The organism is Parashewanella sp. 2210YD4-3, assembly GCF_056591735.1.
Genome location: NZ_JBWQOG010000007.1, coordinates 115,343 through 173,013 on the forward strand (window position 1 = coordinate 115,343; position 57,671 = coordinate 173,013).

Annotated in this window: 45 protein-coding genes and 1 riboswitch; of the genes, 18 read left to right on the top strand and 27 right to left on the bottom strand. The window is 39.4% G+C overall.

The window, feature by feature from the left end:
* Window positions 1-54 precede the first annotated feature (54 nt).
* The 5 genes from AC1EU0_RS12020 to AC1EU0_RS12040 all read right to left on the bottom strand — a co-directional run bounded on the left by AC1EU0_RS12020 (window position 55) and on the right by AC1EU0_RS12040 (window position 2,539).
* The gene (locus AC1EU0_RS12020) at window positions 55-363 is read right to left on the bottom strand and encodes a hypothetical protein (RefSeq protein ID WP_480302670.1); all 309 of its coding nucleotides are present in this window, start codon (window positions 361-363) and stop codon (window positions 55-57) included.
* 78 nt (window positions 364-441) lie between these two features.
* Window positions 442-762, bottom strand: coding sequence for a hypothetical protein (locus AC1EU0_RS12025; protein ID WP_480302671.1), 321 nt, complete (start codon window positions 760-762; stop codon window positions 442-444).
* Window positions 763-888: 126 nt separating this feature from the next.
* On the bottom strand, window positions 889-1,695 hold the full coding sequence (gene xthA / locus AC1EU0_RS12030) for an exodeoxyribonuclease III (protein ID WP_480302673.1): 807 nt from the start codon (window positions 1,693-1,695) through the stop codon (window positions 889-891).
* Window positions 1,695-1,994 carry a YciI family protein gene (locus AC1EU0_RS12035; RefSeq protein WP_480302674.1) on the bottom strand — a complete coding sequence of 100 codons (300 nt, stop codon included), beginning with the start codon at window positions 1,992-1,994 and terminating at the stop codon, window positions 1,695-1,697. Before AC1EU0_RS12035 ends, xthA begins: the two co-directional genes overlap by 1 nt.
* A 2-nt stretch (window positions 1,995-1,996) precedes the next feature.
* Window positions 1,997-2,539: a septation protein A gene (locus tag AC1EU0_RS12040; protein WP_480302676.1), complete on the bottom strand. Its 543-nt coding sequence runs from the start codon at window positions 2,537-2,539 to the stop codon at window positions 1,997-1,999.
* Window positions 2,540-2,653: 114 nt separating this feature from the next.
* On the opposite strand from AC1EU0_RS12040, the gene AC1EU0_RS12045 reads away from it, so the two are divergent.
* Genes AC1EU0_RS12045 through AC1EU0_RS12055 form a run of 3 tightly spaced genes read left to right on the top strand, consistent with a single transcriptional unit; the run spans window position 2,654 to window position 4,242 of the window.
* Window positions 2,654-2,965, top strand: coding sequence for a YqcC family protein (locus AC1EU0_RS12045; protein WP_480302677.1), 312 nt, complete (start codon window positions 2,654-2,656; stop codon window positions 2,963-2,965).
* Window positions 2,958-3,764, top strand: a complete 807-nt coding sequence (gene truC / locus AC1EU0_RS12050) for a tRNA pseudouridine(65) synthase TruC (RefSeq protein WP_480302679.1) — start codon at window positions 2,958-2,960, stop codon at window positions 3,762-3,764. The genes AC1EU0_RS12045 and truC overlap by 8 nt, the downstream gene beginning before the upstream one ends.
* A 28-nt stretch (window positions 3,765-3,792) precedes the next feature.
* Window positions 3,793-4,242, top strand: coding sequence for a flavodoxin (locus tag AC1EU0_RS12055; protein ID WP_480302681.1), 450 nt, complete (start codon window positions 3,793-3,795; stop codon window positions 4,240-4,242).
* Between the two features lie 27 nt (window positions 4,243-4,269).
* On the opposite strand, the gene AC1EU0_RS12060 is transcribed toward AC1EU0_RS12055, so the two are convergent.
* Both AC1EU0_RS12060 and AC1EU0_RS12065 read right to left on the bottom strand, forming a co-directional pair.
* On the bottom strand, window positions 4,270-4,623 hold the full coding sequence (locus AC1EU0_RS12060; protein WP_480302682.1) for a DUF4870 family protein: 354 nt from the start codon (window positions 4,621-4,623) through the stop codon (window positions 4,270-4,272).
* A 127-nt stretch (window positions 4,624-4,750) separates the two neighbouring features.
* Window positions 4,751-7,069, bottom strand: a complete 2,319-nt coding sequence (locus tag AC1EU0_RS12065) for a carbohydrate binding family 9 domain-containing protein (protein WP_480302683.1) — start codon at window positions 7,067-7,069, stop codon at window positions 4,751-4,753.
* A 370-nt stretch (window positions 7,070-7,439) separates the two neighbouring features.
* On the opposite strand from AC1EU0_RS12065, the gene AC1EU0_RS12070 reads away from it, so the two are divergent.
* The 4 genes from AC1EU0_RS12070 (at window position 7,440) to dbpA (ending at window position 11,976) form a co-directional block, all read left to right on the top strand.
* Window positions 7,440-8,147: a lipocalin/fatty-acid binding family protein gene (locus tag AC1EU0_RS12070; RefSeq protein ID WP_480302685.1), complete on the top strand. Its 708-nt coding sequence runs from the start codon at window positions 7,440-7,442 to the stop codon at window positions 8,145-8,147.
* 44 nt (window positions 8,148-8,191) lie between these two features.
* The gene (locus tag AC1EU0_RS12075) at window positions 8,192-8,941 is read left to right on the top strand and encodes a zinc-dependent metalloprotease family protein (protein ID WP_121839846.1); all 750 of its coding nucleotides are present in this window, start codon (window positions 8,192-8,194) and stop codon (window positions 8,939-8,941) included.
* A gap of 182 nt (window positions 8,942-9,123) precedes the next feature.
* Window positions 9,124-10,464 (top strand): DEAD/DEAH box helicase, encoded by a 1,341-nt coding sequence (locus AC1EU0_RS12080; protein WP_480302686.1) that lies wholly within the window; start codon window positions 9,124-9,126, stop codon window positions 10,462-10,464.
* A gap of 108 nt (window positions 10,465-10,572) precedes the next feature.
* The gene (dbpA, locus tag AC1EU0_RS12085) at window positions 10,573-11,976 is read left to right on the top strand and encodes an ATP-dependent RNA helicase DbpA (protein WP_480302688.1); all 1,404 of its coding nucleotides are present in this window, start codon (window positions 10,573-10,575) and stop codon (window positions 11,974-11,976) included.
* A gap of 108 nt (window positions 11,977-12,084) precedes the next feature.
* Here the strand turns inward: dbpA and AC1EU0_RS12090 are convergent, their stop codons facing one another.
* The 3 genes from AC1EU0_RS12090 to cysZ all read right to left on the bottom strand — a co-directional run bounded on the left by AC1EU0_RS12090 (window position 12,085) and on the right by cysZ (window position 14,979).
* Window positions 12,085-13,071 carry a helix-turn-helix domain-containing protein gene (locus AC1EU0_RS12090; RefSeq protein WP_480302690.1) on the bottom strand — a complete coding sequence of 329 codons (987 nt, stop codon included), beginning with the start codon at window positions 13,069-13,071 and terminating at the stop codon, window positions 12,085-12,087.
* Between the two features lie 146 nt (window positions 13,072-13,217).
* On the bottom strand, window positions 13,218-13,829 hold the full coding sequence (locus tag AC1EU0_RS12095) for a hypothetical protein (RefSeq protein ID WP_480302691.1): 612 nt from the start codon (window positions 13,827-13,829) through the stop codon (window positions 13,218-13,220).
* 379 nt (window positions 13,830-14,208) lie between these two features.
* Window positions 14,209-14,979, bottom strand: coding sequence for a sulfate transporter CysZ (gene cysZ, locus AC1EU0_RS12100; protein ID WP_480302693.1), 771 nt, complete (start codon window positions 14,977-14,979; stop codon window positions 14,209-14,211).
* Between the two features lie 339 nt (window positions 14,980-15,318).
* Between cysZ and smc the strand changes: the two genes are divergently transcribed.
* The 3 genes from smc (at window position 15,319) to ligA (ending at window position 21,706) form a co-directional block, all read left to right on the top strand.
* Window positions 15,319-18,714, top strand: coding sequence for a chromosome segregation protein SMC (gene smc / locus AC1EU0_RS12105; RefSeq protein ID WP_480302694.1), 3,396 nt, complete (start codon window positions 15,319-15,321; stop codon window positions 18,712-18,714).
* Window positions 18,715-18,781: 67 nt separating this feature from the next.
* On the top strand, window positions 18,782-19,633 hold the full coding sequence (gene zipA / locus AC1EU0_RS12110) for a cell division protein ZipA (protein ID WP_480302696.1): 852 nt from the start codon (window positions 18,782-18,784) through the stop codon (window positions 19,631-19,633).
* Between the two features lie 69 nt (window positions 19,634-19,702).
* Entirely contained in the window at window positions 19,703-21,706 is a 2,004-nt protein-coding gene (gene ligA / locus AC1EU0_RS12115) for an NAD-dependent DNA ligase LigA (protein WP_480302697.1), read from the top strand.
* Window positions 21,707-21,869: 163 nt separating this feature from the next.
* Here ligA and AC1EU0_RS12120 read toward each other — a convergent pair whose 3' ends face one another.
* The 3 genes from AC1EU0_RS12120 to AC1EU0_RS12130 form a co-directional block, all read right to left on the bottom strand.
* Window positions 21,870-22,172, bottom strand: coding sequence for an ArsR/SmtB family transcription factor (locus AC1EU0_RS12120; protein ID WP_480302700.1), 303 nt, complete (start codon window positions 22,170-22,172; stop codon window positions 21,870-21,872).
* Window positions 22,173-22,446: 274 nt separating this feature from the next.
* Window positions 22,447-23,379 carry a GGDEF domain-containing protein gene (locus tag AC1EU0_RS12125; protein ID WP_480302702.1) on the bottom strand — a complete coding sequence of 311 codons (933 nt, stop codon included), beginning with the start codon at window positions 23,377-23,379 and terminating at the stop codon, window positions 22,447-22,449.
* Between the two features lie 18 nt (window positions 23,380-23,397).
* A complete protein-coding gene (locus tag AC1EU0_RS12130; protein ID WP_480302704.1) occupies window positions 23,398-24,525 on the bottom strand; it encodes a patatin-like phospholipase family protein in 1,128 nt (375 codons plus the stop codon).
* Window positions 24,526-24,622: 97 nt separating this feature from the next.
* Here AC1EU0_RS12130 and AC1EU0_RS12135 point away from each other — a divergent pair, with 97 nt between their 5' ends.
* On the top strand, window positions 24,623-25,204 hold the full coding sequence (locus AC1EU0_RS12135; protein ID WP_480302705.1) for a hypothetical protein: 582 nt from the start codon (window positions 24,623-24,625) through the stop codon (window positions 25,202-25,204).
* A gap of 5 nt (window positions 25,205-25,209) precedes the next feature.
* Here AC1EU0_RS12135 and AC1EU0_RS12140 read toward each other — a convergent pair whose 3' ends face one another.
* The gene (locus tag AC1EU0_RS12140; RefSeq protein ID WP_480302706.1) at window positions 25,210-26,913 is read right to left on the bottom strand and encodes a proline--tRNA ligase; all 1,704 of its coding nucleotides are present in this window, start codon (window positions 26,911-26,913) and stop codon (window positions 25,210-25,212) included.
* A 154-nt stretch (window positions 26,914-27,067) separates the two neighbouring features.
* On the opposite strand from AC1EU0_RS12140, the gene AC1EU0_RS12145 reads away from it, so the two are divergent.
* Window positions 27,068-28,666 (top strand): ankyrin repeat domain-containing protein, encoded by a 1,599-nt coding sequence (locus AC1EU0_RS12145; protein ID WP_480302707.1) that lies wholly within the window; start codon window positions 27,068-27,070, stop codon window positions 28,664-28,666.
* A 14-nt stretch (window positions 28,667-28,680) separates the two neighbouring features.
* Here AC1EU0_RS12145 and AC1EU0_RS12150 read toward each other — a convergent pair whose 3' ends face one another.
* A complete protein-coding gene (locus AC1EU0_RS12150) occupies window positions 28,681-29,292 on the bottom strand; it encodes an acyltransferase (protein WP_480302833.1) in 612 nt (203 codons plus the stop codon).
* Between the two features lie 285 nt (window positions 29,293-29,577).
* Between AC1EU0_RS12150 and AC1EU0_RS12155 the strand changes: the two genes are divergently transcribed.
* The gene (locus AC1EU0_RS12155; protein WP_480302709.1) at window positions 29,578-31,959 is read left to right on the top strand and encodes a ubiquitin carboxyl-terminal hydrolase; all 2,382 of its coding nucleotides are present in this window, start codon (window positions 29,578-29,580) and stop codon (window positions 31,957-31,959) included.
* 260 nt (window positions 31,960-32,219) lie between these two features.
* On the opposite strand, the gene tsaA is transcribed toward AC1EU0_RS12155, so the two are convergent.
* From tsaA to AC1EU0_RS12180, 5 genes are all read right to left on the bottom strand, one after another.
* On the bottom strand, window positions 32,220-32,924 hold the full coding sequence (gene tsaA, locus AC1EU0_RS12160; RefSeq protein WP_480302710.1) for a tRNA (N6-threonylcarbamoyladenosine(37)-N6)-methyltransferase TrmO: 705 nt from the start codon (window positions 32,922-32,924) through the stop codon (window positions 32,220-32,222).
* 76 nt (window positions 32,925-33,000) lie between these two features.
* The gene (gene rcsF / locus AC1EU0_RS12165) at window positions 33,001-33,375 is read right to left on the bottom strand and encodes an Rcs stress response system protein RcsF (RefSeq protein WP_480302713.1); all 375 of its coding nucleotides are present in this window, start codon (window positions 33,373-33,375) and stop codon (window positions 33,001-33,003) included.
* 73 nt (window positions 33,376-33,448) lie between these two features.
* A complete protein-coding gene (locus AC1EU0_RS12170; protein ID WP_480302715.1) occupies window positions 33,449-34,729 on the bottom strand; it encodes an amidohydrolase family protein in 1,281 nt (426 codons plus the stop codon).
* A gap of 11 nt (window positions 34,730-34,740) precedes the next feature.
* On the bottom strand, window positions 34,741-37,800 hold the full coding sequence (locus AC1EU0_RS12175; RefSeq protein WP_480302717.1) for an amidohydrolase family protein: 3,060 nt from the start codon (window positions 37,798-37,800) through the stop codon (window positions 34,741-34,743).
* Window positions 37,801-37,980: 180 nt separating this feature from the next.
* Entirely contained in the window at window positions 37,981-38,370 is a 390-nt protein-coding gene (locus tag AC1EU0_RS12180) for an H-NS histone family protein (RefSeq protein WP_480302718.1), read from the bottom strand.
* Between the two features lie 326 nt (window positions 38,371-38,696).
* Here AC1EU0_RS12180 and AC1EU0_RS12185 point away from each other — a divergent pair, with 326 nt between their 5' ends.
* The 5 genes from AC1EU0_RS12185 to AC1EU0_RS12205 all read left to right on the top strand — a co-directional run bounded on the left by AC1EU0_RS12185 (window position 38,697) and on the right by AC1EU0_RS12205 (window position 45,190).
* Window positions 38,697-40,928: a hypothetical protein gene (locus AC1EU0_RS12185; protein ID WP_480302719.1), complete on the top strand. Its 2,232-nt coding sequence runs from the start codon at window positions 38,697-38,699 to the stop codon at window positions 40,926-40,928.
* Window positions 40,929-41,165: 237 nt separating this feature from the next.
* Complete coding sequence (locus AC1EU0_RS12190; protein WP_480302720.1) at window positions 41,166-41,915, top strand: electron transfer flavoprotein subunit beta/FixA family protein; 750 nt, start codon at window positions 41,166-41,168, stop codon at window positions 41,913-41,915.
* Window positions 41,916-42,839, top strand: a complete 924-nt coding sequence (locus AC1EU0_RS12195; RefSeq protein ID WP_480302722.1) for an electron transfer flavoprotein subunit alpha/FixB family protein — start codon at window positions 41,916-41,918, stop codon at window positions 42,837-42,839. It abuts the gene before it with no gap.
* Between the two features lie 149 nt (window positions 42,840-42,988).
* Complete coding sequence (locus AC1EU0_RS12200) at window positions 42,989-44,551, top strand: Na+/H+ antiporter NhaC family protein (RefSeq protein ID WP_480302724.1); 1,563 nt, start codon at window positions 42,989-42,991, stop codon at window positions 44,549-44,551.
* Between the two features lie 57 nt (window positions 44,552-44,608).
* Complete coding sequence (locus tag AC1EU0_RS12205; RefSeq protein ID WP_480302726.1) at window positions 44,609-45,190, top strand: thymidine kinase; 582 nt, start codon at window positions 44,609-44,611, stop codon at window positions 45,188-45,190.
* On the opposite strand, the gene AC1EU0_RS12210 is transcribed toward AC1EU0_RS12205, so the two are convergent.
* From AC1EU0_RS12210 to AC1EU0_RS12240, 7 genes are all read right to left on the bottom strand, one after another.
* Entirely contained in the window at window positions 45,184-46,128 is a 945-nt protein-coding gene (locus AC1EU0_RS12210) for a phosphotransferase (RefSeq protein ID WP_480302727.1), read from the bottom strand. The genes AC1EU0_RS12205 and AC1EU0_RS12210 overlap by 7 nt on opposite strands.
* Entirely contained in the window at window positions 46,128-46,745 is a 618-nt protein-coding gene (gene pnuC / locus AC1EU0_RS12215) for a nicotinamide riboside transporter PnuC (RefSeq protein WP_480302729.1), read from the bottom strand. The genes AC1EU0_RS12210 and pnuC overlap by 1 nt, the downstream gene beginning before the upstream one ends.
* Before the next feature lie 22 nt (window positions 46,746-46,767).
* Window positions 46,768-47,028, bottom strand: a complete 261-nt coding sequence (locus AC1EU0_RS12220) for a hypothetical protein (RefSeq protein WP_480302730.1) — start codon at window positions 47,026-47,028, stop codon at window positions 46,768-46,770.
* A gap of 171 nt (window positions 47,029-47,199) precedes the next feature.
* Window positions 47,200-49,332, bottom strand: coding sequence for a TonB-dependent receptor (locus AC1EU0_RS12225; RefSeq protein WP_480302732.1), 2,133 nt, complete (start codon window positions 49,330-49,332; stop codon window positions 47,200-47,202).
* Between the two features lie 101 nt (window positions 49,333-49,433).
* Window positions 49,434-49,543: riboswitch (TPP riboswitch) on the bottom strand.
* Between the two features lie 299 nt (window positions 49,544-49,842).
* Window positions 49,843-51,372 (bottom strand): DUF3360 family protein, encoded by a 1,530-nt coding sequence (locus tag AC1EU0_RS12230; protein WP_480302734.1) that lies wholly within the window; start codon window positions 51,370-51,372, stop codon window positions 49,843-49,845.
* Between the two features lie 305 nt (window positions 51,373-51,677).
* Complete coding sequence (locus tag AC1EU0_RS12235; protein WP_480302735.1) at window positions 51,678-54,287, bottom strand: TonB-dependent receptor; 2,610 nt, start codon at window positions 54,285-54,287, stop codon at window positions 51,678-51,680.
* 521 nt (window positions 54,288-54,808) lie between these two features.
* On the bottom strand, window positions 54,809-57,586 hold the full coding sequence (locus AC1EU0_RS12240) for a TonB-dependent receptor (RefSeq protein ID WP_480302737.1): 2,778 nt from the start codon (window positions 57,584-57,586) through the stop codon (window positions 54,809-54,811).
* Window positions 57,587-57,671 lie beyond the last annotated feature (85 nt).

Below are 57,671 nucleotides of genomic sequence, written 5' to 3' on the forward strand. Positions count from 1 at the left end.
CACCACCAATAGTGACACCCGCAAACAATCGTTTTCAATCGTTCATTTAACAGGTTAAGATTGAGTAACTTTGGCTCCTCGATAAAAATTATCTATGCTGATTTCACCAGCGACGAGAGCTGGGGTCGCACAAGCAGTTCCAAAAACTGGGCCTCCAATTGCGCTGCCGATAAAAAATAACGCTATGCCGCTCGCCAAGCTACCTGCAGCTGCTAGTAGGTCATCCCTCGAATCCTTGGCGTTTATTACCTTAAATCCCATGAACTGTTGATGAAATTCTTTTGGCTCTTGGGCAGTTTGTCCCTCAGGATGCAAAAAACTTTTTGTATTAGGAAGGATAGTTCCTGAAGTGGCTGAAGACATAAGCTAACCATAATTGTTGAATTTACAGTTAGCTTATCAAATCTATTTGAACTCAAGCTGAAAGACTAAGAACAAGTATCACTCCTTTTTAGGTTTGGCGATTTTATTTATCTCATTCATTAGCTTTGCTTTTTCCGCATCAGTTAATTTGGGTTCAAGTGATTCTCTAAGAAGTCCATAGGTCACCCCACCACCTGCAATCGACAATGCAAAGCAAGCGGGGTGATTGAAAAAGCAACAAAAAGTCGTAGTGACTCCACACCATACGCCTTCGATAAGCTTTTGTGGCTGCTGTATTTCAAAACCAAATATTTCACAATTATCTTCTTCACTACGGGGGATTTCTTGGGATTGTGGTGCTTTTATAGGATCAGAAACACCTTTAAGTTCAGTGGCCATAACAATCTACTTAAATCATCAAAATAATGAGTAGAGTTTAATTGATAGTCTATAAATCTAAGGTGGATATTAAATGAATTATGAAATAAATTAGCCCCTGATAGGGTTAGCAGGGGCAGGTGATAATTAATTAAACGTACTCCAAATTGGCGCATGATCAGACGGTTTTTCAATGCCCCTTAAGTCATAATCGACATCTGACTCAACCAATCTTTCAGCAAGTGATGGTGTAGCTAAAACGACATCAATACGAAGCCCACGATTATCCACAAAGCCTTTGCTTCGATAATCAAACCATGAATAACGATCTTCACGCGTTGGATGTAATTGGCGGAACGTATCAATCAACCCCCAATCAAGCAGAGTTTGTAGCCATTCACGCTCTTCAGGTTGGAAGCTACATTTTCCCGTTTTTAGCCAGCGTTTTGCGTTAACGTCACCAATACCAATATCTAAATCAATTGGAGAAATGTTGATGTCCCCAATAACAGCAATGTCTTCATCATTTGAATGATGCTTATTAAGATAAGTCATTAAATCTTTATAGAATTTACGCTTGGCAGGAAACTTGGTTTCGTGCTCAATGTTTTCCCCTTGAGGGAAGTAGCCATTGAGAACGGTAAGAGTACGTCCACTGTCTTGTTTGAACTTACCGATGATCATACGGCGTTGTGCGTCTTCCTCATCAGTTGGAAAGCCTTTTTGAACATGAATAGGGGCTTTTTTTGATAGCATGGCAACACCATAGTGTGCTTTACCACCGTGATAGTGAACGTGGTAGCCCATGGCTTCAACCGCTTCTAATGGAAAGGCCTCATCATGTACTTTAGTTTCTTGAAGACCAATGATGTCAGGTTGCTGAGTATCAATCAGTGCTTGAAGTTGGTGAAGTCTGGCTCTCAGTCCGTTGATATTGAAAGATACGATTTTCATTAAGGCAATACTCGCTTAAAAGGTTTAACGATAACGTGTTGGTATACGCCAGCAGCGACATAAGGGTCGGCATCGGCCCATGCTTGAGCTTCTTCTAAATAATCAAATTGTGCTACAACCAAAGAGCCCGTAAAGCCATCATCACCAGGTTCTTCGTTATCGATTGCTGGGTGAGGGCCTGCAATCATCAAGCGGCCTTCTTCTGATAATTGTTTTAAGCGCTCAATATGGCCAGCACGAGCCGATTTTCTTAACTCAAGGCTATTTTCAACATCTTGAGATGAAATCATGTACCACATAATTATTCCTTATCGTTTTCTTCTTGCGGGAGGTGAGGGTAGAGATAAGCGATAGTTCCCACAAGGTTGAGAATACTGAGTATGGTTAACCCAAAGACTTTAAAGTTTACCCATGTTTCAAGCGAAAAGTTGTAGGCAATATAGATATTAATGGCTGCGCATACTGCAAAAAAAGCTGCCCAATAGAAGGTGAGGTTTCGCCAGATTTTTTCAGGCGCTTCGATTTCTTTACCCAGCATGGACTTAATTACAGAGCGATTCATCAGTTGGCTGCCAATTAATAGGCCAGCGAACAAAATGTAAATTAGAGTGACTTTCCATTTAATAAAGTTATCGTCATGGAATACTATGGTTAGGGTTCCGAATATAGCCACCATTGCAAAAGTGACCAGTAGCATCTTCTCAACTTTTTTATAAAGAAGGTAAGTAACGATAAGCTGGATAAGCGTTGCTGCGATTAAAGCGCCAGTTGCGACATAAATATCAAAAAATTTATAAACCAAGAAAAAAATGATTAAGGGTAAAAATTCGAGTATTTGTTTCATACGGAAGTTAAAGAAATTATTGATGCTCAGGAGTGTAACACGAGGATTATTACCCTAACAACGACCACCATTTTCGATTAAAATAGTGATTAAGATTTTTCTAATGATATTTTAATGACTCAAGTAATCCAGAAGCATCTCCAGCTTATAGAGCAGAACCTGAAGCAGCATGATTTGTGGTCAGTACAATCGCTATCGAGTGAACAGCTCAATAGCACAACACCTTTTGCGTATGATGTGATGCCATTTGAACAATGGCTACAATTTATATTCATCCCCAAAATTCAATTCTTAATTGACTCAGAGCAATCGTTACCCAGTTCAATGTCGATTTCTCCTATGGCAGAACATGTTTGGGGACAACAGCCCCAACTGCAACCATTAATTGAATTGTTAAAAGCAACGGATAAGTTATTTAATGACTGATGTAACACACTTAGACGAAGTGGAATTAGAAGAAACCCCACCACATATTGAAGTTTTATTTGAAGATGAGCACTTAGTCGCCATTCATAAGCCTGCTGGGCTGCTTGTGCATCGCACTTATTTGTCTAGAAAAGAAAAGTTCTTTGCTATGCAGATGACGCGAGATTTGGTGGGGTGTCATGTATTCCCTGTTCATCGCTTAGATAGACCTACTTCAGGTGTATTGTTATTTGCCAAAAGTAGTGAAATTGCCAATCACCTTTGTAAGCAATTTGAAGAACATAGTATCGAAAAATATTATTTCGCACTGGTTAGAGGTCATGTAACTCAAGCCGATAGAATGGATTATGCATTAAAAGAAGAACTGGATGATATTGCCGACAAATATGCTGATAAAGACAAAGAAGCACAATCGGCTATTACCGATTACTGGCCGATGCTTAATGCTGAAATCCCCTATCAATCTGGGCGATACCCAACCAGTCGTTATGCCCTGATAAAAATGCAACCACACACAGGCCGTAAGCATCAGCTTCGACGCCACATGGCACATTTTCGACATCCCATTATTGGAGATACCACTCATGGTGATGGCAAGCAAAACAAATTTTTTAGAGATTTTTCTGGCGTGAATCGCCTTTGGCTTATCGCTAAAAAACTGGTATTTAATCACCCAATTACCAATGAACGAATTGAAGTAGAAGCCGAGCTTGAAAAAGAATGGTTAGAAATCTTCGAACAATTGGGTTGGAATGATGAAACCTTGTTAACAGAGCCTATAATCGATATTGTTAATTAAATTAAACAGGTATCAGAAGGATCCTATTGTGAAAACAATCAACATTTTATTTGGAACCGTATACGGCAGTGCACAATTTGTCGCTGAAACGCTAGCCACGGAATTACAGGAGCAGGGTTATCAAACAAATCTATTAAACCCAGAAGAAAATGTTGATTTTGTGCCCTCAGAAGATGAATTGCTATTGGTTATCACATCTACCACAGGTCAGGGAGACCTCCCTGATAACATACAACCTTGGTTTGAATCGATGAGATCTGCTGCAGCTTATTTGCCAAAACTAAAATATGGATTAATTGGTTTGGGAGACTCTAGCTATGAGACTTATTGCGGAGCCATTAAGCAAGTAGACGCATTGTTAGAAGAACTTGGTGCAAATGCCATAGTTCCACGTTTAGAAGTGGATGCGATAGAAACGATGGAACCAGAAATTGAAGCTCAAGCATGGATAAAAGGTTTTATTGAAGCAATAGGCTAGCATTTGCTAGCCTGTTTTTCGATGTTGTTAGCCGTTATAGGCTTTATTGGATGTCAGGTTAGCAACACCTTTTACAAGTTTGAAAATTGACCAGATAAATACACCAATTAAAATAAACCAGCCTACGATAAAGAACATAGTAATAAAGCCAATAATGCTAAATACCAGCCCCCAAATAAATACCGAAATAATATTTGAATAGTGATCAGCAAAAATACTATTTTCAGCATCGGATTTCTTTATAAATGCCCAAATAAAGCCTACAAACCAAAATATTCCAGTAAATAAGCCAATTCCCATTAAAACATATGCAATAAGTGCATTTTGTTTAGCGGCTGAATCATAAGATGACAAAGGGGTAGTTGGGTCAATCGTTGACATGGTTTAGTCCTTTTAAGTGTTATTGTTCGTAAAATAAGCTGAAGCTAAATTAAAATATCTGTGCTTGTTTTACAAGCCCCCAAAAGAGAGCCGAAGCTCTCTCAATAAGATCAACACGCCCTATTTTTTACAGCACAAACGCATAACTGACTTTCATAAATAGGCGTCGCTCAGTTTGTGTTAATGAGTCCACATCATCATTAGCGATATGACCATCTGAGTAGCCTAGATAAAATACGCTCAGAGGGTTGAGTTTATAACCGTATAATACTTCGTTATTAACGTTACTAAACTTGGCATTTCGCTTGGAATACTTGTATAAGCTTGGGTCACGTTTAATGTGAGTGTAAATGCTTGACACCCTTAAAAAGCTTTCTACAGTGAATTGCCAATTTAAGCGGAAATCCAGCAAGTTAGCCGTAAACAGACGACCGCCATCCACATTAAAGCGAGTGTTTTCATACTCTACATCTATTGACAGGCGCTCTGTTACATCCCAACCAAAATCAGGGTTTAAACGCAGCTTTTTACCCAATTGATTATTAGCAAAATCAATTTCTTTTTCGTACATGGCTGTCAGTCCCAGCGTTATATCTGCGCTTGGATCAAATTGGCCTCTAAAGAAAAAGTCCGTTTCATCAAAATAATCGGTATTACCTTTGATACGAAGCGTCGAATTGTTTTTGCGTAAACCTACAGCAGTACGAGAAACAACCCCAAACTTCAGGCGGCTTTGATAATCACCATCAAAGTCGATAAAGGCTTGAGATTCGCGCTCAAGCAGTTCACCGCTTTCTGAGTGAGTGATATCCCAGTCACCATGCAGGCGAATGGTATGAAAGAAGTTATCATCTAAGAACCACTTATAATCGCCACCAACAACAAACTTATTGAAGTCGGCTCTGGTCATAAAGCCAAGGTCTGCACGAAAGTCATCACTGATATTTTCAAAGACTGCAAAGCCTGACCAATTACGAGTCGCATGTTTATAACTTAGGCGATAAAAAGTACCCGTAAAATTACCATCTATTGCTGAACGTAAATGAGCTTCACAGCTATCAAAGCCATTAAACACTTCACTTCTTTCACAGCTAAATCTGTCTTTTAGTGTGGTTGGGTATTGAGTCTGAGAGCCAGCAAACTGAACTTGAAAGGTATCTTTGGTCGTTGGCTTATACTTAACATCACCGCTTAATAAATAGTTATGATATTCATCAGAGTCTTTAATGGTGAGTAAAGTGCCTACAGATAAGTCTTCAGACACATCATAGCGGTATCGACCTGCTATGTTCATGCTATCTTCATTTAGTGAAACTACTTTACTACCCAAATTGCCCGGGACGATAAAATTGGTAACACTATCATTAGCAACCAAAAGACCTGCTGTGTGTTGCTCAACCTTACTGGTAAGTTTTAAACCATAATCAGGTGCAGCGATATTTCTTGTATGCAAGAAATTCTTTTGAGTATCAAAGTAATCTTTGTTATCTAAGAAAAATGGGCGTTTCTCATCAACAAACAAAGTGAAAGTGGAGTTGATATTTAGCTGTCCAGCATCAGCTTCAACTTGAGAGAAGTCAGGATTTACAGTGGCATTTAATAAGGTTGACGGCGTGATTGCCCATCGAACATCGGCGCCTACCTCAACATCGTTGCTGTTATTCCAATCAGTTTTAGGATTAATGTTTCGTTCTTGTGAGCGTGCGCCAACTATTGAGGGAGTAATTTGTAAACCACTACTTTGTTTGGCGCCTGACAAGCCTTCAGCAACACCTAATTGGCAAAGAAAGCAACTGTTGTTTCTGTCTTGGGGTAAAGACGATAAACGATGAATAACATCTCTTGGGTAATAACGAATAAACTCAAAGCCCCATTGTTGTTTATCAAGACTGTCGTCGAAGTTGAAGAGAGACAAAGGAAGTTCCATTTCAACGCGATAGCCATCTTCTACGCGAGTTGCAGCGCTGTACCAAATGCCATCCCAAGCATCACTTTCTTGGCCTGTTAATTCATTTTCAATCGAATCACTTTGAGCACCATAAGGGTTAACAAAGAAGTTGTAAGCAAGTCGAGAATCGTTGAATGTATCAAACTTTAAACCAACAAGATCATCCCCGAAGATCTTGTCTCGTGCACGGACGTTAGCACGAATATCAGATGGCTTATGATCTCTGGCTATAAAAGAAACAAAAATTGAAGTGTCTGTAGCAAAAATGCGGGCTTCAGTCTCTACAGGAGCAGGCTGATTTTCAGCAGGACGAACTTCATAATTTAGAGTAGTAACAGCGGCTTGTTGCCATTGCTGTTCATCTAATACGCCATCAATAGTAGCAGCAGTGGAGAGTGTAGGAATAACTAGGTGAGCATTGTTTTTATCGCCAGCAAATGCAAAATTTGAAATGCATGCAGACAATACCGCTAACCCTGCAAAAAAACGAGTTTTCAAAGTTGTGAGCCTTTGTGAATGATGTTTTTATTTTGTTGTTAATTTTACACTGTTTGGAAAACGGATCTATTGGCAAAAAAGCGATACAGGAGGTTAATTGTTACAAAGTTTGTATGGGGGATGTGATTGAGTAAAAGTTTACATACAGAGACTTAATTATTGCTTGAACTTAGGAAAATATAAGTCTAAAAACTCTTTGATGATTGGCATTGTATTTTTGACGTAAGACAAAATATTGACTCGTCGGATATGTGGTAAATATCTTATAATTCAATATGATATATGTATATTTCCAATTGGTATTAACACTCTAATTTAACAATAATGTAACATCTGGTTTTTGATAATTTAGGAACTACTAGGATGTTATATGAATAAAAAAATTCTGGTTATCGTTATTGTATTTGTAATGCTTCTAGGATTAGGGGCAATGAACTTCTTTAAAAAATCTGAGCCTGATTCACCTGTCGTTAATGTTGATGTGTCTGGACCTTCAATACCTCTTGTTCGTAGAACAATTCCTAAAATTGAAAATGGCTTATCGACAGGTGTTGATATGTTTAAACCTCAATCACCTTCGAAGAGTAAAAATTTAATAGCAGAAGAAAAAGACACCGTTGTTTGGGTTGATTCAGAAGAAGCTGAACGTGTTTTAAAAGAGCAGGGCAAGCTACCTGCCGATCTTACTAAAGAGCAATACATTGAACTCGATTTGGCTGAGCTAAAAGCGCTAGAAGTTGGTGATTATGTCGACTTATATATTCCTCAAATGGGAGGAAGTTATACCGGTGAAGTTGATTTTGTGCAGGTTCATTCAAATGGTGATAAAACGATAGAAGCCAATATACCTGGGGCTGGACGCTTGTATAGTGCAGTGATCACTTTGGGAGAAGAAGCTGTATACGGCAATCTAGCAACTCAAAATGACACTTACATTGTTGAAGGCAACGGTAAATACGCATGGATAGCCTCTAAAACTGATCTTGAATCTAAACATTCCAAAGAACACAGCGATGCTGTGATCCCAAATGGCAAAGTTGAACATAAAAAAGACAAAATTTTCAGCCTCAGCCAATAACAAAAAATTCCCTCACTTAAATCAAAAATAAAATGGAGAAAACAATGCACAAATCAATTAAAAAAACTGCATTAGGGGTCTCAGCTCTGCTTGCTTCAACAGCAGTGAATGCAGAAACCATTGATGTAATGATTTTATATACACAGCCTGCAGCTGATGCTGTTACGAATATTGATACTAAGATCAATCAGTATATTTCTAACTCTAATCGCATTTATCGAAATAACGGATTAGATATAGAGTTACGATTAGTTGGTAGGCAATCTCAACCGGCATCTACGGATAATTTAGTTCCATCAGAAGCTCACCTTAACTTACTCACAAATAGTCAAGGCGTTAAAGATACTCGTGCCAATGTCCGTGCAGATATGGTTGTACTTCTAGGCAAGCGTCAAAACGTTCAGGGGGGCTATGTTTGTGGTATTGGATGGGTTGGTCAAGGTCAAAATGGTAACTTGTACCCGCAAATGAAAGATCGCATGTTCAGTGTCACTGCCGTTGATTGTGGTGCTGCGACCTTTATTCATGAGTTAGGACACAACATGGGGTTAGGCCACTCGGTGCGTCAAGGTAATAGAGGTGGAGTGTTTGCTGATGGCGTAGGTCATGGCGTAGATAATAATTTCTCAACTATTATGGCTTATCCGCAAGCCTTCGGTTCAGCAGTTCGTTTGGATTACTTCTCAGATCCTTATTGGAATGGATGTAATGGACAAGCCTGTGGTGTGGAAGGTGAGTCTTACTCAAACAAAACACTTTGGTATGTGAAGGATGATGTAGCTAACTTCTTTTAATCGTTAGCGTTACAAACGAGGGAATGAACTAGGGAGCAATAGCTCCCTTTTTCCGTTTGAGTGAAATGTTGAATCATCTATAGGTGAATTGGTATTAGCACCTTTCTATCATTTGCTGTAAGCTGCCGTCCCCTCGTTCCGTTGATGTAGACTGAACGCTGCCACAAAAAAGAGATTATTTCATGAGTTTTGCCTCTCTAGGTTTATCAGCCCCTATCCTCGAAGCTGTAAAAAAACAAGGATACGATTCACCTTCACCTATACAGAGCCATGCAATACCTGCTGTTTTAGATGGCAAAGATGTGATGGCAGCCGCTCAGACTGGGACGGGCAAAACGGCAGGCTTTACTTTGCCTATTTTAGAAAGGCTTTCTGATGGTACGAGGGTTCGACCAAACCAAGTACGTGCCCTTATTTTAACGCCAACAAGAGAGTTGGCGGCTCAGGTAGGTGCAAGTGTTCAAACCTATAGTGCTAATCTCCCTCTTCGTTCTACTGTTGTTTTTGGTGGTGTTAAAATTAACCCACAAATGCAGAAGTTACGTAAAGGTGTGGATGTGCTGGTCGCAACACCAGGCAGATTGTTGGATCTCTACAATCAAAATGCAGTTAATTTTAAACAGCTTGAAATTTTAGTATTAGATGAAGCCGATAGAATGTTGGACATGGGTTTTATCCACGATATTAAAAAGATCCTTGCCATGCTGCCTAAGCAACGTCAAAATTTGCTGTTTTCAGCTACTTTCTCAGACGACATTCGTAAACTAGCCAAAGGGTTAGTGAATAACCCGATAGAAATATCGGTTACACCTGAAAACGCAGCGGCTAAAACCGTAGAGCAATGGTTGTATCCAGTAGATAAAAGTAAAAAAACAGCACTAATAACCAAGCTTATTAAGGCCAATAACTGGAAACAGGTTCTGATTTTCACCAAAACAAAACACGGTGCGAATCGCTTAACAAAGCACTTAGAGAGTAAAGGCATTCTTGCTGGCGTTATTCACGGAAATAAAAGTCAAAACGCGAGAATTAAAGCGCTTGCAGAATTTAAAGCTGGAAAGTCTAGAGTTCTAGTGGCAACAGACATTGCTGCGCGTGGAATCGACATTGATCAATTACCGCAAGTTGTGAACTTTGATTTACCCAATGTGGCCGAAGATTATGTCCATAGAATTGGTCGTACGGGCCGTGCAGGGGCAACAGGTCAAGCCGTGTCTTTAGTTTGTGCAGATGAATTGAAAGAGTTAAAGGCTATTGAGCGTCTGACAAATAAAATTTTAGAAAGAAAAGTTCAAGAAGGGTACGAACCGGTTAATGAGTTACCTGTAACTCAGTTAGATGGCAAGAAAAAGCGCATAAAAAAACCGAAAAAACCAAAGCAAGATCATCAAGATGGTCAACGCACGAGCAATTCCGCTTCAACTCAAAAACCAACAGGTAAGCCATCATCAAATAGAAGCGGTAAGCCAGCGGCGAAAAAGAATCCAACACGTCGTCGAGTGAGAAACTCTAAGCCTCAGTAGTGTTCAATATTTCGAAATATAACCTCCAAAGTTAGGCTGAATTCAATCGCAAACAAGTGGTAGAATTGCAGCCTAGTTTTTTCCATCTCCATACAGTAGGGCATCACCTTGAGTCAGTCTGCTAACACCAAACAATCTAAAGCCGCTTTTTCATCATTACCATTGAAGAAAGGGCTATTGGATAACCTTCACACCATGAATTATCAAAGCATGACTTCAATTCAGGAGCAAAGTTTACCTTTAATCCTTGCTGGAGAAGATGTGATTGGTCAAGCAAAAACCGGCTCAGGTAAAACCGCAGCCTTTGGTTTAGGCTTGCTTAACAAATTAGATGTGAAGCGTTTTCGCATTCAGTCGTTGGTGTTATGTCCTACACGTGAGTTAGCTGACCAAGTTGCCAAGGAAATTCGAACATTGGCTCGAGGTATTCATAATATTAAAGTGCTTACCTTGTGCGGTGGTGTACCAATGGGCCCACAAATTGGTTCACTGGAACATGGCGCTCATATCATTGTTGGTACACCTGGGCGCATAACTGATCACCTTAGCCGCAATCGCTTAGATTTGAGCAATGTTGAAATGCTGATCCTTGATGAAGCCGACCGTATGTTGGAAATGGGTTTTCAGGATGCTGTAGAAGATATTCTTGCCGAATTGCCAGTTACCAAACAGACGTTATTATTCAGCGCTACCTTTCCAAAACAGATAAAAGCAATGACTGAAAACATCATGCACTCACCGCATCGTGTTACGGTTAAAGAAGTTCATGATAATTCGACTATTGAACAACACTTTTATCAGTTAAAAGATAATCAGCATCGAATGGAAGCCTTACGTTTACTCATTTTACAGCAACAACCACAAAGTGCCGTTGTTTTTTGTAATACTAAGCGTGAGACTCAGCAAGTAGCCGATGAGTTAGAAAATCTAGGTTTCAGTGCTGCTGCTTTGCATGGCGATTTAGAGCAAAGAGATCGTGATCGTGTATTACTACGTTTTGCCAATAAAAGCATCAACATTTTAGTGGCTACCGATGTGGCCGCTCGTGGGTTAGATATTGATTCATTAGATGCCGTATTTAACTATCATCTGGCTTTTGATCATGAAGTACATACCCACCGTATTGGTCGTACAGGTCGTGCTGGTAGTAAAGGGAGTGCATACACTTTTTATACTGAGCACGGTTACATCATATCATTGATTGAAGACGATTTAGGCCGTGAAATTGTCAGTGAGCCACTCCCGCCAATGAGTTTAATTCACGCACAACCACCTCAGCCTACTATGAAAACCATTCAAATTGATGGTGGGAAGAAACAAAAGTTACGTCCCGGAGATATACTAGGTGCGTTGACGGCTAATCAAGAACTCAGTGGTGATCAAATTGGTAAGATTCACATTACTGATATTCGTGCATTCGTTGCAGTTGAAAACAAAATTGCTAAAAAAGCATTACGTAAAATAACCAACGGCAAAATGAAAGGGCGTAACTTTAGAGCTTGGTTGATGTAATTTCTGGTTTGTCAGAAAGCATAGCTTTACTGGAGTTATTCTTTTTCCAGTAAAGCTAGAGGGCGTTCTCAATTAAAGACCTTTTGATTCGTTACAATCTAAAGATAGCTAAAGCGGCTTTTCATCTTTATCTAGCAATTCAGCTAATCCAACTAGAGCAACAAACAATACGGCGCCCACAGGCCAAATAATCCAAGTGGTACCCCAATCCATTGTCCAAAAGCTCCAGCCAAGGAATATAGCGGTCAGTAATGGCCAATAAAATGCCGCTAATTTTTCTGCTCGTTTCACTCGATTACTTTTTTTTGATTTTCCATTTCCTTCCTGCAGAATACGATTATAGGCATCAAATTTAGCGTCAGCAGGAACAACGACATAAACACCTATGGCTATCATCAACAGCAGTACAATAAGCATTAGTAATGGCAAAATAGAGCTATTAATCAAAATGCTGGTTACAAGCAAAGGTACTGAGCTGATAATAAATAAGAATACGGCTATAAAGGTTTTAAAGTTATAGGTCGGTCGGTAACTTTTGAGTTTTTCACTGATAGCACTGTGCACGCCATAAGCTAGCTCAAAGGGTTCATTATCGATAACTTCAATATCTTCATCATAATGATTAGTTTTAATAAAAAAGCCGACACTTACAGCCACAATAATGAGTACGCTAACAATACCAATTGCAGGTGCTAATTTATCTGATATTCCAAATTTTCCAACTTCAGCCATGGCTAACAAAAAGAACAACGGGATAGGAGAGCAAATACATAACATTGCGCCTTTAGCGTTCAGCTTTTCTATGGCTACTTTACTTTCGATATACTGTAATGCGTATTCCAATCCAACTTGGTTTTTATTGTTTTGCTCATTTTGAGCGGAAGTCTCGATGGTTTCGTTCTCATCTTTTAATAAAAAATCAATGGTTACGCCAAAGATCTCAGCCAACAATAAAATCTTGTTTAAATCAGGAATACTTTGAGTGCTTTCCCACTTAGAAACAGATTGTCGAGACACATTCATTTTGTCTGCTAATTCTTCCTGAGACCAACCAAAACGCTTTCTTAATTGGATTATCTTTTCCGCCAAAATCATTTTATTTGTCCTTTCGTCCATAGATGAGTGGAAAGCATAGAAAATCATCTGGTTGCAAACTATCAAGTGATGTTGGAGTTTTGTCAACTAGTGGTTGCTAATAGAAAATTGAATAATGGTTTTGGTTGCGTAGGTAAGATTTTGAACTATTTTCGGCGCATTGTTGAGGTTGTTTTAAGAAAAGGTTGAGCCTCAATACAACCACCCTCAACTGCGGCGTTCAGTAGATTAGATGCTCTTGATAGCATGCTTGGGTCGTTTTTGGCTTCTTTTAACCTGTGCTTTCCTAATAAAAATTGAGCTTTGGCCAGAAAGGGCCTTGCTTCATCAAAACCATCTGCAAAAGCAGTATCGAGACTAGAAAAGGCAGGTATTAGCATGGTCTCATCTTTTAAGGCTAAATCAAGACGATGTTTGCCTAATACAAACATCACTTCAACAATGAAAGGCTTAGCTTGTTTACAACCATTCTCAAAAGCACTTTGTAAAAGCCCTTTGGCCCTTTCTATCATTTTGGGATCGTTATAAGACTCTTTAAGACGTTGCTTCCCTAATAAAAACTGAAGTTCAGTGAGATAAGGTTTTGCCTCTTCGTTACCACACAAAACTGCATTATCAAGTAATCTAAAAGCTCTTTCTGACATCGCTGGGTTAGTTTCGATTTTTTCAAGATATTGTTTGCCTGATATAAATAAATCGACCAAAAGTTTATCGAGTTTCTGTCGGTTATCAGTAGTATTGGTTAATGCAAAGCCCATTCTTCCGAGCTCTGATCTACATTTAGGGCACTCAAACTCTAAATGACGTTGATATCGAGCTTGGGAATATAGTTGTAAGCATTCAAAATGAAAATAATGAGGCTTTGTGCAATGAGTTGTTTGAACTACTCTGTACTCATTTTTTTCATCAAAGGAAACCAAACAAACAGGGCATTCCTCCTGATTTGATTGTTTTAATGAATCAAGAGGAATTAATTTCGCGTAAAATGAACGTTCAAGGTCCGAATAAGAATATACGTCGAGCAATGTTTATTATTGATTAATAAAAAGAAGCACAATAATACCAACGATCTATATGACGTGTAATGAAAAATGTTTCATCATACTAGGATTAATTTATCCGTTTGATGCTAATTATCTAATCAGGCGCAATGTTCTCATTGCGATAAACCTCACGATATTTATCTACCCACATTGCGGTGGCACCACAAATCGCAACTGGCATAACGATAAAGTTCACGATAGGGATCATCGATACTAATGCCACAGTCGCACCAAAGCTAAAGCTACTTCCTTTGGTATTTTTCAGCGCAAATTTCATGTCATCAAATTTCACTTTGTGGTTATCAAAAGGGTAATCACAATACTGAATTGCCATCATCCAAGCACTGAATGCAAACCAAACGAATGGAAAAATGGTTTGTCCTAGCACTGGGACAAAAAAGAGTAACAATACTAAGATGGCTCTAGGCAGATAGTATTTTAACTTTTTCCACTCACGGCCAAGAATGCGAGGCAAATCTTTTATCAAATCAACAGTGCCACCTGTGTTCATTGGTTTTCCCGTGAGTTTTTCCTCAACTTTTTCAGCTAGCAAGCCATTAAAAGGTGCGGCTAACCAATTCATTACAGAGCTGAACACAAACGACATACTGATTAACATAGAAATAATAGCCAGAGGCCACAATAAAAAATTTAACCAGCTTAAAAAATCAGGTATTTGACCACCTAACCAATCGAATAACGCCTGTAATCGGACAAAAGCAAAATAAAAGGCGGTAGCAAAAAGTAAAATGTTGATGGTAAGAGGGATGAACACAAAACTTCTAAGCCCCGGCTGACGGATAAGTTTTAGTCCATCAATAAAGTAATTAACGCCACTCTTAGTGCTAGAATGCTGAGAATTCATAAGTTAAGCCTTTTAAAATTGGAATTCGTTGTGTGAATCGCTTTTAGCAAAGGTGTACAAGTGTGGATTCCAATAAAAATATATATCTAGTGCTGACATCCGTGGCATCCTGTTACGGATAGCTGTGTTACCACACTAATTCTCTATTTGTATTTACTGGATATTTTCTCATTCACACATCGAGTATTACGAATAAAATAATTTTGAATAACTCTTGAGCTAATAACAAGTCACAAAAGCGATTACTAATGTAAAAAACGTTACAAAATGCGTCTTAGCTTTGCTAAAGTAATCTATTCTCATAAAAAAGATTTTAATATGGAACTCCACACAGCCTAAATGAAACTTAAACAAATAAAATTGGCTGGATTTAAGTCGTTTGTTGATCCAACAAAAATCCCCTTTGAAAAATCATTAACTGGCATTATCGGACCTAATGGTTGCGGTAAATCTAATGTTATTGATGCGGTTCGCTGGGTGTTGGGAGAAAGCAGCGCAAAGCATTTGCGTGGTGGGGCGATGACGGATGTTATTTTTAGTGGTTCAAATGCTCGAAAGCCGATATCCGTTGCAGGTGTTGAGTTAACATTTGAGAATCAAGATGGTCGACTTGCTGGTCAATATGCCAGTTATCAAGAAATTTCGGTGAAACGTCAAGTTACTCTTGATGGTGATTCTTCTTATTTTCTTAACGGTCAAAAATGTCGCCGTAAAGACATAACAGACTTATTTATGGGAACGGGGTTAGGCCCCAGAAGTTATGCCATTATTGAACAAGGCATGATTTCAAGGTTAATTGAGTCTAAGCCGCAAGATTTACGGGTATTCATTGAAGAAGCTGCGGGCATTTCTCGTTACAAAGAGCGTCGTCGAGATACTGAAAATCGTATCCGTCATACCCGTGAAAATTTAGAGCGTTTAGAGGATATTCGGACTGAGCTATCTACTCAGTTGGATAGACTAGCAGCACAATCTAAAGCCGCAGTTAAATATCGAGAATTAAAAGAAACAGAGCGTAAAACTCATGCTGAACTATTAGTGATGCGGTACAGTGAGTTTTATGAACAGATTGACGAAATCAGTAAGCAATTATCAGAGCTGGATCTTGAACTAGTCAAGTATCAGTCAGAATTGAAAAGCTTTGAAACAAAGCAAACTCAACTTACGGTTGAGTTAAATGAAGCATCTGATGCTGAACAAAAAGCGGTTGCTGAGTTTTATCATAACAATACAGAGCGTGCGAAGTTAGAGCAGCAAATTAGTCATCAGCAACAATTAGAGCAGCACCAACAGCAACGCTTAACCAGTTTATCACAACAGTTAGCTGAATTAACCGAGCAAATCGAACAACTAGACGTTGAGCAAGAACAAATAAAGCAGCAACAAATCAATGCTCAACCAGAGTTGGAACTGCTTGACGAAAAAGTTGAGGAATTGTCTGAAAAAATAGAACAACAGCAAGAGCATAAACAGCAGCAACAATCTCAACATCAAGATTTCAAGCAAGAGCTGCACAATGCAAAAATGGAGTTACAACTTGCTGGTAGTCAATTAACCCATGCTCAGCAGCAACTATCTCAAACACAACAAAATCAAGATCAAGTTAACTCCCAATTAAAGTCATTGGAAGAAACTCAATCGAGTAAAATTGATGCTCAATTACTTGGGAAGATTGAGAAGCAAATTAAGCTGCTTCGTGCTCAGCTAACAGAATCACAAAATAGTTTTAAAATTAGCCAGAACGCATTTGAAAAAGCAGATGTTCAGCGACAGGAATTAAAACAACAGCAAGCCGCAAGCCGATCTAGGCTGGCCTTTATTGATTCTTGGTTAGTAGAGCAACAACAAGAGCATCAGCAAGTTTGGCAAGTCATTAGAGCGGCTGTAGGCTGGGAAAAAGCCTTGGAACTTGTTTTGGGAGATTTACTCACCGCTAAAGTGGTTCCGGAGTTTTCTGATGATGCAGGCTTTGTGGTTATTGAAGCTGGATTTCAGCATGAGATGCTAGATAAATGCCCAGTAAACCTTGCACCATGGTTAGATAATTTATTGCTCGCAGACGATAGAGAACAAGCGACAGCCTATTTAAATGACTTAAAAGATGACCAGTGTGTACTAACTAAAGATGGCTTTTTGATAGGACAGGGTTTTTTGTTGTCAAAGTCGCAACGGTCCAATACTCAATTATCGTTTAAAGCAGAAAAAGAGTCTGTTGAAAATGAACTACAAAAGCAGCAAGACGAACTAGAAATATTACAGCAAAGCTGTCAGCAATATTCGTCTCATAAGCAACAGAAGCAAGTTGATATTGAAAATATCCAAAAGCAATTGCAGCAAAAGGAATTGGAATTAACACGAGAGCAATCTTTTTATAGTGCCGAGCAGAAACGTATTGAACAGAATAATGCTCAGCGTCAACTGCTTGAGTCTCAATTAGAAGCGTTGCAACTCAAAGTAATCCAGCTTGAATCTTCCATTGAGTCGTTAACCGAAAAGAATGAGCACCATACGGAAGTGGTTGAACAAGCTCAATCTAAAATTCAGCAGTTAGAATACAAGCAACAACAAGGCAATGCCCAGTTTGGTGATTTAAAAACACAATTGACCCAATATCAGCAACAAAGGGAACAGCTCAATCTTCAAATCCAAAAAAATGAGATGAAGATAACCTTGGGTGATCAGCAAGCTACCCAATTAAATACCAATAAGCAGAACATAGACAAACAAATTTTTGAGCTTGCTGGTGAAGATGTGTCTTCAACATCAGAGCTACAAATAGATTCGTTACAAGAGCAATTACAGCAAAAATTACAAATACAGCAACAACAACAAAAAGAGCTGGATAAGTATCGAAATCAACAAGCTGAATTACAAGCTCAACTTGATGGGTTAAGAAGTAACCAAAAGCAAAGTGTAGGACAATGTGAGGTCTTGACTCAGAAGATCAGCGAGTTAAAGTTACATCGAGAAGGCCTTAAAGGCCAAGCTAATAGCTTGAAGCAGCAGATAAATGAAGAGCAGATAAACTTAGAAAGTATCATTCAATCCATTGCTGTTGAGGCAAATGTGGATGAGTGGCAACAAACGTTAGACAAGGTTCGTAATCAGATTCGTCGTTTAGGTGCAATCAACCTAGCGGCCATAGATGAATACGAACAACAGAAAGAACGTAAAGTTTATCTTGATGCTCAAAATGACGATTTAACCCAAGCACTTGAAAGTTTAGAATCGGCAATCCGAAAAATTGATCGAGAAACGCGAACCCGCTTTAAGACTACCTTTGAAGAAGTAAATGATGGTTTAAAAACCTTATTTCCTAAAGTGTTTGGTGGTGGGAGTGCATACTTAGCATTGACGGATGATGACCTTTTGGAAACGGGCGTTACCATCATGGCTAGACCACCAGGAAAAAAGAATAGCAGTATTCATTTACTTTCGGGTGGAGAAAAAGCCTTAACCGCTTTATCATTAGTGTTTGCTATTTTTAGGTTAAATCCAGCTCCATTTTGTATGTTGGATGAAGTCGATGCGCCGCTTGATGATGCAAATGTCGAGCGATTTTGTCGCTTGCTGAAAGAAATGGCGCAGACAGTACAATTTATTTTTATCAGTCATAACAAAATAACCATGGAAATGGCTGAGCAGCTTATTGGTGTCACTATGCACGAAGCCGGAGTTTCCCGAATCGTAGCGGTTGATATTGATGAAGCTGTCCAAATGGCAGATGCCAGTTAGTTTTGCAGTTATATTGATATTATTTAACTGTGTTTTTGATTCATTTTTAGTTTCGGTAGGGTAACGGATGGAAGACCTGCAATTAGTTTTTGCTCTTTTAGGTGGTGTCGCAATTTTGGCCGTTTTGGTACATGGAATATGGTCCATTCGTCGCCAACAAGGAAACAATATTAAAGATAAAAAGATGCGAAGAACGCCAAGGAAGCATTCACCTCGAGTCGATTCAGAAGGGTTTGATGAACACGGTATTGGTGAGGTGAGAGTAGTAAAAGGTTCTGAGCCAAAGCAGTCAGAGTCAACAGTTAAACAAGAACCTACCTTGGCTTCAAAGCCTGAAGTAGATCGTGTTGAGCCTGTCATAGAAACTCAACCGGCTCCGGCATCAGAAGACCAATTAGACTTAGGGCTTGAACCGAAACAAGCGGGTCTTTTTGATGACGATGAAACCGCTTTTACCCCAGAGCAAGAAGGTGAAGTAAAGCAGGTTGAAGAAGAACCAGAGCAAGAGCTTGCTGATCCATATGATGTACTTGTTTTGCATGTGGTAGCAAAAGAAGGGGAAGAGTTGAAAGGCGCAGAATTGTTGCCGAGTATGCTCACTGTTAATTTTAAATTTGGTGATATGAACATTTTCCATCGCCACGAAAATCCGGCTGGTACAGGAAAGGTATTATTTTCAATTGCTAACATGGTAAATCCGGGTACTTTTGATCCGGATAATATGGAGCAATTTTCTACCCAAGGCATAGTGTTATTTATGCGCCTTCCATGCCATGGTGATGCCTTGCGTAACTTCTCTATAATGCTTGGTTCTGCAGAACAATTAGCTGACGATCTCGGCGCAGAGCTAAAAGATGGAGAGCGTCTTGCTTGGAATGATGACAAAAAACAAGATTACATTCGCCGAATTAAAACATAGTTTGAACGCAAAAATATTATAAAATAGGGCCGCAAATGCGGCCTTATTGCTCTTAGAATGAGACAAAACATGACCTCGATTAAGCAACAAATTGAAGCACTTTCAGTTAGTCTACATCAACATAACATCAATTATTATGTTGATGATGCTCCTACTATCCCTGATGCTGAATATGATCGTTTACTCCATGAATTAAAAGCTTTAGAGCAGCAACATCCTGAATTTATTTTGCCTGACTCTCCAACTCAACGAGTAGGTGGTGCGCCACTAGATAAATTTGAACAAGTTACTCACCTCAAGCCCATGTTGAGTCTTGATAATGCGTTCAATAGTGAAGATATGCAGAGTTTTGATAAGCGTAACTCAGATAAAGTTGGGCAAATTGAGTATTGCTGTGAACCCAAACTTGACGGCTTAGCCGTAAGTATTTTGTATCGCAATGGTATCTTAGAGCGTGCTGCTACTCGTGGTGATGGTAATGTAGGTGAAGACATTACCGAGAATGTTAAAACCATTCGCTCGATACCGCTGAGGCTACGTGGTGAGTTTCCAGAGCTGGTGGAAATTCGCGGTGAAGCTTTCATGCCTAAAGCCGCATTTGATTCAGTCAACGAAATTGCAAAAGCGAAAGGTGATAAGGTTTTCGTAAACCCGAGAAATGCGGCGGCTGGTAGTTTACGCCAGTTAGATAGCCGAATAACGGCTAGTCGTAAGCTTGATTTTTATGCTTACGCTTTGGGTGTTGTCGAACCAGAAACTTGGTCATTAGCTGAAAATCATTATGCTCAATTACAGCAACTTAAATCTTGGGGGCTCCCTGTAACCAATGAAGTTAAGGTTTGTCCAACTTTGGCTGATGTGGATGCTTATTACACCGATATTTTAACTCGCCGTGATTCTTTAGATTACGAAATTGATGGCGTGGTGATCAAAACTAACAGTATCGTTCAACAAAACCAGTTAGGATTCGTCGCTAAAGCGCCGCGTTGGGCAATCGCTTATAAGTTTCCAGCACAAGAGGAAATGACCTTATTAGAGGGCGTCGACTTTCAAGTAGGACGCACAGGTGCGCTCACGCCTGTTGCACGTCTTAAGCCTGTATTTGTGGGGGGAGTTACCGTTTCTAATGCCACTTTACATAATGCGGATGAAATAAACAGGCTGGGTGTAAAAGTTGGTGATACAGTCATTATTCGTCGAGCTGGTGATGTTATTCCACAAGTTGTAGCGGTAGTCTCAGAAAAACGCCCTGATTCAGCTGAAGATATAGTGTTCCCACAACATTGCCCAATATGTGATTCTGATATTGAAAGAGTAGAAGGGGAAGCCGTAGCCCGTTGTACAGGTGGTTTATTTTGTGGCGCTCAGCGTAAAGAAGCGATTAAACATTTTGCTTCCCGTAAGGCCATGGATATTGATGGTATGGGCGATAAAGTTGTTGAGCAGTTGATTGATAAAGAGTTGGTTCAAACTCCAGCAGATTTATTTGGTTTATCGGCTTCTGCCATCACCATGTTGGATCGTATGGGAATGAAGTCCGCAACTAATTTGGTAAATGCATTAGATGCAGCCAAAAAAACAACTTTGGCTAAATTCCTTTATTCATTAGGTATTCGAGAAGTTGGTGAAGCTACAGCGTCAAACTTAGCTGCTCATTTTAAATCACTTGACGCAATCAAGGCGGCTAACGCTGATGCCTTAATCGAAGTTGAAGATGTTGGTGTTATTGTCGCTCAGCATATTGAGCACTTTTTTGCCCAATCTCATAACCTTGATGTTGTTGATGCGCTTATTGCAGCAGGTATTCATTGGCCTGAAATAGAGCAAGTAGCTGAAGACGAACAGCCACTGAAAGGCCAGACTTGGGTGCTTACAGGTACTTTGACACAAATGGGACGTAGTGACGCTAAAGCAAAGTTACAACTACTTGGTGCTAAAGTGGCTGGTAGTGTTTCTAAAAAGACAGATTGCGTTGTAGCTGGAGATGCGGCTGGTTCAAAACTGACAAAAGCTCAAGAGTTAGGAATTAAAATTCTTGATGAAGATGGTTTATTGGCAGTATTGAATAGTTAAATTTGATCATGAAAGATCAACAGGACCTAATTTTTCGCCCCTTGGAGCGATTTAATTTGGGTTTATATTTTGTGTCACTCCTGCCTTTTCAGGAGTGACGTAGATGCTTATCTAGCCTATAAATTGCACGTAATTAATAGGGTAACGATAGGGTTGAGATTATTTATTGCTCTATCTTACAAAAAATAGTGTGTAATGTTTTAACAATCTCGTAAACTCGCTCATCAGCAATAGAGTAAAAAACTTGTTGTGCTGACTTTCTCGCTTTAATCAAATTCTTTTGCTTAAGTACCGCTAAATGTTGTGAAAATGCTGACTGACTTAATGTACTGTGGCTTAATAATTCTGAGACATTAACCTCACTTTCAGTAAGTTGACACAAAACCTGCAGTCGATCAGGGTGGCTCATGGTCTTTAGGAGGTCAGCCGCTTCTTTAGCATTGGCTTGCATGTCTTGGGGATTCATTATTGCACCTTTAATAGGCTTTAAAAGCTTGCTTCAAACACATTGAAAATAAAATCCTATTATAAAAAATAACCTTAGTAAAATATATTTTCGGTTATTCTAAATTAGGTTTTTCTAATGAGATTATTGGTTTCATTAAGATTAAACAAAAAGCCTAGGATATGATTTAGGGTCAGGGTTGAAATACTGTTGATTTTTAGACTGCAATAGTTGCTTTTGAACGTTTTCTATTCAGTTCTGTGAACAGAGAAACGTTCAAATAAGGTATTAAAGCTCAACACGCAGCTGCTTTCTTTTTTTGCATTTTTACATCGTACATGGATTTGTCGGCTTTGGCGTACAAATCACTAGCCGAAGTATAACGAGTCAATTCACTCATTCCTGCGCTGTACCCAACATCAAACTGCTTTAATAGTGGTTGATTCTGAAGGCTTTGTTCAAGACGATTCAAGAGTATTCGCGTAGCGTTTTCATCACCGTGAACCAAAATAATGAATTCATCACCACCCACCCTAAACGCATGATCTGTGTCTCGGATTGTGCTTTGCAATAATTTTCCGAAGTCTTGTAAAATTACGTCGCCAAATTGATGACCAAATGAATCATTGATGTGTTTGAGTTTATCTAAGTCTAAAATGGCTAACGTTAGTGGCTCACCATTACGGTCAAAACATGCAATTCTGGTTGCTAATACTTTTTCATAGTAACGGCGATTACCGAGACTAGTTAGAGAATCGAGTAGCGCTTGGTTTGAAATTTCATAATGACGCAAGGCATTTTCAAGTGGCTGCTTCAATAAGGCTTCTAGTTGAAGCAAAAGTGATAACTGTTTAGCTGATAAAGTTGATGTTAGCCGATAGTTCACTTCTGCGGCTTGTTGTTGAACTTGGAAATGTCTTTTGAACACTTTGCCTTGATTAGAACCAAAATGGAGGTGATGTTCTGGCAATTGTATGTTCATACCTACAATCGGCAAATGTTGTTCAATGGTTTTGCCATAGTTGGCAAAAACCTGCCTTGGATCTAGGCTGGCATGAAGCGATTGCAATACTTCGACTAAATCAGGCTCAATATTTTTTACAAGCCGATCTTGCGGTGAAAAGATCAGTTGTTGTGATTGATAATCTGCTGCTAACCCAAAATCCATAGTTACTCCGACAGAGCGCATATTTTGACGATACGGATCAGAAAGCAGTATTTGTGCCATATCGAAAGTAAGTCGAGGTTATTGTGATGTGTTGAGAAACTTTCTTATTTTATTAATTTGTGCCTTACCGTCTTGATAGCCCAAATTCATGAGTTCTCTGGTGTATTCACGTTCAAATAACAAATAAGAAATAACACTAGACTGTGAGTACTTATTGATGCCAAAGGCTCTCAGCATAAGCCTTATTGCCAAAGGCATACGCTGATAATGTTTAATCGCAATATCTGATAAATCCTGACTCGGTGTAATCACCATAGTTTCTATAGGTTTGGATGGATACTGTGCTTTTTTATCATCAGCGATGAGTTTTATTGTTTGGTTTATATGTTCAATTCGCTCGAGATCACTATTAAGCGTATCAGAAAAAATAGTGTCTAATAAGTGACCTGCAATGGAAGAAACTTTCGGATGATCTGTCAAAGAATTGGCTTTTTCTTTTGAAGAAAAAGCTAAATTAATGATCATGATTTTATCAGCACCTAGATGAATAGGGGAAGATAAAGGTGATATCTGATGGATAGAGCCATCACCATAAAATTGTTGGTTAATCTTTACTGATGGAAAAACTAAAGGAATAGCAGAGCTTGCTAAAAGGTGCTCGGTATATAACTGAGTTCTTTGGCCTACACGCCTTGCACGAATCCAGTTATCGATAGAGTTATTAGCTTGGAAAAAAGAGTAAGATTTAAAGTCGTTGTAGCAAGATACATCTATGCTTAGAGCTTCTAATGCGCCTCTATCGATATTCCTATCGACACGTTCGAAATCCATAACCTCATTGAGTAATTGTCTAAGTGGTTCATTATTGAGTAGGCTGCCAGGTTCTGGATTAATTGGAGCTGCCTGTAAACTTTTTAGTAGTATCTTTGCAAAGTGCGCAAACACACCGGAGAATGAGCTTCTATACACTTTATTGGTTGAAAATTGCCCCCAAACATAGCTGAGCTTTTTCACACCTAAGTGAAAACATGATGCATGGGTTGCAAGCGAGGTTGCATTGATAGCTCCCGCTGACGAGCCTGAAAGAATATCAAAAGGAATATTGTGGTTGCGTGGATAGTCTTCCACTATCGCTTTGAGCACACCAACTTGATAGGCAGCTCTAGCGCCACCACCTCCCAAAACTAATGCAATATTTTTATTCATAATACTTATGTAAAGAGATGTTAATCCATGTACCTCATAGGTTTAATGTAGCAGAGCTATACTTATTTCAAAGCAAAATATGACGTTAGATAAATAAATGGCTGTAAGTGGCGTTCAGATTTCACCCAGAATAGACTCAAGAGAAACACCTATTGATGAGTTACCAAGAGCTATTCTTGCAAACGGCATTAGCGTTGCGGCTAGAGCTGAAGGTGGAATATGTGGATTTATGATTATTCCAGATACTGGTGTTTTAACAGTAAAAGTTGAATATAAAGATAAGTATTACAATTATTCTGTAACATTTTTAAATAGGGAGGTTCTATCGGTTGCACCTGCTGATAACAGTGCAAAAATGTTTCAGGTAATGATGGATTTTTTCAAACAACCAATCAAAGCTCAAGATAAGGCTTCCTGTAGTGAACTCTTAAAAGAATACATTGCTAATCGACTAAAAGTAGCTAGAGAGTTTGAGGATGAATTACTGTGGTATGAACCTGACAATGAGCTTTTGACTGGGATTAAAGAAAGCAATACCGTCCAAGTTGATCAAGGAAAGGGTGACAGTATTGAAGTAGGAGGTGATGTATTGGAAGAAACGGCAAGTTATAAAAAGTTTGAGGTTTCAAAAGCAGTTAAGAATAAAATCAATAGGGGGAGAGTCCCCCCCTACCAATAAATGATTTAAAGACCTGCCAAAAAGCTCATTACTTCATCCATAGGTATATCTTGTTTCTCACCCGTTTTACGGTTTTTGTATTCCAATACACCATTATCAATATTACGGTCACCAATCACAATTGTGTGTGGTACACCAACCAGTTCCATGTCGGCGAACATGACACCTGGACGTTCCTTGCGATCATCGAACATTACTTCAACACCTAGATCTGTTAGATCTTGATAAAGTTTCTCTGCCAATTCTTTTACGCGGTGAGATTTGTGCATATTCATTGGTAAAATACCAATTTTGAAAGGTGCGATAGCATCCGGCCAGATAATGCCACGGTCATCGTGATTTTGTTCAATCGCAGCAGCCACAATGCGGCTAACACCTACACCGTAACAGCCCATAAGTAGCACTTGTGATTTACCTTGCTCGTTAAGTACGGTTGCATTCATCGATTCTGAGTACTTAGTACCAAGCTGGAAGATATGACCTACCTCAATACCACGAGCAAAGGCATATTTCCCACCATCAGGAGCTTGTTCTCCTTCCACTACGTCACGAATATCTGCCGCTTGGGCTAATGGTAGATCACGCTCCCAGTTGATGCCGAAGTAGTGCTTGTCATCTATGTTTGCTCCAGCACCAAAATCACTCATCACTGCGACACTGTGGTCAACGATAATTGGCAAGTCTAGATTAACAGGGCCAAGAGAGCCTGGACCTGCACCAATCACTGAACGAATTTCTTCTTCAGTTGCAAATTCAAGTGGAGAAGCTACTTGGGCTACTTTCTCTGCTTTGATTTCGTTAAGTTCATGGTCACCACGTACTAATAAAGCAACATAAGGTGTATCTTCTTCAGAACCTTTCACAATCAGAGTCTTGACGGTTTTCTTGATGTCTAAATCAAACTGTTCAACAAGCTGAGCAATGGTTTTAGCATTTGGTGTATCAACTAAGCTCATTTCTTGAGTTGGCTCACTGCGCTTTTCAGTTGGCAATGGAGATTCTGCGCGCTCAATGTTTGCTGCGTATTTTCCATCAGCAGAATAAGCGATCAAATCCTCACCGCTTTGTGCTAACACGTGGAACTCATGTGACATCGCACCACCAATTGAACCTGAATCAGCTAAAACTGGGCGGAATTCTAACCCTATACGAGACAGAATGTTGCTATAGGCGTTGTGCATGGATTGATAAGTATCATCCATGGTTTCTTGATCTAAGTGTAAAGAATAAGCATCTTTCATTATAAATTCACGAGCCCGCATTACACCAAAGCGTGGACGAACTTCGTCACGGAATTTTGTTTGAATCTGATAAAGATTCATAGGCAGTTGCTTATATGAACTGACTTCTTTACGCACAATATCCGTGAGTACTTCTTCATGAGTTGGACCTAATACAAAGTCACGGTTATGGCGGTCTTGGAAGCGAAGCAACTCAGGGCCGTACTCAACCCAACGCCCACTTTCTTGCCAAAGGTCAGCCGGTTGAACCATCGGCATTAAGACTTCTTGAGCCCCTGCTTTTTCCATCTCATCACGTACAATCGCTTCGACTTTACGAAGTACTTTCAGGCCTGTCGGAAGCCAGCTGTATAAACCAGAAGCATTAGGGCGAATTAGACCAGCGCGAAGCATAAGTTGATGGCTGATCACTTCTGCGTTAGCAGGTGTTTCTTTTTGTGTTGAAAGCAGGTATTTGCTGACTCGCATTCACATTGTCCACTAGAAGTTGAAATGGGCGTTATTTTAACATTTCGTTTTTGCTTGTCACTTAAAGAATTGAGATTAATCATGATTCATAAAGCAATACAAGCTCAGTGTAAATTATTAGAATTGTCCATAAGGCTAATTTTAAAGAGATATTATGGTAGCAGGTACAAGTGAAATAGATGTCGCAGCTTCTTATGATAAGACCAAGTTTATTACAGCTGCTGCTCAAAGCTATAAAACTCATCCGGGCAAAATTTCATTTGTTTTCAGTAAAGAAATGTATGAGTTTGATTGCGAGAAAAAGGACCGTTGTTATGTAGCTGAGGGTTTTCATCGAACCAATAATGGCGCACAGCCATTGTTAGCTGTTGATGAGATGAAAAATCAATACATTATTGAAAGGCTTAACAAGGGTGATGAATTTCTTAATGCAGTAAAAAGGGGGCAAACTCCAGCTGTTGTAGAGTATATTTCTGAAGGTATAGATATCCATTGTGTCGATAAGGAAGGAAGAACGGCACTGCACCTAGCTTGTAAGACAGGTTGTATAGGTACAGTTAGGCTTCTCCTTAACCATGGAGCGAATGTTAACAGCTGCGATCAAGCATGCCAGACTCCATTAATGCTTGCTGCTAATGCCCGTAGCCATGAAATAGTAAACTTGCTATTAAAACAGAGCGAGCTGAAGGTAAATGCAAGAAATAGAAATGGATTTACAGCTTTTTCGATAAGTTGTTCTCGACAAAGTATTGCCATCGCTTCTGCATTAATTGGCAATAACGCTGATGTCAATTTAGGCCCTGAAGGTGACAATTGTGCAAGTGCTAATTTTAATCTATTTGTTGAGCCTGACTTTTATGGGAATGGATTCAAAATAAGCTTTATTGATTTTGTAGCCCAAAGCAGTCATGAATTACTAGTTGCCTATTTACAATCTGAAAAGGATAAAATTAGTGCTCCTCTCTATGCATCAGTATTAACTAGGGAAATGGATAAAGGGCGCTTTCACAGAGTAAAGCTTCTTTTGCAGCATAAACCTGAAACACTCTTTCCAGCATTTGAATCTGGTGCAACGCCACTTATGCATATGATTCAAAATAAGTATGAAGATATAGGTATACTCACAAAGTTGTTAGAATGTGAAATGAAACGAGATGTGATTTATAGAGATGCCGCTAAATATTCATTTTTCAACGAACTGATGTGTGGATTTGATAATCACAAAGAAAAGGCTTTTATATCCGAAATGCTCAAGTATGGAGGGCAACTTCAAAAGCTTTTTGTAAGAACTCGTTTTTTGGGGGCAGCAGAAACTCGAAGCGATCAAGATATCAAAGCATTAGTCACTTGCGGTTCACCAGATGTTGTTGTTCAATTTATTGAATCTTGTCCATGGCTTCAAGAAGCAGAACAAATGTTTGTTATCTTCGAAGAAGCGTTAGCACTTAAGTGTACCTATTTATCGACTAGCCTAGTAACCAAGTTTACTGCTGCTAAAGATGAACTGAATAAGCCTGAAAAAAGTGGTAATACACGGCTTCATAGAGCTTGTAAAGCTAGTGCTCCCAAAATGGTTGAGAAGTTACTTGACTTAGGCGCTGAAACGGCTAAACCAAACAACGATGGAAAGACCGCATTTCAGCTTGTTAAAAATCCTGAAGTACAGAAAATAATGTGTGACAGAGCCCTTGAACAGGCAACAGGGAATATAGGAGAAGGGCTCGAGGATGAAGATTGGTTAGTGTTTGACTAAAAGGCAATCTATTTCTACAATTTATTCCGCCTATCACCAATGATTTTCGCAGGGTTACCAGCGACGATGGCGAAATCTGGTACATTTTTAGTCACAATTGCCCCCATACCAACCACAGCTTGATTTCCAATGATTACACCATCAACAATACCAGCTTGAGCACCAATCCAAACATCATCACCAATTACTACGCCCTTGGATGCTACTGCTTGTTGGTATATAGGTGAGTCTGGCGACATACCATGGTTAAAAGCATAAATCGTGACATTGTTGGCGATACGAGTTTTATCTCCGATAATGATGCCAGTCTTGCCCCCGTCTATGGAGCAACCATGATTAATGGCAACTTCATTTCCTAATTTTATCGGCCCATGGATAAAGCATTCAGCCGCAATCATACACTTGTCACCAATACTAATTTTTCGACCTGGCTCTGCAAATAAGTTGGCTTCAGGGGCGATAAAACAGTTTTGGCCAATCTCGATGGTTTCAAGTTGCATAAATTGGTGTTGCACTTCTTCTTGCCAAGGTTTAGCCCACTTCAAGTGTTTATCTTTTAAAGAAAAATATAACCATGGCATATATGAAAGACGTTTTTTATGCTGAGTTTGATAATCAATGGGCATAGGTATGGAGATAGTGCGTAAAGTGCGCTTATGGTAATGAACATAATCGATAAACACAACTTGGGCGCGGCCTAGGTATTAATTAAGCTTAACTTGTACTATTTCTTGGAAGACATAATGTACTGACTTAAAAAGGTATAGAAGTCAATGTGTGACTTGTGGGGTTTAGAGTTAAAGTTAAAGATCAATCTACTTTTGACTCGGGCACTATAATTCAAACAGATACCTGATAGCTTTAAGGGTTCTGCTATGCTTTTTATATTATTGAAAAAATAAGGCTGAATTTTGGCTCGAATTGGTAATCAAACTCAAGTTCCCAATACATCTTATGAGAGTGAACCAGAACGATTCACTCAAGAAAATGATGAAAATATATTGAGGGATATTCGCAGCTTTTCACTTTTATGGAAAGACATAATCAAGCCTGCACTTCCTCAGGGGGGAGATAAGAGCGATTACCGCACACAAGTGTCGAAAGACGTAATGGAACTGCTGGAAATAGAATCGAAAGAAGCAGCAGAGCAAAAAATTGCTGAAATGGATAAGTATTTCGAAGGGAAGCTTAAACTATCTTTAGAATTAAAGCAGCGTTACGGCGACAAGGATGGTTATATACTTGTTCTTAAGAATGCAGGTGGACAAGAAATACAAAGGTTTTCCCACGTTAAACTTGAGCAGTTTCCTCTGGCTCATTCTTGTGAGGTGGTATCGGGTGAACGAATACCTGAAACAGATAAAATATCTATTCCCGCAGAGTGGAAACAAAAAGAGTCACCTAGTTCTTTATTGCAAAAGAGAAGCTTAGCTCAAAAAGCATTAAAGGTTCAGCATTCGACAAAAAATTCACCGAGATCCAAGACTAAAAATGCTACTTCAAAATATGTGGCCGATACTGCGAAAAGTCCATTCAAAGAAGAGAAGTTTTCTAATAGGTTACCAGACACTAGAGCTTCTATTACCGATATCAAAAAAGATCTTGCTAAAAAAATGCTACGAAGTGGATTGGTTGCCTCTCAAAACCAATTCGACGCACTGTTTTCTCGGGTAGATTTTGCTTTATATACAGAACAGCAATTGGCAACACGATTGGTCATTTATCAAAAAATTCAGCCTACTCAGAAAGATGATTTACTCGATGAGTTTTTTGGCTTAGTTCTTGATGCTCCCTATTTTGATTTACCATCAGATCAAATTGGAAGAGAGTATAGCCCGTTAGCACTTGTTGCCAAAGAGGCTCATACCAAAATAACCAGTAAAATTAATGTTATTCCCCAAGTCACCGATGCACACAAAGCGATTGAATTTGGCGTAACACCAAAAGGTGCAGGTTTATATAACTGGGGAAGTACCTGTTTTATGAATAGCGCCTTACAGTTATTAAGCATACATCTGAAGCTGTCTGGTGGTGTAGCACATCTAAAACATGGCATTCCTTTAGCCGCTGCCAAAGATATTGTATTGAAAGCGTTACCTAGCAATGATTTCAGCGGCATAGATAAAAATTTAGGGCCTGAAGAAACAGATAGGGAAAAAGAAAAGATTCAAATCGAGCGAGCTAAGTTAATTGATCATTGGGCTAAAAGCATTTCAGAAATGCCTGAAGTAGATCTGGTTTCACAACCCGTTAGAATTCCCGAATACCCAAATGTTGAGCTCTCTGAAAAATTAGTTGCGCTTATACACTTTAAAAATGAGTTTTTAAAACTACAAGAAAGACTGCAAATGGATGTAACCGATCCAGAAGCGATAGCATCTCCCGCGGAGCAACAACAAGATTTTTTAAAGGCTTATCTTCATTTTGCACGAGTCACTAATCGATTAAACTCTCTATATATACTCGCTCCAGAACCTCAGGAATTCATTTTTGCCAACATTCCCCAACAGGATCCCCAAGAGTTTCTTATGGATATTATGGATATCTTCGGTTTGACTCTAGCCAAAGGAAGTCATATCCAAACGAGAGAAGTCTTGCATCTAAATACAGCCGATGGAAGAACACATTTGACATCACGTTTTGCTCCAACGCCAAACCCCTTAGCGATGGCCAACGCTCCAGTAGAAGGCAGTGTGGTGACATTGGACAGCTATTTGGAGCAGTTTAGTAGAGAAGAAGAGTTACAAAAAGAAGAGGCTTTTCACTGGGATGATGGAGTGTTAGAACGACATAAGGTGAAACCTGAAAATGTGATAACAACCAAACAAATAAAATTCCATGCAGAGTCTTCGCCGCCCGATCAATTCTTAGTCCAATTAAAATTGTTTGAAAAGGCTAGTACCAAACCAACTTGTATTGTGCAAGATGGGAGAGGTCGTCAACCTAAGAAAAAAGATGTTGGATTAGAAGTGATACATTCATTGCTGGAAAACGACTGTAGAGTTAAAGTGTCTATGCATATTGGGGAGAAAACTGAACCTATAAATGTAGAATATCAAGTTGTTGGGATATCCTGTCATGCAGGTTCCGGTATTCGAATAGGGCATTATACGGCATTAAAATTCAACCCTGATGGCAGTGTGGTTTTTCTTGATGATGATGTTGCTGTAGATTGGCGAGATTTTTATAAAGCTAGGAATATGAATCGTTCAGTTAACAACCTTAATGAGTTTTGCGAGCAAAGAGAGCTAAGTGGTTATTTGTACTCTCTAAAGAGAGTAGATGCTAATTGAGGTTTTAGGGCGTGTTGATCTTTCGTGTTTATTTTTGCAGCGATAAATTGGTTATCTTATGCAAGGCAGAGTTTGTGAAGTGTGGCAGCCCCCACATAAACAAACGATAACGTAGCAGAAGTGACCAATTTACGCTGTCTTCGATGCTTTTGAGCACTTCCTGTTCTGTGTTGTGACCAGTTTACTTAGATGGCTAAGCTTCACTGCTCACGCCTTGAACAGAAAAGTGCTCAAATAGCACAAAATTTAATCCTGAAAGATCAACACGCCCTAACATCTATCGACGATACAAAAATCTGACCATTTAAGGCTTTCCAGCCGATATTGTAGTTATATAGAGAAATAAAATAATCCTTATCATCATGCTTATTTTTCTTATAAGCAGGACGAGGATCTTGCGATAAAACCTGTTCAATTAATCTTTTAAATTCATCTGCATTTTTCATACTTTTAAATGCAATTAAACACTCTTGGCTGAAGTTTACGAAGCAGAGTTCAGGTGATTTTTGTGCCATGCCTGCTTTGGCATTGGGTAAACTATCAGAGAAAGGCAGGTAAGGCTTAATATCCAATATAGGGGTGTTATTAACTAAGTCCATGCCAGAAATATCCAATATTACTTGGTTTGCTTCTAGTCGAACTTGATGCAACCTAACCACCGATTGACCTATGCCGTTAGGGCGAAATGTGGAACGAGTAGCAAATACACCTATTTTTTCATTTCCCCCAAGCCGTGGCGGGCGCACTTTAGCTTTGAAACCTTGCTCAAGATTTTCATGAAAGCTAAACAACAACCAAAGATGTGAATATTGCTCAATACCTTGAACAAAGTCAGGGTGATTGTAATCGCCTGCTAATATAATTTGACCTTGTGCGCCTACTAAACCGGGCTGTCTTGGAATGCCAAACTTTTGTTTATACGGTGTTTGGCAAAAGCCAATAGCTTCAATTTGTTGTGAAAACACTTAGTTAACCTTGGCTCTGAATAATGAAATCATTGTTATATGGTCGTACTTTGGTATTAAATTTTAATCTACAGAGCTAAGGTTGCTTAACCTTAATCGCTTTACCTGTACACACTACTTGGGTTAAACACTCCGGTGTTGGGGTTGCTAAATTAACGCAGTGTTCGACGATAAACCCATTAGCTCCTATATCAGCAGCTTTGCGTCGAGCATCTGTTCTTGCATCTGCTTCGGTTGCGATTTTATTGTTACTGGACTGCTGACAATCTTCTCCATTCACAATTTTTATAGTTTGATAACTTTTAGGGGCGGGGTGTGCTTTGTCGTACAGTGTCACATCTGCGGCTTTAAAATACTCTTTAATTGAGTCTTTACTGATGTTGCTATTAAATGCGTAGTTACCTGAACATCCAGCAAGAAAGAGAGGAAGAAAGATGATGCACTTTTTCATGTTGACCTCAATGGGCATAAAAACACAACATGCCTGAAAATACAGGCATGTTGTTTCAAGTTGAAGCGATATCCTATCGCTTCAAGTACTTTTGATAAAGCTGATTATGACGATTGTTTAAATCAACTTTACGGCCGTCGATGTAGAGTTGCTCTACTTTTCCGGAAGCTTGATCGAGTATATCGCCCTCAGTGATGATAAAACTTGCCTTATATCCTTTCTGTAAAGAACCAATATCTTTTAGATTTAGAATATTAGCGGCATCAGCTGTGATGGATTTAAGGGCTTCTTCCTTGCTTAAACCATGACTTACGGTTTGACCTGCTGCAAAGGGTAAGTTTCGGGTATTCCAATCAGCTTTAATCGCAAGAGCAAAAGGCACTCCTGCTTGTTTTAGTAAGCTAGGTACTTTAAAGGCTTGATCTACTGGGTCGTCATTGCGCTGTGGTAAACTAAAGACATTGGTATAAATGACTTTGGCTCCAACTTCCTTCAATGATGTTGCCACTCGCCAAGCATCATAGCCACCGACAATGACTAGTTTGAATTTATATTTTCTGGCGATGGCGATAGCTTGCTCAATCTGCTTTTGCTTATTAGCATGGACATAAAGCTGGCCTTTCCCATTAAACAGTGGAAGCATACTAGCTAACGCTTTATTGCCTTTTACATCATGGTTAGTTTTGTAACTCAAATAGTAGCGATAGCCATCTTCAAAAGCTTGATGCACTTCACTTATTTGCTTATTTAGGCTTTCTAACTGTTTTTTATAAACTTTAGGATCTGATGAGGCCCAGCGAATTGACGGCCAATACAGGTTCATCTGCGGTCCAGTTTTAACCAGAGCATCATCAATATTCCATGCATCTAAATTCACAACGATGGATTGGCCTGCAATCCCGTTACCTGTCGGTATCACTTGGGCGTAAGTGATACCGTTTCTACGAACCGTTGGAATGATTTCAGAGTCAGCGTTATAAGCGACAGCGGGCGACAATTGAGGATTAACAAAGCCGACTTCACGATTATCGACGCTTTCTTTTACAGCATTAACTTCGACTAAACCAAGGCTGGTACTTAATGCAACCAAACCCGGATAGATATGTTTACCAGTAAGATCAATAACTTTAGCTGAATTAGAATTTAAATCTTGGCCGATTTCAACGATACGACCATTATTAAATATCATGTCACCGTTTTCAATTACACCGTTCGCCGCTGTGTGAATCGTGGCGTTTTGCAGCAAAACCGCTTGCTTTTGTTTTGCTGTCGGCACAATATCACTTGCGAATGCAGCCGCTGAAATCATTGAAGCCACTGAAAATAAACTGATAGTTAAAAGATGTTTTTTCATTGTTCTTCTCCTTAGTGGCTGTGGTTGTGGCTTTTATCCCAAGCATGGAAAAGCGTATCACAATGCCACTCAGGTTCTTTGAATATAGGTGCTTCTGATTTTGACTTCATTTTAGTGCCACTTGTCAGTATTTTTTGGATAAGAGCTTGGCGCTCTGTGGCAATTTGTTGCTGCTTGTTCTTGTCTATTTCAATATCAAAGTAGCGTTTGCCGTCAACCCATACTTTTTCTGCTTTTGCATACACTGAAAGTGGATTGTGACTCCATAATGCTAAGTCAGCTTGTTTACCTTCTTTGATTGAACCAACGTACTCTTCAACGCCAAGTTGTTTCGCTGGGTTGATAGTAACCATATTCCAAGCATCAATTTCACTCATATCACAATAGAACATTGATTTAGCGGCTTCTTGGTTTAGGCGGCGCATCATTTCTCTATCATCAGAGTTAACACTCGTGAGTACACCTTTTTTGGTCATTAAGCAGGTGTTTTGTGGAATCGCATCGTACACTTCAAACTTATAAGCCCACCAGTCTGAGAAAGTAGAGGCACTAGTGCCGTGCTTAGCCATCTCGTCAGCAACTTTATAACCTTCCAAAATATGAGTGAATGCTTTTACGGTAAATCCGTATGCATCAGCCACTTTCAAAAACATTAGAATTTCAGATGCAACGTAAGAATGAATATGAACATCACGTTCTCCATTAATCACTTGGTTAACGGCTTCTAGACGATAGTCCTTTCGTGGTGCAACAATTTTACGTTTAGAACTACGGCGTAAATCGTCGTAATCTTTTTTAGCTTGTTCATATTCAAGAGCGGAGTCCATAGTCTCACGGAAAAGGGCATCAACCCCCATTCGGCTTTTAGGGAAGCGACGGGAAAACTTTTCACCCCAATGGGTTTGTTTAACGTTTTCACCCAAGGCGAACTTAATACTTGGATTGGCTTCTTTGAATTTCAATCCTTCAGCAGTATCGCCCCAACGAAGTTTAATGGTTTGCGCTTGACCACCGATAGGGTTTGCACTTCCATGAAGCAATTGAACAGTCGTTACACCGCCGGCAAGAGCACGGTAGATGTTTATATCGTCAGGATTAAGCACATCTCCAATACGAACTTCAGAGGTTACAGCATGAGTAGCCTCATTAACCCCGCCGTTAATGGCAATATGAGAGTGTTCATCAACAATACCAGCCGTTAGATGTTTACCTGTAGCATCGATAACAACGGCTTTTCTAGGGGTTTTTAGCCCTTGACCGATTTCTTCAATTTCACCGTTTTTGATCAGTACATCAGTATTTTTGAGAATGCCAGTGTTTTCAGATGTCCAAACGGTTGCGTTTTTAATTAATACCGTTTCTTGCTCTGGTAATGCATCAAGCCCAAACGCGACATTTGGGTGAGTGGTTTTGCTGACAAAGTTGGTTTTCCCATTAGAGTCCTGAGGTTTTTTGGAGGTTAGAGTTCCTGAGTCAGTATCTAGTTTGATACGTTTAGCGGTAACAGGGTATTCAGAGCCATCAGCAGTTTCCATTCGACCAGTTAATTCTTTGCCATCTAGCCATAAGACGAATCGTGTCACGCCTTGATAGTCAGCACCAGAAAGATCAGCGATAAAGGTTAATCGTTCATTGTCGTATTTGACTTTATCTAACTCAATTTGTTGTTCACCACTAGACAGGGAAGCATCAAGCTTTGTGCCTTTTTCTAATCCCAGATCAAAATCGATTTGGTTTAGAGTTAGTTGATAATTACCGACAAGATTATCTAGGCCACGATCATGAATTTGCGTTTCTTTACCCTGCAGCCAAACACTGTAAATTTTTCCGCTGTCGAACAAGTCACCTTTGGATATCACAAAGTCAGCTTTGTAACCCGGCTCTAATTTACCCGCTATGTCTGAAATGTTAGCCATCTCAGCTGGATTGGTTGTCAAGGCTGCTAAAGCATTTTGCTTTGATAATCCAGCGTTAATTGCTTTACGGATATGCTTCCAGAATGCTTTTTTATCACTTCCAGATAAGGTGAAAGCAAATGAGATATCAGCTTTTGCTAGTGCCGCTGGATTTGATGATGCACGTTCCCAATGTCTTAACTCTGCAAGTTTGACATCTTTTGCTGCGTCACTATCCGCCACATTAGGGGCATCAGGAAACTTTAATGGTAAAATGATTGAGTAATTTAAGGCTTTGATTTCATTGATTCGGCTGTATTCATTACCTGTACCCACGATCGTAGGTGTCAAATCAAACTCTGCTAATTCACGAGCTGCACGCAGCTGGTTATTAAGGTTATTGGTTTCGAAAATAATGTGTTGTTTGTGTAAATTTCCTAGTTTTTCATAGGCAGCATTAAATTCGATTTCATTTGGTTGTGAAATCGTGCCCGGTTTGTTGTAATTTTCTTTATACCAATTAGCGTCTGAAAGCGTTTGACGGATTAAAGCGATACTGCCCATTAGCGAACCGGGGTAGTCCTGCTTTGAGCTCCCTTTGTTGAATGACATAAATTGATGGCTTCGAGCTTGGTAAATCACCTTGTTTGGAATGTCATTTTCCAAAGATAAGCTTACGCCACGGCCACGAAAGATACCGTCTAACTTTGCCGATTGAACACTGGTAAAGCCATTGTTTATCCATGTTTTGGCGCTTTTTTCATCTGGCTTAATATACGAAAACCATTCTTTTTCAGCATGGATAGCATCATTTGAAGCATTGCCACCTATGCGGTCATTAAAATAAATAGGCTTAGTTTGCTTGGTTTCTGGAAAGCTATAGTCGATACCGTATTGAGTATATGGGTCAATAAAACCGGGATAAATGGTATAGCCAGATAAGTTAATTTCTAGCGCCGCTCTGGGGATATCATTATCTTCAATAATGGCTTTAACTCGGTCGTTTTCGACCAGCAATGTAGCGTTTTTAACAACTTTACCCGGAGCAACAAAAATATTGGCGTGAGTCAGAGCGGTAAGTTTATTGTTCGCATTTGGAGTAAGGACACTGGCGAAACTGGATGATGACATTACGACTAGCGCACTGGCGCTTATCACTTTGTTAATATTTATCATTTTTCCGTGTGATGTTTGTTGTAGGTTGAGCTAGGATACTGCAAAGGCAATAAGGAAAAGAAGTTTTTTTGTAACTTTTTATTATCAATAAAATTGTTCTAAATATTTCAAAAAAATAAGGCATAAAAAAGCTCGATATTAAATCGAGCTTCATTGTTGTAAGCAATAGTGAAAACTGAATTACTTAATCAAGAATTCTTCTATATTTCGGCCGTTATCAATTTCATTCTTGAATACAGTTGGCATTCTGCCTTGTCCGGTCCACTGAATAAGTTGTCCATCAACAGTGATTTCATATTTAGGTGGACGAGGTGCACGTTTTTTAGGAGCGGCTTTTACTGCACCAAGATCTTCTACAGATAAACCAATCGCTTCCATTTGCTGGCGAATTTTTTCAATTTCAGCATCTCTTTCAGCGTTTGCTTTTTTGAGTTCTTCTTCTAACTGCTCACGTTCAACAATGATTTTTTCCAGTTTAACTGCTACTTCTTTTAATTCTTCAACTGAAAGCTCTTTTACTGAAGCTTTAAATCTACGACCATGAGTTAATATTTCTAAAAAATCGTTCATTACTCGCATTCCTATTTATATTTCATTAAATATTTTTACATATTAATAATGCATTTGAATTGGGTCAACTGAATCTTAAATATCATTTTTGTTTTTTTAGACCGGTCACTACTGATTCTGTTTTAAATCAGGATTAAGGTTTATTTAGAAACGCAGGATTTGCTATTAAATGCATTTTAAAACAGTGAAATATATCTTAAAGTTTTAATTTTAGAGGAAAGCTTACAAATCTAATGCTTTAATTACAGATGCAATAATGTAAATAGGATCTAAAAATGGCTTCAGGTACTTCAAGAACTCAAGTTGGTAGCGTAGAAAATCTGCAATTGCATAACTTAGCTCACGGACAAGATCGAAAAGCTAAAGTAAGCGTTGAGTTACAAGGTAAAACGGTTGCTTATGAAGTTACAGTGCGAAGAGACGTAGATAAGTTAAATGTACTTTGTAAATACTGCAAGAGTGGATTTATTGATCGCACAACTAGCTCCACCATTCAAGAGGGGGAAAGGACATTAAAAGCCTATGTCGTTTCATCTGAAGCGCTGGATAATAGATCGTTTTTTAGCACTTTTTATACACTGGGTATGGAAGAAAAACAAAAAGCTATTGAAGCCTGTTCGTCAGATAAGATGGTTCAACTATTAGCTGATCCAAAAGTTAAATTAGAAGGTGATGTTGTTGTTTATATTCTTGCTAATCTTTTAGTTGATAATGGACATAAGTTAAAAGAAGTTGCTTCTAAAAGCCCTTTAGCGATATCTAGACTTATTTCAACAACAGAATGGCAACAGCAATCTTGCAGCGTTAAAAAAAGCTTATTAGCTCAATTAACAAAAGAACAATTGCAAAATGTTATGAAACAAGCTTCTGACGAAGAAAGGTTAAAAATAGTCAATGTTCTTTTTGATCCTGAAATCGACGATGATTTTGTGTTAATAAGTAACACGATTGCTTCACCTGAACCTTTAAGCACTGAACAATTATTAAATCTTAGCCATGAAAAACTATCAGATATTTTTGAAGACATTAAGTCATACGGTGGCTTAATTGACAAATTAACTACAGATGAATTGAAACAACTTCTAGATATTCTTACTGAGCCACATAAAAGTGAAGTTGTTAGCATTGCTATTAAAAAACTAGAAAGCCCTATAGAAAAAGCTCGACTGGCGTTATTAGTTCAGCATTCTAAACCTTCAGCAGAGTGGGCTTCTGTTTTAGAAAGCTTTGAAGAAAGTATGTTTGAAGAGTTTTTTGAACATCTTCTGAGCGGTAAATTTGGAGACAAAGAACACCTCAAAGAGATACTTAAGGTTATAGTAAAAAATGATAAATTAAGACACCAATTATTAAATGGTGGATTGTCACAATTAAGTCGTAGTACAAAAAATGTTTTGGGGGTTCACCTAGATACAGAGTCTACCAAGTTATTATTGGAAGAGTCTATTTCGAAACAATTATCGGTTTCTGAATGTGCCTCTCTTTTGGTGATTAAGCGAAGTAAACGAACGAATTCATTTGCTGAGACTAAAAAAAGGTTTGAGCTGGAAGATTTAAAAGGAACTTGCTCCTTTGAAGTGGAAGATATTCAGCGTGTTTGGAAATCCGTTGCAGCTGATAATAATCAATGGGCAGCTTTGCTTTATGTCTGTCAGCCTACGGTTTCAAAACAAGTTGTGATTTCTTTAATTGAGCAGAGTTCAGAAGGAGGAAGAAACCCGACTTATCCCTTTCCTTATGGTGCCGATGTAACATTTCGTCACCCTGAGGATGCATTGCAGCTTTACCCAAAGTTATCCGAAGAAACATGGTTAACTTCATTGTTATACCCTAGTAATATGCTCCAAGTTCGGGGCGCATACTCATATGCAAGAGATATACGTCCACTACTAAGCCATATAGACAGAGAAGAAGTCAGTGCTTTATTTCAAAAGCATCCAGAGTTAGAAACTCAAGCACTAATAGTGAGACAATTATCTCCAGAGCAAGTTGGCCAATTTTTATTTGATGATAGGCCTGATTTTGAACAATTTATTTCACTTCCTCCATCGATTCAACTTGATTTATTGGCTAAATCCGATGGATTAACTCTGACCGTAACAGATATGCTTAGCAAAGCTAGTCAGGAAAAAGCTAAGAATTTTAAAGCTCTTCAAACGGAGTTTTACAATCGGTTTCAGCAACGGAAACTTAGAGAGTCTGCAGATTTGATTGCTGCTTTTGAATATCATACTGAAGAAGCATTACAGCTGATGAGTCAACTAACTCCAGAGAAACAGTTCGAACTATTGAATATGATTTTTCTGTTATACACAGATAGAGCTAAATCTTTTATTAAATCATTAAATCAATCGCAAACGTTTATTCAGTTGGTATGCGAGAATATGGACGCTTCACTTTCCATTCTTAAAGGAATTTATGATAGAGATACATTCGAATTTTCATTATATGTATATGAAATTCCGACGAAACAGCGTGAAGAACTCAAAGGCATGCTTGAATCGAAGTATCCAGCACTTAGAGGGAATCTTGATTCCTATTTTAACGATGCTAACTAATAGAAAAATTTTCCTTAGGGTTAACGTCAGAAAGATAACGGAAAAGGCGTTATTGATATTCCCCCTATCTAATTAAGTTTTCCTTTTTTGTGAAGTGATGAGAAAACTCATTTCAATAGTACTCGCACTTAACCAACAAGGTTGACGTTTACGTTAACTAGCATTAAAGTGTTGTCAATTCCCATTGGCTTTATGCTGATGATACTTAAAAAGACATTCTTCTGTTAAGGAAACTCCATGAAAGTATTGGTACCCGTCAAGCGCGTCGTTGATGCCAATGTAAAAGTCAGAGTGAGTGCTGACAATACAAAGGTAGAAACCGCTAACCTAAAAATGGCCATAAATCCATTTTGTGAAATTGCAGTAGAAGAAGCAGTAAGATTGAAGGAAGCTGGTATTGCTACTGAAGTAGTGGTGGTCAGCGTTGGCCCTAAAGTGGTTCAGGAGCAAATCCGTACCTCTATGGCGTTAGGAGCTGATAGAGGTATTCAGGTTGAAACAGATGCTGAGCTGGTTCCACTATCTTTAGCCAAAATTCTTAAAGCCGTTCAAGAAAAAGAAAATGCTGAAATTGTTATGTTTGGTAAGCAGTCTATTGATGGCGATAATAACCAAACAGGGCAAATGTTTGCTGCATTAACGGGAATGCCGCAAGCGACTTTTGCATCTGAAGTGAAAATTGAAAACAATCAAGCAATCGTTACTCGTGAAGTTGATGGTGGTTTACAAACTTTATCAATGCCATTGCCTGCGGTAGTGACAACAGACTTACGTCTTAATGAACCAAGATATGCCAAGTTACCTGATATCATGAAAGCAAAGCGTAAGCCTTTAGAAGTGATAGCTATTGATGACTTAGGCGTTGCTCTTAAAGAGCATCAAACAGTACTGAAAGTGAATGCTCCCGCAGCTCGTGAAGCTGGTGTGATGGTTTCTTCTGTTGAAGAGCTAGTGGAAAAACTACAGAACGAAGCAAAGGTGATCTAAATGGCAATTTTAGTATTAGCAGAACACGATAACGCAAGTTTAAAACTAGAAACAGCTAAAACAGTTGCTGCAGCCAATGCTTTACCTGGTGATGTGCATGTTTTGGTTGTAGGTCACCAAGCTCAAGCCGCTGCTGAAGCGGCTAAAAGCCTGTCTGGTGTAAGTAAGGTAATTTTACTGGATGATGCTGTTTATGCATCACAGTTGGCTGAGAATGTATCTAAAGCTGTTTTAGACATTGCATCAGATTACGATTACATTCTGGCTACCGCTACGACTACAGGTAAAGATGTATTACCAAGAGTTTCAGCACTGTTAGATGTTGCTCAAATTTCTGAAGTCGTTGAAGTGGTTTCAGAAGATACTTTTGTTCGTCCTGTATACGCAGGTAATGCGATGGCAACGGTACAATCACACGACGCTAAAAAAGTGATGACGGTTCGTGCGAGTGCTTTTGATGCCGTAGCCAATGATGGTAATGCCGAGTTGGTTACTTTGTCGAATGCTATTGAGGCGAGCACGAAGTTTGTTTCTCAAGAGTTAACTGAGTCAGAGCGTCCTGAATTAACCAGTGCTGGTGTGATTATTTCAGGTGGTCGTGGTATGGGAAGTGGTGAAAACTTTGCCATTCTTGAACAACTGGCCGATAAATTAGGTGCTGCGGTTGGTGCATCACGTGCAGCGGTTGATGCTGGCTTTGTTCCAAACGATATGCAGGTTGGTCAAACGGGTAAGATTGTCGCTCCAGATCTGTATATTGCAGTAGGTATTTCCGGTGCGATTCAACATCTAGCTGGTATGAAAGATTCAAAAGTGATTGTGGCTATCAACAAAGACCCTGAAGCGCCAATTTTCCAAGTTGCAGATTATGGTTTAGAAGCTGATTTATTTAAAGTGCTTCCAGAACTTATTGAGAAACTCTAAATTTTCGTAATTTATTGAAATAAAAGCTCTATCTTAATCTGTAGATAGGGCTTTTTTGTTTTAAGGGTTAACATTATTTAATTACGTTTCTGACAAATTAGTCGTTATGCTCTGACATTACTTATGTTCTACAAAAGTAAGAAAGCTGTATGACGATACTTTCCTATGCTGATTCACCGTTATCTATTTTCCCACCTGTATTGGCCATTACTCTAGCTATAATAAGTCGTCGAGTTTTACTCTCTTTAGGTGCTGGTATCATTGCTGGTGGTTTGTTGATTTGCAATTTTTCAGTGCTGCATGCAGCGAAATACATAGGTGCAACAGTTATAGGTTTATTTTGGAGTAACGGCAATATCAATACTTGGAACATTTACATTCTATTGTTTCTAATTTTGTTAGGTTTGATGACAGCCGTTATGACCGTCAGTGGAAGTGCAAAGGCATTTGCACAATGGGCACAAAAGCGGGTAAAGAATCGTCGTGACGTTAAAGTGCTCACTATGATGCTGGGAATTGTAATTTTCATTGATGATTATTTTAATAGTTTAGTCGTAGGCTCTGTCGCGCGTCCTTTGACGGATCGATATAATATTTCCAGAGCAAAACTGGCTTATGTATTGGATTCTACAGCTGCACCAGTATGTGTAATTTCACCCGTTTCAAGCTGGGGGGCGTACATTATTGCATTAATTGGTGGCATTTTAACTAGTCATGGCATCCATAATATGAGTTATTTGAGAGCATTTGCCACGATGATCCCTATGAACTTTTATGCCATTTTCTCTTTGTTATTGCTGTTTTGTGTTTGCATGTTCGGACTTGATGTCGGCTCTATGAAACAACACGAATTGAATGCTCAAAGAGGAGAGCTATACGATCCAATTAAAGGGACTCCACCTGGCAGCATTACTGAATTGCCAGAAGAACAAAACGGGAAAGCATCTGGGTTGTTTATCCCAATAGGAGTATTAGTTTTCGCTACTGTTTCGTTTATGATATTGACTGGCAGTCAACAACTTCATTCGGATCACCTTGCTTTTTCATTGATCGGGGCGTTCGAAAAAACCAATGTCAGTTTATCCTTAGTACTCGGCTCTACGGTTGGATTGAGTGTGGCGTTGTGGTTTGCCATAAAGCAGAAAATGCCAAAACAAAAAATTTGTTTGGCATTAATGGATGGGTTTAAATCCATGCTGCCTGCACTTTATATTTTGGTGTTTGCTTGGACAATTTCTGGAATAATTGGCCAATTAAACACTGGGAAATATATGGCGAGTTTGGCTTCGAGTAGTATTCATTTCTCATTGTTGCCGGCAGCTATGTTTGTTTTGGCTGGGATCACTTCATTCGCGACAGGAACAAGCTGGGGGACATTTGGTATCATGCTTCCAATTGCAGCGGATATGTCGATGGGAACTCATGTATCTATGATGCTGCCAATGCTGGCTTCAGTGCTTTCAGGTTCTGTGTTTGGTGACCATTGCTCTCCTATTTCAGATACCACCATTTTGTCTTCGACTGGTGCCAGCTGCCATCATATAGATCACGTTACGACTCAATTACCATATGCGTTGATGTCTGCCACGATCACCATGTTTGGGTATTTAGTATTAGGGCTAACAGAATCCGTTATTTGGGGGATTGCCACTTGCTCTGTTTTATTTATTGGTTTGATCGCAATATTGAGATATAAAGCTTCTAAGTCATGATATGAATTAAGTTTCTTGTTATCATTTCGCAACGATAATAAGAAAGGACCCTAGGCTATGGCTCAGCTTTATTTTTATTACTCTGCAATGAATGCAGGAAAATCCACTTCTCTACTTCAATCATCTTATAATTATCGCGAACGGGGAATGAACACCTTAGTGTTAACGGCAGCTATTGATGACCGTTATGGTGTAGGCAAAGTGGCATCACGAATTGGGCTTGAGACAGAAGCTAACATTTTTGGCGCTGATTCAAATTTAATCGAACTTGTAGATGCATCTTTAAAAGACCAAGACATACATTGTATTTTGGTGGATGAAAGTCAATTTTTAACTAAAGGGCAAGTTAAACAGTTAACTCATGTTGTCGATAACATGGATATTCCTGTGTTGTGTTACGGTTTGAGAACCGACTTCCAAGGAGAGTTGTTTACTGGTAGTCAGTATTTATTGGCTTGGGCTGATAAATTAGTAGAGCTCAAAACCATTTGTCATTGTGGCCGTAAAGCTAATATGGTGGTTCGACTTGACGGAAACGGTAATGTCATGAAAGAAGGTGAGCAAGTTGCGATTGGTGGCAATGAAAGCTACGAGTCAGTTTGTCGTAAGCATTATAGAGAGTTTATTTGGGATCAGTGATTCCTTTGAGAATAATATTCCTGAAACTGTTTTTGGGTTTCAGGAATTGAATGATCATTTTCAGAGTGATCGATTAGAACCCTCCCTAGCATAATTACTACCCAGTAATCATAAAAACTCCAAAAGAGCTTAGTTGCGCATTCAAATTCAACTCTATTAGATAAATTCAATTCTGAATGTGACTCTAGATAGTCAGTAACGATTAGGTTTTTATCACTTTCACTGAAATCGTGGTTTGCGATTAAAGAAGCTAGTTCAAACAGTGGGTGAGATTGGCAAGCGTACTCGAAATCTATGCAAATTAAATGTTCATTATTAATGAGTATATTATCTGGATTTAAATCCCTATGACAAAATTGAAGCTTAATATTTAAGCTTTCTATTTCATTTACCCATTTTTGAATCATAGACTTTTGAGCATCCAGTTTTGCTTTTAGCTGTTTCCATTGCTCGTATTCAGTTAATAAACCAGAGTTACTACTTTCAGACAGTTTATATGAAATAGACTCTGTTTGTTGTTGATAAACACGCCATTGACTTTCGCAAGTGATCGATTTTTTAGGTAAGGGCAGGGAAGCAAGTTTATTGAGAAGTAGCTGAATATCTTCTATGCCATAGCTTTTATTTTCAGGCTGTGGAAGATATTCACTTAGGTAATACTCATAATCTTGGCTTACCCAAAACAGCTTAGGTGCAAGTTTTGCTTGTTCGGCGATTTTCCAACACTCGATTTCATTTTCTCTGTCACAAATAAAGCTGGATTCTCTAGAATTGACTCTTAAAACGTAATCTTGTTTATGAGTGCGGATTAAATAATTTCGATTACTTTTGCCTGCGGTAAGTGTGCTGATCGACGTAATATCAGCACTAATATTGAGCATTGTGGGTTGTTCACAATGCCCTAGTGCTTTCAAAACTTCTGTAGGAAATACATTCATTAAACTGAGGCTTCAGCCATACCTTGCTTCAAAGAGTCTTTCCATTGCATATAACCAATTACCGCTAGGATAAGATATAAACCAAAGAGCACAGACGTTAGTATCAATTCTTTATTTATGTAGAGATAAATGGAAACTGAATTTATTACCAGCCAATATAGCCAGTTTTCCAACACTTTTTTCGCTACTAGATAAGTCGTGACTACAGCGAAACAGGTGGTGGCGGTATCTAAGTAAGGGTATGAAGCATGGGTGTGATTCGCCATGAAATAACCTAAGATAACTGAAACAAAACCTGTGACAGCAATAATGTGAAAATGTGTTTGCTTAGACCAAGAAACAACTTTAACGCCATGGCTATTATTTCCGCCTTTAGTCCACATCCAATAGCCATAAACTGCCATCGCGATGTAGTAAAAGTTCAGAACAGAATCCATTAATAGGGAGACTTTCCAGAAAATAATGGTGAAAATGAGTGAGCTAGCAAACGCCGCAGCCCAGCACCAAATATTTTGTCTCATTGCCAGAACTAAGTAAGCGATGGCAAGAATAACTGCTACGGCTTCCCAATTGGTCATTACAGCCATTTCAGACTGAATTTTTGTAAGTATTTCCATGGTTATCCAGAAGTTAGGTTAATCACTCTTTATGGGAAAGGTCGAGCTCTGAGCCAATGAATTTACATACAAATACGGCTTTGCCCCATTTTGCATGTGCGGCTTCCATTTCGGTCGCTAACATACTCATGACTTCTTGATAATCACCACAAACTTGCGTGGCCATTGCATTGGTTGTGCGAGTAATGTTCGGATAATTTCGTAGTCGCTCAATAAACCACTGGATAGGTTCTAAGTAGTTTTCATTAAACGGATACATGCTTATTTCAGCGGTTAGTTTCATGATTAGTTTCCAAGTAATTTAACATTACATCTAATTCGGTGTAGAGATCGATAAGAGCAATAGTGCGGTAAGGCAACCGTCCGTTACAGGATGTAACGGTCGTGAGTACATGGACGTACGCTTCTGTTGCCGTGCGGACTATTGCTCTTTTACATCAGATCAAACTAGTAATTAAAACTTGATATTAGCGGTTACACCAAATGCACGAGGGTCACCAAAACGAATGTATTGTTTTTTCACCCAATCTTGATCTGGCTCGTTACCAAAGAAGAAACCACGAACACCGTATTGCTTATCAAATAAGTTACGTCCCCAAAGGTAAACGCCCCAGTCATCGGTTTCATAGCCAACTCTTGCATTGAAAATTTGGTAACCTTTTGATTTAGAGTCGTTACTATCAGAATAGAAGAACTTACTTTTACCACTGGTATTCAAGTTAACAAAAATACCATTATCAGCACGATAAGTCGCACCTAAGCTGTTTGTGACTTTAGGAGCGTGCGCAAGCTCACGGCCAGATAAATCGATAACTTTGCCGCGTTTGTCTTTATAGCTGTAATCGCCATAGGTTGCACGTAATAAACCTAAGCTTGCATATAGCTCTAGGTTGTCAGTCGCTTGCCACTTAGCATCAACTTCTAAACCATAGTTGCTTGAGTTACCAGCGTTCTCTGTATAAAGAATGAAACGATCTGGGCGATCTGGATCTTGCTCAGATGCAGAAACTTGCTGATCATGTCTATCCATATAGAACAAAGCGATATTAGTGTTTAAAGTATTTTCCAACCATCGCGATTTAAGACCTAATTCATAGTTATATAACACTTCAGTGTCGAATTGTTTTTTATCTTCAAACCCCTCAGGCAGACTCATGTTAAAACCACCAGCCTTGTAACCTCGAGCAATACGGAAATAAGTGCTGTGCTCATTGGATAAAGTCTTACTTAGCGATACGTGGCCACCCCACATATTTTCTGATGGAGAAAATGTCTCTTTTTTACTATCAGAGTAGTCACTGTTGCGACGTTCAAATCGCAGACCGTTAGACAGGCTGTATCCATTACCCAAATCCGTATCAATTTGTGCAAACACTGCATAATTGCTGGCTTCATAATCAGAGTCGATACTCCCACGGCCACCGTTATAAACATCAAACTGGCTATTATCTTCTTTGAGGTTCATGGCGTAAACACCCACCAACCAATCAGTCGAATCAGCGAAGATCCGGCCCGAATCCTTTGAAGTTAAACGAAATTCTTGCGATATGGTTTTACGGTTACCCGTTTTGTCCCAAATAGCATTGTATTCACATGGTTTATCACCACATTTACGGCTTTCCCAATATTTGGGGTTTGCCCAATCACTATCATAAGCGTGTTGGTGCTTGCTATCTGCAAAAGAGGTAATGGACGTAATGTTAAAACCAGCAGTACCAGTATGGTTTATTTTAAGGCTTGAGCCTGTGGTACGTTGGCTATCTTTACCCGGCTTGTCACTTAAGGTGTTAAAGCCGTTGTTATCAAGTGTCCAAGCGTCATAACCATTGTCGAAGTTGGCATGTAAAACCGTTAAATCTGCGGTGGTATCTTCATTAATCAACCAACGCAGTTTCATGCGGCCTGAGAATTCATCACGCTTGTTAGTATCATCGCGATTCAAGAAAGTGTTATCTCTAAAGCCATTTTGATTGTGTTGCTGAATCGAAACACGATAAAGCACCGAATCAGAAATAGGACCAGAACTAAAACCGCTAAAAGTGCGTAGGTCATCATTACCTAGCGATAGTTCAGCACCATGTTCAAAAACATCACTAGGGTCATTACTTTTTAGATAAATAAGGCCTGCTAATGCATTAGCGCCATAACGAGTACCTTGAGGACCTCTCAACACTTCAACCTGTTGTAAGTCGTACATGCTAGAAACCATGCCCAAGCCAGAAAGATCGATGTCATCAATGACATAACCCACAGATGAGTTTGGCGCACCTTTGTAATCCTCTTGCTCACCTACACCACGGATTTGAAAATAGCGTGGGCGAGAAGTCGCACCTGACCAGTTAAAGTTGGCAATAGAATTAAGCACATCTTCAAAATGTTGATCGCCTTCATCTTCTAACTGCTTGGCATCAATAATGGTTGCGCTTGCGGGCAAAGTAAGTAAATCGTTATTACGAAAGTCTGCAGAGACTTTAATAACTTCGATATCATCATTTGAATTAGTTTTAGCGATTGCTTGTCCACATAAAGTTGTAGATATGATCAATGCAAGCGGAGATAATTTTTGTTTTAAAGCTTGGTTTAACATGGGACCTCAAAAATATTCTGAGATCCGGCATTCGGTAAGCGATGTGAAAGTGCAAGTTTTACGACTACTCTAAATGACATGAGAGTATTCATATCATCTTTTATGGTCAATTAGCTCATTCCTACGCCGGTATAAGCCGGATCAGGTTCTAAGGGTTTAATCTCAGTTTGCAAAGCTCAATCAAGCTTTACAAACACCCCTTGGCGAGGGAAATTATATATGAAAACAAAACAAAAATTGAGACAAATGTTGCAAAAATATGAATAAAAATGGCTTTGTTGGTTTAAATGTGAGCAGTTGTTCGATTTTGATTGAAATGAGAGGTTTGTTTAGTGAAAGCTGCTTTCATAGATTAATCAGAAATCATCAGCGTCACTCCTGCGTATGCAGGAGTCCAGTGACTTTTTTTGATTTTAATAAAGGCTCTGGATACCTGCCTTCGCAGGTATGACACAAAAGCTTATTACAAGTTTTTCCGCCTCAAGAGGCGAGAAAATAAGCCCTAAATGATTAAATTAAAGCTGGAATACCTTTAATCATACCAACGGCAAGCATTGCTGCTAAGCAGATAACGAAAGCCAAAGTAGGGATAACTACACGGTCAGCAAATGAAAGCTGTTTTGGTCTTTCTTTATCACCAATTAATCCATTGTTATCCAAAAGCATGGTTAATGCCCAAGCGAGAACAGGGTTAGCCACAAAAGCTGCAAAAATACATATACCAGCCGCTTGGCTACTTACGCTGTCTTTCACCATTTGCAAGCCCGCTTCAAGTAGCGGTAAGAATACCCCAACAAGCAATGCAATAGACATTACTGGTCGCCAAACCGCTACATCCATTGGGTAACCAAGAATTGCTACCACAATACACAACAGTCCAAGTAAGATCGCACCAGCAGGAATAGGGCGTTTGGCAATCGCCGCAGGGATCATATACGTTCCCCAAGATGAAGTGATATTACCGCCACCGACAGCTGTTCCTACAATTTGGCGCAGTGAACAGGTGGTCATGGTATCGTCAACGTCCATCAACACTTTATCGGTGCCTTTAGGGTAGTTAAGCTCTTGGAAAATGCGGTGCCCCAAGAAATCAGGTGACCACATAGCTACAGCCAAAATGGCAAATGGCAGAGACGCAATAAAGTGTTCAGTATTTGGTAATCCTAACTGCCAACCGGTTTCAGTAGACCCCCACCAATAGACTGGGTTTAAATTAGGTAATCCCGGTGCTGTAACAAATTGTAGATCAAGCCCTGCACCAAGAACAAAAGCGATAACAATAGCGGTTATAGAACAAAGCGGTATCGCAAGCCAGCGTTTTTCAATTTTGGCTAAAAATGCATAAAGCACCACATTGATAAGTAAAATAACAAACGCTACATAAGATAAAGAGTAATCTAAAGCGTGCTTGGCTTGAAGCCCTGCAGACCAATCAAATAAAGAAGTGATCTGCCCTTTAGCCCCCATAAAACCAAGGTAAACGAGAAGCCCGCCGGCAACGCCACTGCTGGTGAGGTTAACGAGTCGAGAGCCCCCCTTAAGCCAGCTAAGTATTAGCCCGAAAACGCCAATCAAAATGGCTAAAGCGAGAGGATGTGCTCCTGCTAGAGCAATAGTACCAATGAGAGGGATCATTGGACCATGGTTACCACCGAGGTTAGCTCTAGGGTTAATAAAGCCCGAACTTAACACGCAAAATAGTAGTGCAGGGATAAGCATTTCAACGCGCATAACTTGAATAGCAAAGTCCGCACCTAGATTAACGTGTGGCCATTTTTCTGTTAATCCAGCAGCCCATGCCGCCATTACCGCTGAATACATTACGGTAATACCAATAGTACCAGCGATGGCCGGAACAAGATCTTCCCATTCAAAGCGGAAATCACGGCCGGGTAAGTTAAGCCCCCAACGGCGAGGCTTCATAATTTTTAGCTCGTTTTCAAGGTAGTCGCTTCTGGTTTCAAACTCAGAAGCAGGTCGATGTAGCTCTTGATAGCTTGCATCGTCCACGTTTTGATTGTTCATTTTATTATCTGACATAAATAGTATTGCTCCCAGAAGTTTAAACTGAGATGTTCTCACATTCGAGAATACATAAAATTAAATTGGTAATACCAATTTACCTGTGACAATAGTAACAAATGAAATGGTGTAGCATCGGTATCGAAATCACAGCTTAAAAGATTGGTTGGAAAAAATTGGGATCTTGCTAACAAAACTGTGAGTTATTAGTTTGATATGGCTTTGTAATAGAGGGGGGGTATGAGGCTTGAGTTGAGATTTAAAATGACATAAAAAAAGCGACTTCAAAGAAGCCGCTTTAGATTATAAGAAAAAGAGTTCTCTTAGAACTTTTGCGTGTAATTTGCTACAAAAGTACGACCGTAGATGTTGTAAAGGCTAGCATCGAAGTCGTTGCTTGAGTCTAAAACAGGATCTCTGTCAGTTAGATTACGAATACCAAAGCTGAACTTACCTTCCCAATCAGTACTATAGTTATAGTTGAAATCCATAGTGGTTTGAGAGCTTAAGTGACCGCTGCTTACACCTTTAACCGTACGCTCATATTGGCTATGAATGTACTTAGTGATTAGAGATGCGCTGTGGTTGTCCATGTTCCAATCAATAGTGAATGCTGCTCTTAGCTTTGGTAAACCGTTACGACCAATCTTATCAACTACTGGACCACTGAAGAACTCTTCTTCTTTATAGTTCAGTACATAACTTTGATCATAAACGAAACCAAACTCACCGAATGAAGTTTCAATATCAGTATATGCAATATTTAAATCGATACCTGAAGTCTTAAGGCCTTCACCGTTTACTAGAGGAGTTTCTGCAGAGTCGATCTTACCATTAGGGTTATCGCCTACACGCTTAAGTTTACCTTGTTTAAGGTTTCCATAACCAACTTCTCGCTCTTGCTCTAGTAATGCATCAAGAGAGATAAATTGGATAGCATTTTTAATATCAAGATTGTAGTACTCTACTTTAGTACTAAGTTGATCAGTAATGCTCCAGATAACACCTAAGTTTACGAAGTCAGATTTTTCTGCTTCTAACTTATCATTCGCTTTACGAGTAACATCGTATTGCTTGGCTTTACACTCGCTTACAGGAGTTTTAGAAGCTTCACAGTAATGGTAATCGGTAGCTGAATCAGAGCTGAAAGAATCTGCTGCATACAAATCAGTTAGAGATGGAGCACGGAAACCTTTACCCCAAGATGCACGAATAACAACATCTTCAAGAGCTTGGTAACGTAGACCTAGCTTTGGTGTAGCTGCTGAACCAAAGTCACTATAGTCATCATAGCGAAGAGCCATGTTGAATTCTAAGTCATCAGTAATTGGAGCAACTGTTTCCATGAATGCAGCAATAACTTCACGATCACCACCTGAACCATTACCAGACGAACCGATTACATCCCCTGCAGCAGTTTGAGCATCTACATCAGCCACATAGTCATATTTAAGTGCTTCAGCACCGAAATACCAACCAATCATGCCGCCGCTTAGGTCAATGGCTTCGAAGTTGATGCCAGCGTTAATGCTGTGGAACTTCATGGTGTCACGTTTTAGAGTATCGTGACGGATTTTGGCAATAACGTCTGCTGAATTGCCTTCTGGACCAAACTTAAACTCACCAGATTCAACTAACTTCTCAACGGTAGGGCGATGTACATAGCCTTTGCCGTAAGCGTTGTTTTCTTGAAGAGTATAGTGATAGTTTACATCCCAACCAAAGTCATCATGCTCGCCAATAATGGCAAGTTGAATGTCAGTGCTGTAGTCAACGGTTTCAGTGTCACGGGTACCAACATCGGTGAAGCGGTAGAATACACGACCGTCAGTTTTGTTTTTCCCGATACCTGTGAACTTACCATCTTCGTCGTAGTTTCTGATGTTAACTGCACCAGCTTTTACACCAAAATGACCTGCAGCAGGCGCAAAGCGACCAAAGGTCTCGTTACGAGCAAATAGGCCTTGACCTTCGAAACGTAGTTCGTCTGTGATTTCATATTCACCACTTACATAACCTGCAGTGTAACTACGAGCAGCGTGGTCAGCGGCTTCTGCGGTATAGTCATAACCACAGATAAAATCGCCACCGCCGTAATCGAATGTGCGGCCGCCATCAACCATTTTAGGGTTGTTACAAGCTTCTAGAGGACGAAATTGACCATCTTTATCTCGGAAGTTTCGAGCATACGCAGAAATACCAGTGGTATCATTAAATTTTTCTGCTTTGTGGCCTGTAGCGCGAGAGTAGAAACGATCGCGTTGGAAAATGATGTCACGGTTTAGATGTTCGAATGAGAAAGAAACATTACCACGCTCACCAGATGCACCACCAACGATGTGTGCTTTCCACTCATCACCACCTTCTTTAATTGGGCGAGTACCAGTAACAGAGAATTCTAGACCTTCAAAATCTTTACGAAGAATAATGTTAACAACACCAGCGATTGCGTCAGAACCATAAATAGCAGATGCGCCATCACTTAGTACTTCAATGCGCTCAATCGCTGCAGTAGGGATCAAGTTCAAGTTTACTGACGTACCACCTAGAGTCGGAGAGCCAGGCATACGCTTACCGTTTAAAAGTACAAGAGTACGATCTGAACCTGCACCGCGTAGGTTGATAGCTGCTTGAGATTGTGCTGAGCTACCAGAGCGCTCTGAGAAAGAACCGAAAGAGTTTAAGTTGCTGCCTCTTAGTAGGTCACTCGCACTTAGAGCACCAGTTTTTTCGATTGCAGCTGCATCGATGGTTGTTACAGGTGAAGAACCTTCTAGATCAGTTCTTTTAATACGTGAACCTGTTACTTCAATACGTTCTACTTTTTCAGAATCTTCTGCAGCGATTACATTTGCAGTAGACAATGTTGCGGATGTTGCACCAGCTATTAACGCGAGGCGTACAGCTTTGGCTAATACAGCATTAGCTTGCATTGTTATTTCTCCCTCAAAAACGAATTATTATTTAATTTTTTAGATTTTAAAATGTAATTTCAGGTTTATTTTGAAATAAAAATCTAATTACATTGACCCGAATATAATCACATTAAATTTTTATCGGCAACACTATGTATACAAAACAAACAATGAGCGTATTTAACAATATTGATAACAAATCATCGGTTGTTAATTATATTTGTTAACATTTGAGTGTGTTTTGAGCTAAATAAGATGGTTGGTAGGTATATATCACAATGAATATTGTGTTTTTGTTATAGTTGTTTTTAGTATGTTTTTTAATTAGGTCTAATATGTTTTTGATATGTTTTATTTGTTTTGATTAAATAAAATTATAATTAATGACTGTTTGATTGTTTTTTGTTCTCATTTTGGGTTGTGGAAGTTTTAAATAAGAAGAAAATTGCATTTTAAGAAAGGTGAATTGCTTGAATATACAGTCTTATTGACAAAAGAGTGATTCAATATTGAACCACTCTTTACTGTTAAATTAGTATTTAGAATTTAACATTTGCTTTCAGGAAGAAGAATCGACCAATAACGTCATAGGTGTATGGATCAGTGTTCGAGTCATTGTTACCTGAGTAGTATGGAGGCTGCTTATCAAATGCGTTCTTAATACCACCTGATAGAGTAACGCTATCAGTTAGAGAATAAGAACCTAGCATGTCATGATATACAACGCTGCCTACAGTTGGTGCGACACAGTCGGTTGGATCATCTTTACAAGCAAATGAATCCATTCCGTCAATGAAACGTACTGCATAAGTAGCAGACCAATCATCACTTGAAGCTTTAATGCTTAGGTTTGATTTAAGCTTAGCGTATGCACCTACACCACCAGTGATGTAGCCTTTATAGTCTACAGCGTTTCCATCTGGGTCAAACTCTTCAAAGTTGGTAAGGATAGAAGTGTCTAAGTTAGTTTTCCATTCTAGGCCCATTGCATCGAAGCCGTACGCCACGTTGACGTCAAAACCAGAAGTTTTAGCTGCACCAATATTTTGTAGACCGTTGTTAAAGGTAATGCGACCGGTTGAATCTAGGTTAATTGCCGCAGATTTACATAGTGCAGTACCTTGGTTGATCTTGTCACCAGAATCACTTAAACACTTATTTGCGATGTAGTTAGAATCAACTTTAGTGATTGCGTTAGTGATGTCGATATCGTAGTAGTCAACCGTTAACGATAGGTTTTCAACAAAGCTAGGCTCGATTACTACACCAGCGGTTAGCGTTTTCGCTTCTTCTGGAGTCAGTAATGGGTTACCACCAACGGTTACTTCAGCTTGGGTTTGCTTAGTAGCTTTATGCTTGATTTGGTCAAACGATGGTGAAGAACCGCCATATAGTTCGCTTACCGTTGGAGCACGGAATGCAGTAGAGCTTACACCACGTAGCATGATGCTATCGTTTAGGCGCCATGTTAAACCAAGCTTCCAAGTTTTATCAGAACCAAAAGTGCTGTAATCAAAGAAGCGAGCTGCTGCGCTTAGGTCAACTTGCTCAGCAAGTGGCATTTCACTTAGCAGTGGGATAGCAAATTCAGTGTAAGCCTCTCTTACGCTGAATGAACCAGAAGTCGGCTCAACACGAGGGTCGTTAGCAAGACCTTGAGCGGTTAATGAATCAGGCGTGTAGTATGCAGACTCTTTACGGTATTCAATACCTGATGCAAAACCAACTACACCAGCAGGAAGTTCGAATAATTCACCTGCAAAGTTAAATGCTGCGATATCTAACTCACTACCACCACTGTTCATTTCGGTGTAGATAAATGGTTTGATGCTGTCGCCTTTCCAAGAAGATTGTAGGAAAGGATCAAATTTCTTGTCTTTTACAGCTTTGTCGATAGCGCCTAAGTTGTGTAGGTTGGCTAGCTTATCAACTGAGTCGTTTTTACCTTTGTTGTAAGAAACGTCCCAAGTCATGCCGTTATCAAGCTCACCTTCAAGACCCAATACTAGACGAATGGTATCAACGTTTTGTGAGAAGTTACGAGTGCCTGATTCAACCATACGACGACCGTAGCTTACTTTCTCGCCGTTTTGTACGAAAGGAAGTAAGTCATCTGTCATCCAACCGCCATTCTTCTTAGGCATATAAACCCAAGGAGACTTGTTCCAAATTGGTTGTGGCGCCATTTGCTGAGTAGACCAACGCTTGGTATACATTGCTTCAGAGAAGAATGTCATAGTGTCAGTTAGCTCATACGTACCAGAGAAAGTCAGGTTAAGTCTTTCCATTGGTGTAGAAAGATAACTGTCTTTTGCGTAGTTATAACGGTCGTTGTTTTCACCAGAGCCTACAAATGGATGGTAATTGTCACCACGACCACTTACGTCAGCTTGTTTCTTTTTATCATCGTGATATTTGAATTCAGGCTTTCCGTCTTTACCTGCAACATATTTACCGTAGAAGCCAGAATCACCTACAGCAAAGATTTCATTGCCCTCTTTATCTTTACCTGATTTGGTAATACCGTGGTTTTTGTCGCCCCAGATGTGACCGCCTTGAGAATATGAAGAACCACCACAGAAAGTTGACTTGTTGCCTGGCTTACCTGTTTCAGCGATAGGGCAGTCAGAGAATTTACGGCTAGCTTGGCTTGCATCACCACGTTTAGTGTATTGAGCGTTGATAACAATGTTACCTTTCTCAAACGAGTTCCCTAAAGTGAAATCGATGCTAGATTCATTGGCATCATCGTGTCCAGATAAACCAGTTTGAGCATTCATCTCTAGGCCATCAAAATCACGTTTTAAAATAATGTTAACAACACCGGCAATAGCATCAGTACCATAAACAGCAGAAGCACCGTCTTTTAGGATTTCAACACGTTGTATCATTGAAACAGGGATGGTGTTTAAGTCAACGGTTGAAGCAGCACCAGTACCAGATGCAATCATACGGCGACCGTTAACAAGAATTAGTGTGCGGTTAGAACCTAGACCACGAAGGTTAATACGGCTGTTACCACCAGAGCCGTTGTTAATACCAGAGTTGGTCATAGCACCGCCAGCAGCGGTCATTTTTTGAAGCACATCATCAATAGATGTAGCCCCCGTTGCGCTGATAGCAGAAGCATCAATTGTGGTAACTGGGCTTGCAGTTTCCATATCGGTTCTTTTAATTCGAGAACCAGTTACTTCAATTCTTTCTACTTTAGCAGAAGAATCTTCAGCCATTACGTTCGAAACTGAAAATGCACCTGTAGTTGCACCTGCAATTAATGCTAAACGAACTGATTTTGCTAATACATGATTAGAACTCATTGTTTAACTCCCAATACATTGTTGTTTTATTTTTAGAATTTTTATGTTTCAACAAGTAACTTCTGGTTACTTAATTAAAACATAA

What these genes read in the sequence shown, in the direction of transcription:
- AC1EU0_RS12020 (WP_480302670.1), bottom strand. Translation starts at nt 363, where the DNA reads ATGTCTTCAGCCACTTCAGGAACTATCCTTCCTAATACAAAAAGTTTT.
- AC1EU0_RS12025 (WP_480302671.1), bottom strand. Translation starts at nt 762, where the DNA reads ATGGCCACTGAACTTAAAGGTGTTTCTGATCCTATAAAAGCACCACAA.
- xthA (WP_480302673.1), bottom strand. Translation starts at nt 1,695, where the DNA reads ATGAAAATCGTATCTTTCAATATCAACGGACTGAGAGCCAGACTTCAC.
- AC1EU0_RS12035 (WP_480302674.1), bottom strand. Translation starts at nt 1,994, where the DNA reads ATGTGGTACATGATTTCATCTCAAGATGTTGAAAATAGCCTTGAGTTA.
- AC1EU0_RS12040 (WP_480302676.1), bottom strand. Translation starts at nt 2,539, where the DNA reads ATGAAACAAATACTCGAATTTTTACCCTTAATCATTTTTTTCTTGGTT.
- AC1EU0_RS12045 (WP_480302677.1), top strand. Translation starts at nt 2,654, where the DNA reads ATGACTCAAGTAATCCAGAAGCATCTCCAGCTTATAGAGCAGAACCTG.
- truC (WP_480302679.1), top strand. Translation starts at nt 2,958, where the DNA reads ATGACTGATGTAACACACTTAGACGAAGTGGAATTAGAAGAAACCCCA.
- AC1EU0_RS12060 (WP_480302682.1), bottom strand. Translation starts at nt 4,623, where the DNA reads ATGTCAACGATTGACCCAACTACCCCTTTGTCATCTTATGATTCAGCC.
- AC1EU0_RS12070 (WP_480302685.1), top strand. Translation starts at nt 7,440, where the DNA reads ATGAATAAAAAAATTCTGGTTATCGTTATTGTATTTGTAATGCTTCTA.
- AC1EU0_RS12075 (WP_121839846.1), top strand. Translation starts at nt 8,192, where the DNA reads ATGCACAAATCAATTAAAAAAACTGCATTAGGGGTCTCAGCTCTGCTT.
- AC1EU0_RS12080 (WP_480302686.1), top strand. Translation starts at nt 9,124, where the DNA reads ATGAGTTTTGCCTCTCTAGGTTTATCAGCCCCTATCCTCGAAGCTGTA.
- AC1EU0_RS12090 (WP_480302690.1), bottom strand. Translation starts at nt 13,071, where the DNA reads ATGATTTTGGCGGAAAAGATAATCCAATTAAGAAAGCGTTTTGGTTGG.
- AC1EU0_RS12095 (WP_480302691.1), bottom strand. Translation starts at nt 13,829, where the DNA reads ATGGGCTTTGCATTAACCAATACTACTGATAACCGACAGAAACTCGAT.
- cysZ (WP_480302693.1), bottom strand. Translation starts at nt 14,979, where the DNA reads ATGAATTCTCAGCATTCTAGCACTAAGAGTGGCGTTAATTACTTTATT.
- smc (WP_480302694.1), top strand. Translation starts at nt 15,319, where the DNA reads ATGAAACTTAAACAAATAAAATTGGCTGGATTTAAGTCGTTTGTTGAT.
- zipA (WP_480302696.1), top strand. Translation starts at nt 18,782, where the DNA reads ATGGAAGACCTGCAATTAGTTTTTGCTCTTTTAGGTGGTGTCGCAATT.
- ligA (WP_480302697.1), top strand. Translation starts at nt 19,703, where the DNA reads ATGACCTCGATTAAGCAACAAATTGAAGCACTTTCAGTTAGTCTACAT.
- AC1EU0_RS12120 (WP_480302700.1), bottom strand. Translation starts at nt 22,172, where the DNA reads ATGAATCCCCAAGACATGCAAGCCAATGCTAAAGAAGCGGCTGACCTC.
- AC1EU0_RS12125 (WP_480302702.1), bottom strand. Translation starts at nt 23,379, where the DNA reads ATGGCACAAATACTGCTTTCTGATCCGTATCGTCAAAATATGCGCTCT.
- AC1EU0_RS12130 (WP_480302704.1), bottom strand. Translation starts at nt 24,525, where the DNA reads ATGAATAAAAATATTGCATTAGTTTTGGGAGGTGGTGGCGCTAGAGCT.
- AC1EU0_RS12135 (WP_480302705.1), top strand. Translation starts at nt 24,623, where the DNA reads ATGGCTGTAAGTGGCGTTCAGATTTCACCCAGAATAGACTCAAGAGAA.
- AC1EU0_RS12140 (WP_480302706.1), bottom strand. Translation starts at nt 26,913, where the DNA reads ATGCGAGTCAGCAAATACCTGCTTTCAACACAAAAAGAAACACCTGCT.
- AC1EU0_RS12145 (WP_480302707.1), top strand. Translation starts at nt 27,068, where the DNA reads ATGGTAGCAGGTACAAGTGAAATAGATGTCGCAGCTTCTTATGATAAG.
- AC1EU0_RS12150 (WP_480302833.1), bottom strand. Translation starts at nt 29,292, where the DNA reads ATGCCCATTGATTATCAAACTCAGCATAAAAAACGTCTTTCATATATG.
- rcsF (WP_480302713.1), bottom strand. Translation starts at nt 33,375, where the DNA reads ATGAAAAAGTGCATCATCTTTCTTCCTCTCTTTCTTGCTGGATGTTCA.
- AC1EU0_RS12170 (WP_480302715.1), bottom strand. Translation starts at nt 34,729, where the DNA reads ATGAAAAAACATCTTTTAACTATCAGTTTATTTTCAGTGGCTTCAATG.
- AC1EU0_RS12175 (WP_480302717.1), bottom strand. Translation starts at nt 37,800, where the DNA reads ATGATAAATATTAACAAAGTGATAAGCGCCAGTGCGCTAGTCGTAATG.
- AC1EU0_RS12180 (WP_480302718.1), bottom strand. Translation starts at nt 38,370, where the DNA reads ATGAACGATTTTTTAGAAATATTAACTCATGGTCGTAGATTTAAAGCT.
- AC1EU0_RS12190 (WP_480302720.1), top strand. Translation starts at nt 41,166, where the DNA reads ATGAAAGTATTGGTACCCGTCAAGCGCGTCGTTGATGCCAATGTAAAA.
- AC1EU0_RS12195 (WP_480302722.1), top strand. Translation starts at nt 41,916, where the DNA reads ATGGCAATTTTAGTATTAGCAGAACACGATAACGCAAGTTTAAAACTA.
- AC1EU0_RS12200 (WP_480302724.1), top strand. Translation starts at nt 42,989, where the DNA reads ATGACGATACTTTCCTATGCTGATTCACCGTTATCTATTTTCCCACCT.
- AC1EU0_RS12205 (WP_480302726.1), top strand. Translation starts at nt 44,609, where the DNA reads ATGGCTCAGCTTTATTTTTATTACTCTGCAATGAATGCAGGAAAATCC.
- AC1EU0_RS12210 (WP_480302727.1), bottom strand. Translation starts at nt 46,128, where the DNA reads ATGAATGTATTTCCTACAGAAGTTTTGAAAGCACTAGGGCATTGTGAA.
- pnuC (WP_480302729.1), bottom strand. Translation starts at nt 46,745, where the DNA reads ATGGAAATACTTACAAAAATTCAGTCTGAAATGGCTGTAATGACCAAT.
- AC1EU0_RS12220 (WP_480302730.1), bottom strand. Translation starts at nt 47,028, where the DNA reads ATGAAACTAACCGCTGAAATAAGCATGTATCCGTTTAATGAAAACTAC.
- AC1EU0_RS12225 (WP_480302732.1), bottom strand. Translation starts at nt 49,332, where the DNA reads ATGTTAAACCAAGCTTTAAAACAAAAATTATCTCCGCTTGCATTGATC.
- AC1EU0_RS12230 (WP_480302734.1), bottom strand. Translation starts at nt 51,372, where the DNA reads ATGTCAGATAATAAAATGAACAATCAAAACGTGGACGATGCAAGCTAT.
- AC1EU0_RS12235 (WP_480302735.1), bottom strand. Translation starts at nt 54,287, where the DNA reads ATGCAAGCTAATGCTGTATTAGCCAAAGCTGTACGCCTCGCGTTAATA.
- AC1EU0_RS12240 (WP_480302737.1), bottom strand. Translation starts at nt 57,586, where the DNA reads ATGAGTTCTAATCATGTATTAGCAAAATCAGTTCGTTTAGCATTAATT.